A 54,371-nucleotide genomic window follows, 5' to 3' on the forward strand; every position below is an offset into this window, starting at 1 on the left:
TGGAATCAAAGCTTCTTGGAAGAAAGTAAAGGGAGCCAAAGGTTATCAGGCAAAATTCTTCCTTTTCTGGCCATCAAACAAGAAGGATTCAGTAAAGAAGAATTTGAAGAAACCTAGCGCAACAGTTTACTTCCAAGACAACAAGGGAATCAAAGTCAAAGTAAGAGCATATAAGCTTGTCGACGGCGAAAAAGTCTATGGTAAATGGACTAAAGCAAAGCTCACAGCAGCACAAGCTAAGAAGTACATAGGATAAGATTTGAATACGGATGAATTGGTTAGAAAAGCCAATTCATCCGTATTATTTGTTGGGGGCGCGGAGCGAAGAGGCTTCAGAACACGGATGAATTGGCCCAAACAGCCAATCCATCCGTGATTCCCACCCAGACCGCGGAGCAAAGAAACCATCAAAAAACTTCTCATCAAAAATTCACCCCATATATTAAAAATACTTGAAAAATGTGGTATAATATTAAGTAATATTGACAATATGCCGATAAAATTATGGGTGCGTATGTGCATTTTGGGGATGGAGTGTATGAAGAAAAGTATGAAAGTGAGGTGAGCATATGTCCGATTACAGGGAAAACCAAACACTGGACAATTCAGAGAAAATGGTAAACCCAGAAAACCCAGAAAACCCAGAAAACTCTGAAAATCAGGAAACCCCAACCAACAGCAGGAAAAAGTCAATTGTTAAGATTGCCCTGTTGGTGTCACTTGCGGGAGTTATGCTCATTCTTGCTGCTATTGCTTGGTTTTCTATGAGCAAAGAAGCGACTGGCAATATGGATATGCAGGCGGGAGATACCTTCTATGAATTGCAAGTTGAGGGGACTAAAGTAGAGAATTCAGGTATTTATAGTTTGATAGATGGTGAGGAGAGTGAGACTGAGTTTACGTCAGGTGTTCAGCAGAGAGATGGAGATGACAATCTGGTGGATATCTATCGCACGGATACAAACAACATGAGTATTAAGTGGAGAAAGAGCTCGGGGAGTAATGGAAGTCTTGAGCCAGACTCTTCAGGGCAGTTGAGTTTCTCTGTAATACCGAAGGTTTCGGGAAGGTTGAATCTACACTTTGACTTTTCCATAAGGGGTTATCATGCGACATATGACAATCAGAATCCGCCACAGCTCAAGAAACTTTATGAGATCAATGATTCCTTAGAGCCAAGTGGCGCCAATGAACTGACAGCGGAGTTGATTGCTAAGAAGAAGAGAGCTGTTGGTCATGTAAATGGCCATATTTTGTTTTTTAAGAAGTTTTCCAATGGAAAATATTCCGGCTTTTTGGGGCATGATCAGGTGAGCTTTGAGGATTTACTTGAGTCCGAGAATAAGAATGTTGTTGCAGGTCAGGCTTATCCTGTTACAATTTATTGGAAATGGGCAAATACATTTGCTTCGTTGGTGGGAAATTCCAATTCCGGTTATAGCGATAACATGATTTTTAGTGATGATAATAGCACTGATAGAAACAAGATGAAACAGTACCTAAAGGATCCGGATAACAATGTGTTCTCGGGATTGTCGGCTTCGGAGATTTCATCGAATATGGATAATCTTGATGATAATGATGCGATGACTGCATTATCGGGAGCTTATGATGATGCGGATTTCCTGATAGGTGATAATCTGGCTTATATCTTAATTGAGATGGATTCAGATATAGGTCCTGCGTCGTGAAGGGAGGGTGCTTTGTGAATAAACAACAGAAAAAGGCAAAAGTCAGCTTGAGAAGACGAATCAAGGAGATGCCCTTGTCAAAGAAGATTCAATTGTGCGCAGCATCCTTGGTTACGTTAGGAATACTGGTTATGATTCCTATACTGGCTTGGTTTGCCAATCAGAGGAAGTTGGCGGAGCTTGAGGCAATCAAGTCGCCGGACTTGCTATATATAACATCAGCCAATGTAGAGGCAGTCAAAAATATTGATATGTCCGGAATAGATGTGGAAGCCACAAAGTCAGTAAATGGTGTGGAAACGCCGATTACTAATAAGCTTTTTCCATTTTGTGTGGCGGGAGAGTACGTAAGTAAGTTTACTCTTCAGTTGGCTCATACAACCAACAATCCGTTTAAGTATGAGGTATATGAGGGCAAGGTGTTTACAAGTGAAGATGATGCGATACAGTATGCGGCTAACAAAAATACGGAGTATGTTACGTATACTGTGACTTGCAATCTTGACGGGATAGTGATTCCTGGTCTAACTAGGACAAGTGTTACAAAAGGTGAAAAGCTATACATAGTGAAGGGAAGTAGCTTGCAGTCTGGGTCAGCCGACAATACGGGGGGATACCAGGGGGCATATCTCAATAAATCAGGGGATGGAAGAACTGCTTCTGACAAGTATCATGAGGAATCCTATGGAAATGAAGGAGGAACTTATGACATTCTCAAGAACTATGAAGAAGCTTTGTATTGGCAGTGTAGGGATATTCAAAGTGTGGACAATCTTCTTGACCACGATGAAGCATTTTTCAGAACATTTATCATCGATGTGTCATGGGATGGTGTGACAATATCCAATAACAAAGAGACGGATATTGTATATATTATGGCATACAGTGGTGCACAGTAAGAGATAGGAGGTGTGGCTTTTGAAGAGGCTTTTATCAAAAATCAAGAAAAATTGGATAATGGTATGGCTTGTTCTTGCAGCCACAGCTTTGTGTTCTATGGTGGTATATGCCAGATATAGCAATGAGCACAATATCGTGAAGAGAGTCGTTGCCACAGATAAGGATTTGGCCAACAGATTTACATCAAATTACCTCTCGACGGGAACTATTATGCTCAAAACTCAGACAGTGCCGGTGGATTCCACTGATGATCCGGAGATAGAGATTAGTATATGGAATTATAATCATAAAAATCCAACAAAGTACTACAAATCCGACATTAATTATACCTTAGATATGGTATTTACAAATACTGAGGGGACGGCACTTACAAGTTCACAGGTGGAGAATTTGATCGGAAATGATGAGGTGGAGATATATAAAATCACCAAAAATGCGGATCAGACTGTGAGTGAGACTTTGCTTGTAAAGATTAGCAAAGACAGTATAAGCGGAACATTTAACGAGGTAATCAAAGCTCAGAAAAACATAGGAACAGAGAATAAATACAAGTTGGTTTTGCCCAATTCTAGTGTAGGCAAGGATATTGCGGTCAAGGTGACGGCCACACCCGGCAGTGAGTATCATGATCTTCCGGGGGCGATTGCGGCAATGTTCAATGCTGAAAGCCAGACAATCATACTGGGCAAAGGATGGATGGGAAGTATTAATGATGATGAAAATATTCCGCTAAGTAAGTACGAGGGATTTAACTATAGTATAACAGGTAGTGGAGCTTCATCAGGAACTCTCAAGTGGAGAAAAGATTTGATAGAGTTAAACAAGGATGAGATAGAGGAGTTGTTCTCGATTGATGTGAATGACAGCTCCAATTATAGCGATGATGGAAACTTCAGGACGATAGAATTATCCAGTCTGTCATCAGCTGATAATGCAGGTAGATATGATTTTCAGTTTTATATCAAGAATAAAGCTGCTAAGACAGCCATCTCCGGCATGACTTGGAGCGATTTTAAAAAGATAATAGTATTCAAGGAGAATGATTAAGAGAGGATAGAAATACCGGACAGAGAAGCAATACAGAATCGAGGTAGACTATGATGAGAAAAAGGATTAAGGAAAACAGAAGAGAAAATAGAAAATATTCCGTCAAGGATATCAAGAAAAGGGCTATCAGCTTAGCTCTTGCTTTTGCGCTGCTATTTACAGCAGAGCCTGTGTCAGTGCGCCTATGGAAAGCCAGCAACGAGGGCAGGGTTGTAAAGTCTGCGACAAAGTACGACGTAGGTGACTATCCGGTTGATGAAGTGGTTGACGGAAGAAATCTTATCAAGATCACATCAAAGAGAAATCTTATCTGGTATTCTCAGGCATATTATGAATTTGACGGTCATCAAAATGACCTCATAGAAATTAACTTCGGTGAAGGAACGACAACAGGCGAGTTTGAGGGATTTGAGAGTATTGGAACAAAGGAGAAACCATTTAGGGGAGATATAGTATTTGGACAGACGTCCACTTCTATATTTAACTTAGATTGTCCTTTTTTCGGATACGTATATGAGGACGTATCTATAACAGAGAAAAACACGGGAAATAGCAAAAATATCACCCTGACCAGAACTGATAACAACATCATGGCTCCGGTTTTTGCCAAGAAGGTTCTGAGCGATGGGGATTCTGATACAAAATCTGATTGGGATATCACCCTGGAACCATTTAATAAAAATAGTTTTAATTACATATATTCCATTGGTGGTATTATCGATGAGATTGATGCATCTGCCAATGTGAAGATCAAGATTGAGAATAATTCTGTTGATGGAGATAGAAAAACTCAGATATCAGGAACTGGTGACACAGGTCTTGTGTGTGGAAAGATGGGGCCTAAATCCACTTTGGAGGCCGACTACACGGGAAGCAATAAAGATTTTAAGATTACAACCAAGAGCGGAAATGTAGGCGGATTTGTTGGTTCTATGGCAGATGGTTCAAAACTTACTGTCAATATAGCCAAGAATAAGCATCCACAGGGGGATGGAGTCGAGATAACTTCAGAGAAGGATGGATATGCCGGTGGAATAGTCGGATATAATGACGGCGGAACCGTTAAGATAAATGAAGAAAAAGACGATGGAGCAGACCCTGCATTTGTCATTGGGCAGACTATCACGGGACAAAATGTAGGTGGCGTGTTCGGTTATTACAGACCATTTCACGAGGAAGATGAAAATGATGGAGTCTTCAAGAGTGTATTCGATGTGGATAAGTATGATATCCAGGCGTCTCTAGTTTTAAATAAGGCCGGCGGGTCAGTAGGCGGTCTTTTTGGTGTGCTTGAGAATAAGCAGAAGAGAATAGAAAATGATGAGGAGACGGAGCTCACAGGTGGCGAGATAATCATCAAATCCAAGGACAATGCTCATGATGAGATTACATGCAATTACTCCGGTGAAAAGGCGGATAATCTCGGAGGTCTTATAGGAAAATATTCCGCCAAGGATTTGAAGAATACACTAAGAATCAATAGTTTATCTGCGGTAGTGAATAAAGATGATGGAGTGAAAAACTATGGTGGATGCATAGGTTATATACAGGGGACATCCTATGTAAATGCCAAGAATTTCAAGCTGAATAAAGCAACCAACTTAGCAGAAGGAGTTGAGACTTTTGGTGGTGTTGTTGGTGCCACCAATTATGGATATCTATATGTGGATGGAGTGAATATAGGCACGGCTGACAATGGAATCGGAACATTTGGCGGCGGTGGAATAGTGGGAAATCTCAACCACGGTGTACTGGGAATGGGAGGAAATATCAATCTTAAGTACTCGACTCCAAACGATAATAGTGGTTGCATCGTTGGAAGCAGAGACAATGCCCTTGTATATGCGGATGAGGACTTTGTATATACCAAGAAATCAGGGCTTGAAGTGGATAATATCGGAAGTTACGGAGATGTGATGGTATTTGGCGACAAATTGATCAAGGATGTTGTATTTACCGAGAACGAACATGCCATAACTATTGGTGAGGTTGACAAGGAGAATATTGAAACAGTAGAGGATTATGCCAAGGCTTCAATTCTCTTCCAGATAGAAATTGGTGGCGATGGAAAAAACAAGGTTTTATCCGGAACCAATATAGCTGAAAATGCTAATATCAAGTTTAAAAGTGGTGCAACTATCAATCTAGAGGGAACTGGTCTCAGAGGAATAACAAGAGATAATGGAAGTAAGTTGGTTGAGTACAAGGGTGTTGTGTCAGCCACGGCTTCTGCAAAGTGTAAGATTGTATTTGACACAAAGAATGTGGGAGGAAATCCGGTATATAGGCATAAACTCACTGGTCTTTTTGGAATAATAAATAATTCAGGTGATAAAAAAGTAGCTAGTGGCTTATCACTTGGAGGAAGTATCTTAGTCAAGGCTAAAACTGATAAAATGTATGTTGGTGCGCTTGCGGCAGAGGCTACAGGATACCTTGAGATTTCAGATGTGGATACAACGAGTGATCTTGCTATAACCGTAGATGGTGGCTCGGCAATAATGGTGGGAAGATATGTAGGTTCTTGTACTGTGAATATAAATAATATTAAAATCTCTGATTGCATCGCCGATGGAGAGATAAGTGGCGCGAATTCTAATGCAAGCACATGTTTTGGTGGAGTTATAGGAAAGATTGAACATAAAGCCGATGCGACAGTATCTTGGGATTTTAAGGATATTACATTAAAGGGAACCATAAAGAGTACAGTAGATAAAGATAAAGATAAAGCTGAAAGTCGATTATCGGGACTTGTCTCTGATATTGCAGGATATGATAATCCATCAAGCAAGAACAAAAGAAAGCTCACTCTTGATAATGTTTCTCTCAACGGGATAAAAATCCAGGGGAAAACTAATACGAATATGGGTGGCCTACTTGGATATCAGTGGGAGTTGACAGATGTAGATGTGAAGAATGTCAGTGCAACCGGAACCCCGACGGTAGAATTAACATCCGGAACGGGAGCTGTTACTGGTTTAGTTTACAAAGCTACCGGATGTTGGGATATAGAGAGTCTTGATCTGAGAGGAATTAAGATCGATGCTAAAAATGCTTCTTCAGTTGGAGTGATTGTAAATACGGGAAAATCAGGAAATAATGGTATATATCTGAAGCTGACTGCAGATAGTGATTACAAGCTGAGCTTTGCAGATGGAACAGATGTATCAAAATCAGTTGATAATAAGCAATTTGATGAACTTGTGGCATATACAGCAGCATCTTCAAGCGATATTATGAACAATGGAAATGCCATTGTATCCGTATATACAGCCGGACTGAGGATGGAAGATACGGCAGAAGACAGCCTTAGCTATGTGGCTAGAACTGAGCAAGGTAAGACAAGAAATAAAAATGCGAGATATTACTATAATCTCGACACAGTAACCAGTGATACGGCATCTGACCTTGACACTCCACAGAAGAAACTCATGAGTTGGGGAGTATATACTTATGCAAGTAAAAACTTAAAGTATTACTTTGCCGATCCATTTGAAAACAATATAACTAATCTTAATTATGACATGAAGGGATACAGCTGGTATCCAATTAATTATAGTTCTGATGTGACTATAGCAGGAACATTTAAATTCTACAATGAAGAGTTTGAAAAGTGTGAAGATGAGAGCAGCAATGCTTGGAGTTCACTTGAAGAATCTCAGCATTATATGATGCATAACGGAGTATTTTACAATGTTAGCAGGAATGTAAATATCGGAGAGTTGACTCTCCAGGGTAATATAGGAGCTACGGGGACTAATGGAACAGGTGCACTTGTATATGGAACTGTATCCGGTTCGTCCTCAGCGTCTTCGGGAATAACCAATATATCATCACTCAGTGGAAGCATAAACTTAGATGGAATTCGAGTACACAACTTTGCATCTAAGTCTAGTTCGTATGCTCCGCTGTTGATAAATAAAGTGAATAATTTTGTAACGCTGAAAATCTCTAATGTGTCAACGAGTAATAAGTACAAAGATGGAAATAATACTATAGAAGCTGCTACAAGCTTAATTGGAAATGCCGGAGATAGTACGAACAATCAGTATATTAATGTGACATTTGCAGGAATTAAGCTCGATGCAAGAAGTAGCGAAAATGATCCGTCTGGTATTGCGGAGTCGGTATATAATACCACAAAGTCAATATTTACCAGATCCACATTATTAGAGCAGTTGCAATATACAGCCGGATCTTCAGGAACATATACATATACCTATGATGATGACTGGGGAACAGGGAATCACAATGTAACCTATGGTCTTGAGCTTTGGGATGGCTCTTCTGATGGATCTGACAAGCCGGACAATCATACATCGGGTAGAGACCAATATATAGGAGAGGAACATTGGTATATTAAAACTGCTTCTGATACGGAATTGAAATATACAAGCCCGACCAGCGCTTCTCAGAGTGAGCCATATGATTTCTCCAAGTTTTTGCCTTATGTGAAGCAGAGCAGTACAAAGCAGCAGATAAAAGATGAAACAGGAAATAAGCATCAGTTGCAGGTAAACCACCAGGCGGCTGAGAGAATATATGGATGTGGAACTTATAATGATCCATATATCATAACTAATGCCAATGACTTGGTAACGATTTCAAAGTGGCTCCAAAGTGCATCGAATTTTAATGGTGACGTGATAGACGCTCTTCCTAGTGATACATGGTGTGATGACAAGTCCGGGCATACTACTTATGTCCATGCTCCAGGAACAGGAAACTTCTATAAGTCAGGTGATGATAGTGTATCAATTACTGAAGAGAATATGAGAAAGTATCTTTCAAGGGCATACTATGAGATACCGGCGGGAACCAGTGAGATTGTTTTGGAAGCAAACAGTGGTTTTTTGGGCTTTGGTAGCAATGCGGCAGATAGTAGTTACTCATTTAGGGGAGTTATTGAGGGAAATGAAACTACAATCACCAACAAAACAGCTAATCCTTTGGTTGTACGCAGTAGAGGAAGTGTTGTAAGGGATTTGACAATTAATGTGGATGCCGATATTACTTTGAAAGATGCGACGGGAACATATGATTACAATACATCAGCCGGCGATAATGGCGCATACGGTGCAGTTATCAGCCATGTCTTGGGTGGAGATAATATAATTGACAATGTTCAGGTAAACTATGGCGATTCAGTGATTAAAACCAGGGGAGCGTGTGCTCAGTTTGAACCTGTGGGAGGTTATGTGGGTGTAGTGCTTCAGGGCGGTGTAATATTTAAGAATATGCTTTCAGGGCTAAGTGGTTTGGAGAGTAAAAATGTTACAGCTGTAAAGGGAGGTTCTAATCCAAATATCACATCCTACAACCAGTCAGTGCATACACAGAACATGGCTGAAGGAGACAACAACCTGTGGCTATATGTCAATCCGTTTGTCGGAAGAGTTATTCATGGATTTGCTGTCAATGAGACTACCAAGTATAATCCAAGAGAAGAGGATGCTACTCTGAAGAATGGTAAAAAGCACTATCCAATTGTGGATATTAAGAAGTATTCATCACTAACAGAAGATGACAAATTATCTGTAAGCAGTGGATTTGCCATTAGCATTCCAGACTCACAGTCGATGTTTTTGTTGTCATTGATAGTGAATGCAGGAATGGGCATTCTGACTAATACAACTAATACAACCAGTATTGGTACTAAAACCGGATACTTTAACAGTGATCAGACTACCAGAAGATCAGAATATAAGAAGATAGGCGATGACGGGTTAGAAGAGACATATGGAGATTATGTGGATTCAACCAAAGACACCAGTTCGACTTCAACTGTTGCAAATTATGTTCCTTATTTGGTTGCAAACTATACCAATGCAGTGAATGGCAATTATTATGCAAAGCAGATATCAAAGAAGGATTGTACTGTCGAATTGGAAAGCGGAGCTAACTATGATTTGCCGGATGGATTTAAGGGAATTGGAAGTTTTATTACATCAGATCATGTGTTAAAAGTGACAAAGTTTGACGGAAAAGGTGCAAAGGTGGCTCAGAATACAAGCTATACATATTATGTTAAGGGTAGAGATAAAGATCCCAAGTCGTATGATTTTGAAAATTACGAGCACTCAGATGATGTGGGCTTAGGACTAATAAATATTCAGAGTGGAACTACAAATTCATCATCGAAAGGATTTTATGATTTTATTCTTACCGGAAGCGTAAAAGCAAATTGTATAGACAGTAAAACAGGTGATGAAATATATTATGCGGCAACTAATGATACAGCATCTGATCCAGCTGACGGAGCAAATGTTGACATGAAAAAGATGATAAGTGTTGGTGGACTAATAGGTGTGTCTAAAAACAATCAATACATAGATAGTGTAGCTTTGCAGGATATAAATATAAAAGGTATAAGGTATTCTGGTGGATTAATTGGATTTGTATATCCACCAAAAAATACTACATATGATACAACAATTGAAAATACAAAGAAGAATCCTTCATATGGCATCAATGTCCATGGGGCAGCAAATGCTGGGGGAATGATAGGTAGATCTTTCGATGGAACGATAAAGATTGATAATGGAAATGCAACCTACAGTATTAAACAGGTGGTAAGTGAGTGCAAAGAAAGAACAACAGGTAAAGATTATCACTATGGTGTTGGAGGTTTTATAGGAAATTGCAGAGGAAACAGTGAAGGTACAACGATAAAGAATGTTATTGTTGGTACTGAAAATCAGGATGAATTGACTTTTGTTAAAAGCGAGCACGCACCGCTAAATACAGGTGGTCTTATTGGCATAATAAACAAGGGAAGTTTTAATATAGATAATTGTAAGATATACAATCAGTCGGTTAGCTCTAGTTATACAGTTGGTGGTTTGATAGGATATATAGCGTCAACTACGTCAACTAAAAAAGAATCTAAAATATCTAATGTTAGAGTTTTCTGTAGAGAGAACCTTGATGGAATAATAGAAAGTACCGATGAGGCTTCTGGCGGATTTGTAGGAGCGGCAAAGAGAGATGTAAAGGATATTACAATATCTGAAAGTGAGGTTAACGGTTATACAATAAGTGGAAAGAAATATGCCGGTGGAATTGTAGGATTATGGGGGCATGAACAAGACGCAGATGGAAAGAATAAATTGATTACCAAGAATGTAAATGTATCAAAGAATACAATTACAGCCACATCCACTACTAGTAATCAGGGATATGCCGGAGGTTTAATAGGATATATGACTTACACTGGCAGTTCGAATTCAAAACAGTTATATGGATACAATGTACTTGAAAGAAATATTACATTGAACGGAAATGGCAATAACGTGGGTAGTATTTGTGGAGGAGTCAAAGATGCAACTAACAATGTAATCAAGTTAGCAGGTTTCTCCCGCATTGATACCAGAGAAAACAGTGCAATGGTTCAAAATACCATTGGCGGTGGAGGTACTTATGGTACAGGTGGATATGTAGTATTTGCCGATTACAGAGGAGATGCTTTGGATGAAGATACTAGGAGCCAAACATTTTCTAATGTAAATAGTACCAATAACGTATTGGCAACGGCAGGAGGAGCAGTTACAGATAATAATCCATATGTTACATCTACGCTCCCATATGGAGATAAACTAGATGAGACCAATAAGTATTTCTTGACTTCAGATGGTATGAGCGAGGTACAAAAGGCTGGAAGTGGTAATACCACCAAGGTATTATCAAGGATTAATAGCGATATTAATTCAGAGAAACCGGGATACTACTTATATGCTAAGGATAATATAGATGATTATGAGTCAGCTTATTCGACTATAACAAGAAAACTCTCAACATTTTCCGAGGAAGCGGGAAGTAGTGTTGTGGCAGATAAGGATTTTCCTGTTCTAATAGTTGATGATTTGTATCCACCAAATGTTACTGAGCTTATAAATAATTATCTGAGATTATTGACCAATACAGATATGGATTTCCAGACCAATAATAGCAATGTATTTGAGGTAAAGTTAAGTAAGTGTACATACTCAGCAGATGGATCTACCCTCACGATAGATGGTAATTCCAGTTGTTTGAAGAATAAGGGAGATGGATTCTTCTCTATGAATTCAAGCGACACAGATACTGCATCAGAGACGCCACAGTTCTCTCTGATCGATGTACAGTTCAAAGATCCATCTACACCTAGTAAAGTGGCTTATCACCTCTATGTGCCTGTATATGTCAAAAAACTCTTGGAGTATGATTTTAGAATTAATCTGGCATCCGGAACTAATTATGTAGATACAATTCCTGTGACGGATATCAGGGAAAATACAATTCTTGAAAATCTTGGAACACCGCTCACTGCCGAGTTTGCATACTCATATAATAGAACGGGATCAGACTGGGCGGTAGCAGCACAATCAGGGGATTCCCTCTTAGATAATTACAGTAAAAAGCTCAATTTCTCTAACAGTTCTCTTGTGCTTGGAGGAGAAAAGGCGGGTATAGAGAGTGGAAATTCTGTATATGATTGCAAGACCAAGATGGTTTTGATTGATGTAAATGACAGCGGAAAATCATATTACCTTGATAAGTTAGATGAGACATCATTTAAGAAGAAGGGCACTTCTGACATTTGGGAGCTTGACTTACAAAAGTTCAAGGATATTAATGGAAATGCTTTTGAGCCGAAGAAATTCAATGATATGATGACAGTTACGGCGAGCAAGAGCACCAGCGGAACATTTGTCAAAGTATCAGATTACGGTGGAACGGCAACAGTAAAAGACAATAGCGGCGGGGCGAATGACGGAGTGAAGTTCAGGATGATTGATACTACAGCTCATCCTACGGACAGCAGTATACCTGCATCAGATAAATATGAGATAGATATTGATGCCAGTGACAATCTGACGGAGAGATACTTCCTCACCATATTTACAACTGCCAATTATGAGTCCGGCAGTAAGGCTGTTTACCATTATGATATAACTTGTCCGGAGACCATGGGAAGTACACCATATCCTTCGAGAGTATCTGATATACATCAGGATTCTCACTTTGTAACGGGTTATATCTATGACAATACCTTGACGGTGACTCCGGATACGGAGCTCAACATGAGTACGCTAGCTCATGCAGCGGGTGATGATTATGTGCTTAGGACTAATCTCAGTGCCACTATAGGTATAACAGAGGAGTCTGAGAATATAGTTAATACATATCTGACACAGATTAGTTCGATATCTATATTCCAGAGTTTGATGTTGAGTTTAGATAAGCATCAGGGCGGCAATAAGACTAGAGGAATTGAGGCTATAAAGAAGGCTGTTCCGACATCTTATACCATTAATGGCAAGGCTGCAACTAATGCGGATGAGGCGGGAATAGTTACTCCTAACTACATCGAATTTAGAAACAATGAGCAGCTTAGAATTAAGCTCGCTCAGGGAGTTGTAACCATATCTGCCGATGTGGAACTCACATTTACGGAAGATGATTTGAAGAAGCAGTTTTTGCCTGGTCCGGAGGATGGCGTGGGAACTTCGATAGTGGGATATTCCAACATTGCCTCCGATAATACCAAGACTGCATACAGTGAGGTTAGCAAAAAGTCAGAGGATAATCATTACTACTATTATGATGGTGCGGAGACTGCTGAACTTAATTATAATGCATATGCGGATAGTGAGATAGGTGATTATGGACAGTTGGGAATCAATGCCAAGGAGCTCGATGAGAATCCGGTTCCGATCACCTCGCTTGGATCTTATAATATTACACATTTCCAGTCTTCTGCGGCAAAAGCCAATTTTATCAAGTGTGAGATAGAGATGCTTTCCAATGATGATGGCTATTCCGAGAAGAAGGTTTTGGGCGAATTTCTCCAAAGCTTAAATGTCAGTGGAAAAACAAGTCCGGTATCCAGTCTTACACTGAGTAACTCTAAGAAGTGGACCTATGTGTTTAACAAATCAGCCTTTGATCTCAAGTCCGGTGTATACGAGATTCCGATTGATTTCAAAGTATATACCGGCCAAACAGATGAGTTCGAAGGTTCATCAAGAAAATATGCCAACTACGAGGTAAAACTTACAGTATCTATGCTTGAGACGCAGGATGGTAATCCGATAGATGGCTCAGAGCAGAGCGATTATATCAAGTATACTAACTCAAGAATATATACTGGAAGAGTTAATCCGAATAAATAAAAAACTTCATTGCAAACTTGGCGCCATTGGGGTATAATGGTGTGGAAGTTAACTTTTCAGGAGGAAATACAATGGCAGAAGTAACAAATAATGAAAATTTAGATAATGAAGAAACAGAAGTAGTATCCAAGAACTTTATCGAACAGGAGATTGATAAAGATTTGGAAAGTGGAAGATATAGTGATATTATGACTCGTTTTCCACCGGAACCTAACGGATACTTGCATATAGGACACGCAAAGTCTATCATCTTGAATCAAGGACTTGCAAAAAAGTATAACGGAATATTTAACCTTAGATTCGATGATACTAATCCGACAAAGGAGAAGGAAGAGTTTGTAGACTCAATTCTCGAGGATGTTCAGTGGATTATCGGTGGGGAGAAGCCACCTGTATACTATGCTTCGGCATACTTTGACAAGATGTACGAGTGTGCTGTTAAGCTTATTAAGAAGGGAAAAGCCTATGTGTGCGACTTGACACCTGACGAAATCAGAGAGTACAGAGGTACCCTCACAGAACCAGGGAAAAATAGTCCGTACAGAGATAGAAGTATAGAAGAAAACTTGGATTTGTTTACCAGAATGAAGGACGGAGAGTTCGAGGATGGAGCCAAAGTTCTTCGTGCTAAGATTGATATGTCAAGTCCTAATATCAATATGAGAGATCCTATTATCTACAGAATCGCTCATATCAGCCATCACAATACAGGGGATAAGTGGTGTATTTATCCTATGTATGATTTTGCTCATCCAATCGAGGATGCAGTTGAGGGAATCAGTCACTCCATCTGTACGCTTGAGTTCGAGGATCACAGACCACTTTATGATTGGGTGGTTAAGGAGTGTGAATTTGAGAATCCACCAAGGCAGATCGAGTTTGCAAAGCTTTATCTCAAAAATGTTGTAACCGGAAAGCGTTACATCAAGAAGCTTGTAGAAGACGGAGTTGTAGATGGATGGGATGACCCACGTCTTGTGTCTATTGCGGCTCTCAGAAGAAGGGGCTTTACTGCTTCATCTATCAGAATGTTTATGGAACTTTCAGGTGTGTCAAAGAGCAATTCAACATCTGATTATGCTATGCTTGAGTATTGTATTCGTGAGGACCTTAAGATGGTTAAGCCTAGAGTTATGGCTGTTTTGGATCCTATCAAGCTCATCATCACCAACTATCCTGAGGGACAGGTTGAGGAGCTTGATGTGCCAAACAATCAGGAGAATCCGGATATGGGTACGAGAAAAGTTCCATTTTCCAGGGAACTTTACATTGAGAGGGGAGATTTCATGATTGATCCTCCTCGCAAGTATTTTAGATTATATCCGGGCAACGAGGTACGCCTTATGAGTGCCTACTTTGTGACATGTACTGATTACAAGACAGATGAGAATGGCAATGTCACAGAAGTGTATTGTACATATGATCCTGAGACCAAGAGTGGTTCCGGCTTTACCGGACGCAAGGTCAAGGGAACTATTCACTGGGTAGAGGCGACAACAGCCAAGGAAGCAGAAGTGAGATTATATGAGAATCTCATTGATGAGGAAAAAGGCGTTTATAATGAGGATGGAAGCATGAATATTAATCCTAATTCCCTTACTGTGCTAGACAAGTGTTATGTAGAGCCTTGCCTTGCAGAGGGAGCGCCTGGAGATAAGTATCAATTTATGAGAACTGGTTACTTCTGTCTTGATACCAAAGACTCAAAGCCAGACCACATGGTATTTAACAGAATTGTTTCTATGAAGAGTTCATATAGACCTGATAAGAAATAATACCAGATGAGGATAGAGTATGAGTAAGCTATTTGAAGGATTGGATGCACTTGGAATCAAAGTAGATGACAAAGTTGACATTTATGAGGAAAACAAAGTGTCACCGGAAGAACAAAGTGAGATTGTCGATAATAAGGAAGAGATAGACGAAGAGGAATTCTTGTTTGATAAGGAGATTGAGTGTGCAGTCTGCTTCAAGAAATTCACTTCGAGAGTTGTAAAGACCGGCAGATTGAAAATCATCGATTCTGATTCAGATCTAAGGCCTATCTACAGAGAGTTTGACATGGGAAAGTACGATGTATGGTCATGTCCTCACTGCGGATATACGTCGCTTTCTAGATTTTTTGCCGGCATAACTTCTAAGCAGAGAAGTTTTATCAAGGAGCAGAGCATGGAGAGCCATGGCGTCGAGAATGAGAATGCCACATACTCCATTGACGATGCTATAATGCGCTACAAACTTGCTTTGTATTATTCAATTCTCAAAAAGGGAAAACTCAGTGAAAAAGCCTATACTTGCCTAAAGTTGGCTTGGATGTTTCGCAGCAAGAGAGAAAATCTGGAGAAAAGTCTTGAGGAACTCTTGGATGTAGAAAATGCGAAGGATATCAATTTCGAAGAAGTCGTCAAAGTCAAGATGGAGATTGGAGAACTTCGCGATAGAGAGAAAGAAGCTATTCAAAATGCAGTTGTTGGTTTTGATGAAGCCTATGATAAGGAAAATTTTCCGATTTGTGGCATGGACGAAGCCACTCTTGGATATTTGATTGCAGAATTATATAGGAAAATCGGAGAATATGAGAAATCCATGAGGTGGGTTAATTCGCTTCTCAAGAAACATATTGGAAACAAGAGACTCAGAGAGCGAATAACCGTACTCAAGAATCGTATCAGGAAAGAGATAAATCACTCCTGATCACTTTGGGGTGGAACAATTCCATTAACTTTTGTCATAGCCCGTGGAACGGCATCCTTTGATGTCTTCCACGGTTTTTCTTTGTTTCTATAGTCAAACTTGTCGATGAACCAGGACAAGTCTTCCTCTACGCGCTTGTAGTTCTCGATGAAAACTCTGTCAATGGCGCGAGTGAACTCCTCTAAAGTGTTTCCGTGTAAACTCTCAGCGGCCTTCTCATAAAGCATGCCGTAATGCTCGAGACAAAGCCCCTTGCATTCATTGAGCTTTCTCGGAAATGCGCTGTCATTCTCATAGAGGTAAAATACTGTTGCGATATATCTCTCAAAAGTATGCTTGATTCTGTCGCAGATATAGCAGGAATTGTTAATCTTTTTGGTAAACTCATAGACCTGGCTTTCAGTGCTCTTGGAAAATAGTCCGCCACCGGTCTTACGTCCTTTTTTCTGCAACTTTTCGATTTCTTCAATCATCTTTTTCATATGTGTGTCCATGATGAGAGCAAGTCCGAGCCTGTTCTCAAAGTCATACATCATCTGCATATGAGGTCTGCAGAAACCGATTTTGTCGGTGGTAAGGCGGATGTCATCTTCCATATAACTTGGGCCCATGGCGAAGGCGACGGCATCATCCTCTAGTTTTTTACGCATGGCGCAGACAACGCATTCACAGTCTTTTTTGTCAAATATATCATTAACCGGAATGGTATAAAGTTGTTCTTTCATATTTTACTCCTTTGGTTTGTGCGAACATTTTTCTGTGTCATATATAATGATAACAAAACATCGGGTTACAGTAAACATTTTTAGGTAATTTGAACAAGAAATTTCAAATATTACAAAAAAGAGAGAAAAACAGAAAAAAGAGAAGATATAAGAAGAAAACAAGAGATAATGTGGAGATTCACACGGTTGCAATATAATCCATTAATTATTATTATATAGGAGTAATTAGCACTCGGGAACATTGAGTGCTAACAAATCAAAGTGAATGATTAACTATTAAAGGAGGAAGATAAAATGAAGTTGAAACCATTAGGAGACAGAGTTGTTCTTAAGCAGTTAGAGGCTGAGGAGACTACAAAGTCAGGAATTGTTCTTCCGGGACAGGCTCAGGAGAAGCCACAGCAGGCAGAGGTTATCGCTGTTGGACCAGGCGGAGTTGTAGATGGAGAGAAAGTTCCTATGGAAGTAAAAGTAGGAGACAAGGTAATCTATTCTAGATACGCCGGAACAGAGGTAAAACTTGACGGAGACGAGTATATCGTAGTACGCCAGAATGATATTGTGGCAATTGTTGAATAATATAGGAAAACTAGGAGGCTTTTATTATGGCAAAGGAAATTAAGTTTGGAGTAGAGGCGAGAACAGCTCTTGAGGCTGGTGTTAATAAGCTTGCTGATACAGTTAGAGTAACACTTGGACCAAAGGGAAGAAACGTTGTTTTGGATAAATCATATGGTGCACCACTTATCACTAACGATGGTGTGACTATTGCCAAGGAAGTTGAGCTTGAGGATGCATTCGAGAACATGGGTGCTCAGCTCGTCAAGGAAGTAGCAACAAAGACTAATGATGTTGCCGGAGACGGAACAACTACAGCTACTGTACTTGCACAGGCTATGATCAATGAGGGAATGAAGAACTTGGCAGCAGGAGCTAATCCAATCATCCTTAGAAAAGGAATGAAGAAAGCTACAGATGCTGCTGTTGAGTCTATCAAAGAAATGAGTGAGACACTTAAGGGCAAAGATCAGATTGCCAAGGTTGCCGCTATATCTGCTGGTGACGAGGAAGTTGGTAAGATGGTTGCTGAGGCCATGGAAAAGGTTTCAAACGATGGTGTTATCACAATCGAAGAGTCTAAGACTATGAAGACAGAGCTTGACCTTGTAGAGGGTATGCAGTTCGACAGAGGTTATGTATCAGCTTATCTTGCAACAGATATGGACAAGATGGAAGCAAACCTCACTAATCCATATGTTCTTATCACAGATAAGAAGATTTCAAATATTCAGGAGATTCTCCCACTTTTGGAAGAGGTTGTACAGTCTAGCGCTGAGCTCCTTATCATCGCTGAGGATGTTGAGGGTGAAGCACTTAGTACATTGGTACTCAACAAATTGCGCGGAACATTTAAAGTTGTTGCTGTTAAGGCTCCAGGATATGGTGATAGAAGAAAAGAAATGCTCAAGGATATCGCAATCCTCACAGGTGGTGAAGTTATCACTGAGGAACTCGGTCTTGAGCTCAAGGATACAACAATTTCTCAGCTCGGTAGAGCTAAGTCAGTTAAAGTTCAGAAAGAGAATACAATCATCGTTGACGGTGAGGGAGATAAGGCCGAGATTGAAGCTAGAGTTTCACAGATCCGCACACAGATTGAAGAGACTACTTCTGACTTCGACAGAGAAAAATTACAGGAGAGACTTGCTAAGCTCGCCGGCGGCGTTGCAGTTATCAGAGTTGGTGCTGCTACTGAGACAGAGATGCAGGAGGCAAAACTCAGAATGGAAGATGCCCTTGCAGCTACAAGAGCAGCTGTAGAAGAGGGAATCATCTCAGGTGGTGGTTCAGCATATATTCACGCTTCTAAGGAAGTTGCTAAGCTTGCCGCCAAACTCGAGGGAGATGAGAAGACAGGAGCTAATATCATTCTCAAAGCTCTTGAAGCTCCACTTCGCAGAATCGCTGAGAATGCTGGTCTTGAGGGATCAGTTATCACTGATAAGGTTCGCGAGAGCAAGGTTGGTACAGGATTCAACGCTCTTACAGAGGAGTATGTTGACATGGTAGAAAATGGTATCCTTGACCCAGCTAAGGTAACAAGAAGTGCATTGCAGAACGCTAACAGTGTTGCTTCAACATTGTTAACTACAGAGTCTGTTGTAGCAAATATCAAAGAGGACCTTCCAGCAATGCCAGCTGGCGGAGCTCCTGGAATGGGAATGATGTAATGGAACAAGCATATGCAGAGTTTAGTGTAAAGAGAAATAATCCGCCATATATCAATGCTCTCAAGGTGGTTCTCATAGTTGTGCTCGTCATCCTTTTGTTGATAGCGATGTTGAGTAGAAATGGAATTATGATTGCCCTTGGAGTGGGAGCAGCAGCTCTCTTGGGTTGGTATTGGCCACGCTTCAACGTGACATGGGAGTATGTATACTGTGACGGGCAGATTGACTTTGATGCTATCCTGGGACAGGACAAGAGAAAGAGCAATCTGAGAATCGATCTCGATGACGCGGATATCATCGCGCCGGAGAAATCACCGGCACTTGACGGATACAGACATCTCGAGGTGAGAGACTACTCTTCTAGGAGAAAAGATGTGATCAGATATGGAATCGCAACTAAGATTGAAGGCAAAGATGCCAAGATTCTTATCTACTTTGAGCCTAATGAGAAGATGCTCACACTCATAAAAGATAAATATCCCAACAAGAGCAAACTCTGATTTTGATTTGAAAGTCTGGGGGCTGTCGCACTAAGACAGTCTAAAAACAGGAAGAGTCCAACCGATTCGAGACGCAATGCATGCGCATTGAAGTCTCTCTCTGGTTGGCCTCTTCCTGTTTTGTTGTACTTATCTAGTGCTGACATTCCTCCAAAAAATAAAATCTCAGGCTTCGAAAAACCTGAGATATCGTATGAATCGAAGTATTCAGGCAGAAGGCTCATGAGAAAAAGAAAAGTACGAAAAAAAAGCAAGAAATCTATCCGTACGTTGCCCCCCAGAGCAAGACAAGTATAGAAGAACGTACCGAGGGGGAAGATGGGGGGCGTGTAACGGGAGATTAGGGTGTAAGTACGGCAAAAAAAGAATAATATGAAAATCTAGCCGTACCGAGAGGAAAGAGGTGGAAGCGTGTACCAGGGAATTGGAGCGTGAGTACGGCAAAAAAAGAATAATATGAAAATCTAGCCGTACCGAGAGGAAAGAGGTGGAAGCGTGTACCAGGGAATTGGGGCGTGAGTACGGCAAAAAAAGGAGAATATGAAAATCTAGCCGTACTGAGAGGAAAGAGGTGGAAGCGTGTACTAAGGGGTTGGGGTGTGGGTACGGCAAAAAAACAAGAAATATTAGATTCTAGCCGTAATTTGCACACAAAACAGAGGACGGGATCCACGAGAAAAAAGAAAAGTACGGCAAAAAACAAGAAATAAGAGAATCTAGCCGTAATCCGCATCTAAAACAGAGGACGAGGTTTACGAGGAAAAGAAAAGTACGGAAACAAAGCAAGAAAAAAGAAATCTATCCGTACGTTGCCCCCAGAGCAAGACAAGTATAGAAGAACGTACCGAGAAGAAAGATGGGGCAAGCGTGTACCGGGAGATTAGGGTGTAAGTACGGCAAAAAAACAAGAAATAATAGAACCCGCTTGGGAACTAAGCAAGTCGCTCCGCGGGCATACCAAATCTTCTTTTTTCTATTTGGACGCAATTTTTTTCATAAGACATATAAATGTCACAATCATGGTATAATATATGTTTGGTAAGGAATAGTGGAATTCCCATTTGTGATTTGGGAATACAATACGTTTTGTTTAGGAGGAAAGAGGAATCGTGAAGAAGAGAACAGCTATATTATTAACACTTGCAACATGTACAGTAATGGCTGGAGCAATGTCAAGCGATCAGGCGATGGCGGCGAAGAAGTATTCGATTAAGCCATCTACCAAGCCATGTGAAAAAAAGCTTAGAGACAAGGAAGTCTATAATTCCAAGACTAAGAACTATCTGACTATAAATTCATATCTCAATAAGATAAAAAAAGGGAAAAAAGGTGGAACGCTGGTTCTCAAAAAGGGAACATACAAGATTCCGACTGCTATTAAAGTGCCTTCCAAGGTGACCATCAGGCTCAACAAAGGAGCAAAGATAGTTAAGACGACTTCGGTTGGAAAGTCCAAACTCAAAGTTAGTAAAGTTCTTTTTAGCTTCACCAAGAGCGGTGCGACTGAATATAAGGGAATCAATAAATCAAAGATTATTTCAACCAACAATTCAATCATCGATTTGGGTAATAAGAAGGGATATTCGGCAATCCAGATAAAAAACTCCAACAATATAGAAATCTCCGGACTTAAGTTTAAGGGTAGATATGGAGGCGCATATGTAAGAGTCGAGGGAAGTAGCAATGTCACTATCCAGAAGTGCAATTTTAGTGAGGGCAGTAAGACGCTTTCCAAGCCTACTTATAAGGCGGCAGTATCTATTGACGGCGTCGGAACATTTCCATGTAAAAACGTGAAAGTCAAGAACAGTAAATTCAATGGTTTGCAAGAGGGGATATCGAACAAGGCGGCTGTTAATACTTCATATGCATATGGAATGGAGATAAGCGGAAATAAGTTTACCAACATCTCCGGCCGTGCGATTGTGGGAACTAAGTTTAATGGTGCGCTTATTTTCTCCAATACTATTGCGAGGACAGATGATAAAAAGACGAGTTATGCTATTTATATGTACTCGGCAAAGAATGTCAGGGTATACTCCAATACTATAAAGAATTGTAAGTATTGCGCGGGATTCGGAAGAGTATCGTCGGTTAATAACTCCATGAATGCCGAGTGCAAGGGGCTTCTTATAAACAATAAGGTTTCCGACTTGACTCATATGTACATTCCTTACAACAATGGAACAAAGACTAGAATATACTTTGAAAATAAAACAGAGAATTCATTTACATTGACGCCGACAAGTAAGCCTTATTATGAGCATTATACCAATTGCGACAGTTATACGGCCAACGGCGGTCAGATGAAGACCTATTATATGCTGAGGTCTTATATGGAGCAACTCGAGGACGTTGGAGGTGGAACTATCACGCTTAAGGCGGGCGAGTATGTGCTCAGTCATTCAGTTTGCATTCCTTCGAATGTCAAGCTTGTCTTGTCAGACGGAGTTGTGATTAAGAAAGTTAAGGCGACGAATACTAACATAGCTACGAACAAGGCACTTATAGTCATCGTGCCACCATCTAAGTCGGCAACCAAGTCAACTGTGAGTGGATACAACGGATCACAGAACGTGACGATTGTGGGTCAGGGAACAGCGACACTAAATTGTGCCAGCGTGACCAATGCCATGGGAATCGTTATGGGACATGCCAAGAATGTGATTATCAAGAATATCAATTTCCTGAATGAGTACGGCTCCCACTTTATAGAGCTCAATTCTTCTCAAAATGTAACGGTGGAAAATTGCATGTTCAAGGATTTTAAGATATATAACAACAAGAGTCACAAAGAGGCAATCAATATAGATACCACGGATTCCAACAACAACGGATTCAATTATGAGTGGTCAACCCATGATAGAACAGCATGCGATACCGTAAATATCAAGGGATGCGAGTTCGTCAACATGGGAACAGCTGTGGGAAGCCATACTTACTCTGTGACAACTGCAGATAAGAAGAAGCAAGTGTACCACGAGAATGTTACCATAGAAAAATGTTCCGTCAACAAGACATATAATGCGGCCATAAGAATCCTCAATTGGAAGGATCCTGTCATCAAAAACAATGATATCAAGGGAGTTCAGGCTCTCGAAGATAACAAGGGTTATAACTATACATGTATCTTGTGTAAGGGAATTGTAAATCCTACAATTACAGGAAATAAGTTTGACAGAACAGGTGCCAAGAAGAAGAATTACGCGATTAGAATTCTCGAGCTCACTACAGCGGTGACTCAAGGGGCGATAAATGCAGGATATGCCGACACCATATCATCTGTTTCCGAAAAGAATCAGGCGGATATGAGAAACAATACTGTAGGTGAAATGTGTTACAAGAGATTTCTCACCAAGTATGCGGACGGAAGCAATGACCTCTACGTTGATAAGCTAGATGATGAGGGCAAGCCTGTTGAAGATGCAGAGGGAAATGTGGTCAGAATCAAGAACCCTAAGACCTTGTTCTCTAATTGCGAGGATGATGATACACAGGATGATCCTGTAGATGACGGAGGAGACAAGGAAGAGGATGACTCCGATGAATCTGCAGTGGGAACATCGAATTCCAACAAAGATTCATCAAATCAAGCTGCATCAGGAAGTGCCGTGAGCGGAAGTTCCGTGACTAGTTCGAGTGCAACGGGAACTTTGACAGTGAAATAAGATTTGACAATAACTGAATACTACTATATAATATTAGATTGAGAATATAGAGAATGCATCCACTGACTCGGTACGAATCCGAGTCAGTGGATTGTAGAGATTTATGGAGGTTAAATATGGCTGAGGTAAAGAAGAATATTTTGACAGAAGATGGTTTGCGCTCACTTGAAAACGAGTTGGAAGAACTCAAGGTAGTTAAGCGTAAGGAAGTTGCTGATAAGATTAAGGAAGCTAGAGAGCAGGGAGACTTATCAGAGAATGCCGAGTACGATGCTGCCAAGGAAGAACAGCGTGACATCGAGCACAGAATTGAAGAAATTGAGAAGATTCTTAAGAATGCTGAGGTCGTTATTAATGACGAGATCGATGGAAGTAAGATCAATATTGGAAGTTATGTAACGATTAGAGATATGGAATTCAAAGAGGATTTGGATTATCAGATAGTTGGTTCTACAGAAGCAAACAGCCTTAAGGGAAAAATCTCTAACGAGTCACCGGTAGGTAAGGCTCTTATTGGATGTAAAAAAGGACAGACAGTTACAGTGGAGACACCGGCTGGAGTTCTCAAATATAAAATTACGGATGTAAGAAAGGCTTAAGGAGGAGAAAATGGCAGAAGATATGAACCAATTGCTAAAAGTGAGAAGGGAGAAGCTTCAAAACCTTTTAGATGCAGGAAAGAATCCATATGAGATAACTAAGTGTGATGTGACACATCACTCAGTAGATATAAAGGAAAACTATGATGAGTTAGAGGGCAAAGTTGTTACGGTTGCCGGTCGTATGATGTTCAAGCGTGTTATGGGTAAGGCGTCATTTTGCAATATTAAGGATCTCAAGGGAAGCATCCAGGCTTATGTTGCAAGGGATAGCATAGGAGAAGATTCATATAAGGACTTCAAAAAATACGATGTGGGTGACCTTCTTACAGTCACAGGTGAGGTATTTAAGACTAAGACCGGTGAGATTTCAATCCATGCAAGTGAGGTTGTGCTTATATCTAAGAGTTTGCAAATCTTGCCTGAGAAGTTCCATGGACTCACAGATACAGATATGAGATATCGTCAGAGATATGTAGATCTTATCATGAATGACGATGTTAAGAATGCATTTATCAAGAGATCTAAGATTATCAGCACTATCAGAAAATTCCTTGACAACAAGGGATTTATGGAAGTTGAGACACCTATGCTTGTCTCCAATGCAGGTGGTGCGGCAGCTCGTCCATTTGAAACTCACTTTAATGCTCTCGACGAGGATTTGAAGCTTAGAATATCACTTGAGCTTTACCTCAAGAGACTTATTGTAGGCGGAATGGAGAAAGTATACGAGATAGGCCGAGTATTCCGTAACGAAGGACTTGACACTCGTCACAATCCTGAGTTCACACTCATGGAGCTCTATCAGGCCTTCACAGATTATCATGGCATGATGGACTTGACAGAGGAAATGTTCCGCTACATTGCCCAGGAAGTATTGGGAACAACTACAATTACCTTCCAGGGAACAGAGATGGATCTCGGCAAGCCATTCGAGAGAATTACTATGGTTGACGCTGTTAAGAAATATGCTGGTGTTGACTTTAATGAGATAAAGACACTTGAGGAAGCTCAGGCAATCGCCAAAGAGAAGGGCGTTGAGTTTGACAAAACTCACAAGAAGGGCGATATTCTCAACTTGTTCTTCGAGGAGTTCGTTGAGGAGCACCTTATCCAGCCAACATTTGTCATGGATCATCCTATTGAGATTTCTCCACTTACTAAGAAGAAACCTGATAATCCAGAGTATGTTGAGCGTTTCGAGATGTTTATGAACGGCTGGGAGATGTGTAACGCATATTCAGAGTTAAATGATCCTATTGACCAGCGCGAGCGTTTTAAAGCCCAGGAGGAGCTTTTGGCGCAGGGTAATGAAGAGGCCAATAGGACAGATGAAGACTTTATGTATGCTCTCGAGCTCGGTATGCCACCAACAGGTGGAATTGGTTACGGAATCGACAGACTATGTATGCTGATGTGTGATCAGCCAGCGATAAGGGACGTACTACTCTTCCCGACACTGAAACAGTTGGATAAATAAAATGCCGTAAAATCAAGGGCTTCAGCAATCATGAAACTCGGTTTTGTAGCAAATTTGTAGCAAATATTCAATCGAATACAAGCGAGTATGAGTTTATAGAATTTCCACTTAGGAAAAGAACTCATACTCGCTTTTTTTGGAAACGAGCAGGAGATTCTTTCCCTGCGGGCCTTTTTTTCTTGACATTTTTCTCGACAGGAGATATACTTGATTTATCAAACTATACAATAACCATTAAAAAGTTGTATATTATAATAAAATGAGGGTGATAACATGAGCGAAAGTCTTAAAATGGTTTTTGATAGGCATGGTGGTCTAATGAGAACCGCGGAGCTAAAAAAAGAAGGCTTTTATTATAAGAAAATCCAGCGTCTTCTGGAAGAGGGCGAGATAGAGCAGGTTAGACGTGGTTACTATCAATATTCAGGGGAAGATTCCTTTTCGGACATTCCCGCTATTACGACACTCTTTCCGGATGGAGTAATTTGTATGGAGAGTGCACTGGATTACTATGGCTATACGGATAGGACCCCGGCGGCGTGGCATCTGGCAGTGGATAATAAGAGCACAAGAACAAGATTCTATATTGATTATCCTATTGTAAAACCACATTTTATTCGTAGTGAACGATATAAGGTAGGGATAGAAGAAGCGGAGATTGATGGTAAGCCTGTAAAGATATATGACAGGGAAAGAACGATTTGTGATCTCCTTCTTCATAGAAACAAAGTTGATGGAGAGGTTTTCAATGTGGCTATCCAGCGATATGTTCAGGATCCTAAGAAGGTGGAGGCACGACTTATGAAGTACGCAAAACTACTTCACGTGGAAAAAAAGGTAAGGGAGGTGCTTGGAGTATGGCTGTAAAGAACATGGCGGCATCGGTACTGACGAGATTAAAGAATCAGTCAAAGGAAGAAGGGATTCCATTTCAGAGGGTTCTTCAGCTTTTTGCTCAGGAAGAATTTCTGAGAAAACTATCACTTTCCCAGTATGCAGATAATCTGATCTTAAAAGGTGGGATGTTTATCTATACACTGACTGAATTTGATTCAAGACCGACGAGGGACATTGATTTTCTGATAAAGAATCTGCACGGAAGCTTGGAGAATATCAAGCATACCATGAGAGATATCTGCAATATAAGTACCGGCAATGATTTCATAACGATAGAGGTTCTGGGGACGGAAACTATCTCAGTAGATAAAAAATATCCAGGTGTAAAAACTTCTTTTATGGGAAGCATAGGAAAGGTGAGGATTCCGTTCTCCATTGATGTTGGTATTGATGATGTGATCGTTCCTGATCCGATAAAAAGGATGATTATTACAAGATTGCCGGATTTTGTTTCTCCGGAAGTGTATACATATTCGTTAGAAAGCACTATTGCAGAGAAATTTGATGCAATTCTTCAGAGGATGGCCGGAACAAGTAGGATGAAGGATTTCTATGACATTTATTATCTGTCTGGGATATTTGATTTTGAAGGAGAGATCCTTATCGAAGCGGTTAAAAGTACTTTAGATCATCGGAAAAGAGAATTGCAGGATGATGTTTTTACGGAAATTGAAGATTTTAAGAACAATAATGCATTGAATACCCAGTGGAAGGCTTTTGAACCGGCGAAAGAATCTGGATTATTGTTTGATGATGTGCTGGACAGACTGGCAGTATTTCTTGAACCCATATACCAGAACATGCTGAGTGAAACGAATTACGACAAACGATGGAGCTGCGAGAGTAAGATGTGGATTTAAGAAAGGAAATTCTGACAGGGATGTTAAGGACTACAGGAAGTAAAAGAACTGCCGGAGGACTCGAAAAGGCAAAGAAACTGCTAGCCAAGCTTGCAGAGTATAGGCCTCTTGCCAAGGTGGAGGAGCGCGAAGAAAAGCCTCCCGAGGTGAGAACACCAAGTAAACGCCAAAGCATGGGTGTGGATGATTAAGAGTATGGTGGGTAGCTGCGTTTCGGCGTGGCTGCCCGTTTTTTTGTATAGCAATAAAAAAGAGGGATACGAATTATATCATCAAGAAGAGCGATGTCAAGATGCCGCTTCATGGAACGTTTGTAGTCTTTTTTGAACTGCGTGGACCAGACAATACTGTACTTTTGTTCTTTCATCGCTTAAGCTCCGCAAGTGCTTCTTCCACATCGGAATATTTTTTTATATTCGGATTGTGGGCGAGGCTGTTTGCTTCCATCATGGCAGCGATGGTTTCCTGATTAGGCTTATCAAGTCTTACATCAAATGGAAATCCACCGGCACGCAGCGACTGGCGGAGAAAAACATTGATTGCAGTTGTAAGGTTGATGCCCAGCTCTCCATACATAGTTTCACATTGTGATTTGATGTCCTTATCCATACGGACACTAAAGGTAGTAGTAGTTGATTCTTTGGTTGCAGCAGACATAGTATCAACTCCTTTCGCTTAATTCTAATTAAATTATATATCTATTGCATTGCAATGTCAATTCAATATCTGTCTTTTAGACAGATAATTCGACAAAATGCGGAGGATTATATGGAAATAGAAGTAAACAAAGATATAGACCGCTACAAAGAGACGGTGTCATGGGGCTTACGGCAAGGCAGCTCATATTCGGATATATGGGTGTGACAGTCAGCGCCTACATAGCAATTCCGGCTGTTGCACCGATAGCACTTTCGGGGTTTTATTCTTACAATGGAATGGGGATGGCAAGACCATATAAATAAAAAGAAACGGGTAACCCTTTGGAATCATAAGATTTTACTTGGAAAAAACCCATTTCTTCTGAGAATTATATTGAGGAATTTAAGATGATTTGATAATATTGTTATCATTAATGATATAAAATTTAAAGGTAAACGTTCGGTTAATTGGGATGATATAAAGGCATGCCTATTTGAAAAAGAAGGATTTGGCATGCCCCGAGAGGGGGAGAGACTTGACAAGTATAATAAAACAGGAAGAGGCCAACCAGAGAGAGACTTCAATGCGCATGCATTGCGTCTCGAGTCGGTTGGACTCTTCCTGTTTTTAGACTGTCTTAGTGCGACATCTCCTTTTTTAAAACAAGAAAGTGTTGAAGAAACTCCTCTTTTTGTGGTAAAATAATAAGAAAAGGATTTGCACTTATGAAGTGCAGTAAGGGATTATCAGTTACGGCAAAGATTGGAGAAAAGTATGGAATTTAAACAGTTAGAATTTAGCGAGATTGGAGTCGCTCTTGCGAAGAGATTTGACTGTCTTAACTATATTGACATCACGACAGGAGCATATAGTGTATGTGTTAGGAGAAAAGTTTTCACTAGAATTTCTTTCCCGAATGAGGGGAAGGATTTCTTTGAGGACTTTAACATCTATGCCCCAACTTTCATACATCCTGATGATGTAGAGAATGTATTAAAGCTTCATAACAGAGAAAACTTAATTAATCATCTCAAGAAGAATGAAACATACTCGATTGTATATAGATTGATTGATGACTCTAAGAGTATACATGTACGTCATATGGGGCTTTTGAGCGATGATCGCAAGCACATGATTATTTGTGTAGAAAACATCGAAGAAGAGATAAGAGAGAAAAAAGCACAAGACCGAGTTCTTCAGTCGGCACGGCGTATGGCAAGACTTGATGATTTGACTGGGATTCGCAATAAGAACGCCTTTAGAGAAATGGTATCAACTATAGATAGTAAGATTGAATCGGGGGAAAATGTTGCTCCTTTTGGCGTGGTAATGTGCGATGTCAATGAACTAAAACTCATTAATGATACAAGAGGTCATAATTACGGAGATGAGATAATACAGCGAACGAGTAGGATAATCTGTGAAATCTTTAAACACAGTCCCGTTTTCCGTATTGGTGGTGATGAATTTGTTGTAATTATCAGTGGAGGAGATTATGACAACAGAGATTCTTTGTTAAAACAATTGAAAAAAGAATCTAGGGCCAACAAGCAATCTCGCACCGGTCCTGTTATTGCATGTGGAATGTCCGTATTTAATCCAGATATAGATTCATCATTTAAAGCAGTACATGAGCGAGCTGATCAGATGATGTATGACAACAAAAGTGAACTCAAATCCGTTCGTTATAAAGATGGATTGGTTAATACAGAAAGGTATGATCCACCTATTCCCGATGAGAGGAAAAGAAAATTAGATAGCTTATTCGGCGCGCTGGTTACAGTATCTGATGGAGGATATGTCTTTTTAAATGATATGCGATATGATTATTCGCGATGGTCACTTGCATTGGTTGATGACTTCAATATTGAGTCCGAATATATGTACCGCGCAGATAGTATATGGAGAAAGCATATTCATCCAGATGACTTGGAACAGTACAATGAATTAGTTGATTTGGTATTAAACAAAGATGAAGGTGTCAGAGCTATGAACTACAGGGCATTAAGATCGGATGGCACATATGTGATGCTCAGCACAAGGGGGTTTATCTTAAGCAATATTGATGGCAAGCCTGAATATTTTGGAGGAATAATAGTTCCTCAGTAAATGCCATATCATGTGGGGCGACCAATAATGAAAAAGGATTTTTATTAAGGAGAAAATGTATGAATAGTATTGAGGTAACGAGAGAAACACTTAAGATTATCAAAGAAAAAAGATATAATCTAGATGGGGAAGAGATTAATTTTCCCGATGTGGATTTTGAAGAGGTGACCGTGATTACACCCGAAGACGGAGAAAAACTATGTGGTGTTGATTTGGCAAGCTATGAGGATAAAGCTTATAAGATTAGCGTTGTCAATGCGGATTCTTTTCAAGCGGGAAGAGAGTTCGACAACCCACTGGTAATGAATTTTGCCAATGCACATAAAGCGGGTGGAGGTTTCATGTTGGGGGCCAATGCCCAAGAAGAGTCATTGTGCAAGTGTAGTACTTTGTATGCATCTATAAGTTCTAAAAAAGCGGCGACCATGTATCGCTATAACAATACACATATTAGTCGAGAAGAGTCTGATTATATGCTCATATCTCCTAATGTCATTGTATTCAGAGATGAGAAATTCCAATTAGTAAAAAAACCAACAATAATGTCAGTTATAACTGCGCCTGCGCCAAATCGGTATGGAGCAGCAGTTTTTATGCGCGAAGATAATATCAAGAAGATTTTTCTGAGAAGAATAAGAATACTGTTATGTGCTGCTGCGAGCCATGGATATAAGAATCTAGTTTTAGGTGCATGGGGATGTGGTGCCTTTGGAAACAAGGCAGAAAATGTTGCCGAGTACTTTAGAAGCATTATTGTTGACGAAGGCTATGGAAAATGTTTTGACGAGATTTGCTTTGCAATTCACGGGGAAGAGAATGGAGAGAATATAACTTCCTTTAGAAAAGCATTTCAAGACATACTTACAAGTGAATAAGGAGAGATATATATGACAGCAGAACAGTATTTGCGTATATCTGTTGAGTTATGGGGATGTTTTTTTTGCATAATAGCAGCTGTTGCTGTATTTATTACGAGAAGAAGCGACCAGAAAGGTGCCAAGGGACTTATCTGGGTTATATTATGTTGTGTTATCCTCATGTCTTCTGAAATACTATTGGTATTTGCCACGGAAATGACAGAAAGTGACTATAATATATTGCGAATTATTCACTTTAGTAATAATTTTATGGGAATGCTTATCATTCCGTTAGTTGCAGAATATGTATCTCATATTATCTGTGTTAGAACCGATGGGACAAGGATATACTGGAGCACAGTTGAGTGGGGACTATTTGTATTAGGAATCATACTTTTGATTATCAATGAAGTTAGCCCATATATTTACTTTTTAGGGGAAGACGGCGAGTATATAGGGTTGGCATTCTTTTTTGTGCCGGCAGCGGTTATATTTGTCGGTCTTTTGATGACTTTAAGTGTTGTAATAGTATATATTAGATATTTGGCGAATATAGAAAAAGTTGCAATCATATCATTTCTTCTGTTACCGATGTTATCAATGATAATGTTGCTTTATGATGACGGTAAATTCTATACTAACATTGCCATTGTTATATCAGTTATGATTATGTTTTTTGCATATGAGATTAATTATTCAGATTATATGGTGAATTTGGAGAAGGATCTTAATGATGAAAAACTGAGGATAATCAATCAACAGATGCAACCGCATTTTATATTTAACAGTCTTGCCTTGATCAGATATCTTTGTCGAACCAATCCCCAGGAGGCGGTTAAGAGCATAGATGATTTTTCTGTATGTATGCGAAAGACAACGGACTTTATGGGACACAGTCAATGTACTGATGTGGCAAATGAGATAGATCTCGTAAAGCATTATTTAAATATTCAGAAGAAGAGATTTAATGAAAAGATTGATATAGAGTTTTCGATTAAAGATGAGGATTTTAGCATCCCACCTTTTTCCATTCAGACATTGACTGAAAATGCTCTGCACCACGGCTTGTGTGATGGGCAGGTGGAAGATGCCAAGATAGTTATAAAAACAGAGAAAATAAATGGAAATCATATCGTTGTTATTAGTGATAACGGAGTGGGATTTAATGTCAGCGAAGCTCAAAATGACGAATCCGGACACGTTGGCATAAGTAACACGAGAAAGAGAATAGAGGTTATGTGTAACGGAGAACTTGTTATAGACAGTAAGCCAGACACAGGCACAAGTATTAAAATAATCATTCCAGAATAGAGGAGGTAGTGCAATGAATTTGGTCACGATGACAAACATAATAGTATTTACTTTTGCCTTTATAAGTTTTATCTACGGTGCAATCACTTTTTTAAAACCCAAGAAGGCGCTATATGGTAAAATGATAGTTCTTGCAATGCTATGCATTGTCTTTGGACGTTTGTTCAACATAGTAAGGCTTTTGACAGGCGGAAATATTTATCAAACATTTCAATTAGGTGTACTTGGAACTATGGGAAGTCTTTTGTTCTTCTTCTCTTCAAACTATGGAACCCTTGATTCTCTAGTAGATGATGGAAATGACGAGTATAAGAAGTACAGACTGATGGCACTGGCGGCCCCTGCAGTGGCGATATTGCTGTATGCTTTTCTGTTCCTTATCGGAAATACTCCGATGTTATGGAAAGTTCAGGGAGGGGTGCTTAGTGTATTTGTGGCATTTAGTTCCTATTATCATCTCAAGCATCTTATTATTCCGGATGTTGACTTCGGAGTTGTAAGAAAGCTAAGACCTTATAATACCACGGCACTTATATATATGGTTGCCTCCGTATTGGAGTTCTACGCTTTGAGTCGAGAAAATGAAGTTCTGATACTAATAAGTGGTATTTTAATAGGTATTTTCGTATTAGCGATGATGGTACTTACAATTAGGGGACTGGATTTTGGAAAAACTAAGAAAAAGGAGGAAGCATGATATGGAGAATATGATTTATATACTGTTTATTTGTATATGCATTCCGCTTATTGTATGCACTCCTTTGGTTCAGAAGTCATCTAGAGATATTATGATTTATCTGATCATAGGTATCATGGCGGCATTGTTTGTATCAGAAATCAATGGAATATTGTTAAAATTCTTTGACAGAGATATGCTGTTTGTAACAACGACAATCACACCGATTACAGAGGAAATAGTCAAAGCTTTGCCGGTCTTGTATTATGTATTCTTGTTTTCAAAGTCGAGAAAGAAGCTTTTATCAATCTCCTTTGCCTTGGGAATAGGATTTGCGCTGTTTGAGAATACATTTATCCTCATTCAAAATGTGGAAAATGTTTCGCTGGGATGGGCTGTGATTAGAGGTTTCTCTACGGCGTTGATGCATGGTATATGTACAGCAGCTATCGGATATGGATTAAGTTATATAAGTATCAGGAGGAAGTTGTCAGTTCCCGGAACATTTGCACTTTTGATAACTGCGATTATATATCACGGAATATTTAACATGTTAGTGCAATCGATGGATCTTAAGTACTGCGGATTCTTCCTTCCAATGGCTACATATATTCCGTTCCTTGTATATTTGTTGATAAAGAGAAAGAAAGAAAAATTGAATACAGAGGGGGCATGATTGTCCCCTTTTTGTCCCCTTTATTATGCTATAATCAAATTGGAGTATTTATAAAGGGGATATTTTGTCAGTATGGAGGTGTAGTCCATGAAAAAGGATTTTAAAAGATTAATTGCAGTTATGATGGTATTAATAATTTCTTGCATTACTTCAGTTACGGGATTTGTTCCGAAGGGGGCGAGTGCTGCAAATGCTGCTTCGGAAGACAATAAATCCGGCAAGTACCTGAGCCAGATTATGATTGGCATGGGTGATACGGAGAAAGAGGCATCAAAGGAATTAGAAGAAAATGGATATACTATTCTGAAAGATGAGTCGGGAAAGAAGGCTGATCTTAATGAGGGAGCCGGCAATGACAATATACTGAAGAGAGGGGCTTCTAAGAAGATTGTATATTTGGGATACAAAACTACAGCCAGTGTTGATGATGCAATTACAGATATGGCTGTTATGAATATGAATGGTGGATATTCTATAGAGGATTACAATGCTCTTATGGATCAGCAGATGAAATCACAGATTAAGCCATTTGTAGATAGGTTTCAAGCTACATTGGAAGAGTATCGCAAGAATTACAAAAAACCTAAGAGCACGAAGAATTATATTCGCGCCAATTATATGAGAAAATTGCTGAATAAGATGACAGACGATGACACAGGTGGACAGCCAATAGGTGATCTTCTCCTCAATAAGACTAAGTATGAGATGGGAGATGAAGAGTACAATAAACTTTCTGATACAGAGAAAGCTAAGCATGCAGATATACTGACAATTCTTATGCAGGGCAACGGTAAGGCGACTCTTACGATGGAAACTTTGTTGACCAAGGCATCGGATACATCAACAAAAGATAATTGGATAGATCGTTTTAGGGAGATTAGATTAAGTGACTTAAAGGATCAAGTGAAGAGTGAGGATAAGAGCGCGACGACCCAAGCTGATGTCAATAGTGCTCTTGATAGAAAGTATCATGACACAGCGACTGCTATATTGAAAAAGTGGGAAGTTTTCCAGTCAGAAATAAAGAACTACGAAGAAATAGCAGAAAATATAAATGATACTACCGAAGATATTACTGAGAGAACAGAAGAAGTTGAGGATATGGACATCACGAAGGCGACAGAAAGTGAAGTTGATGAATTGTTAGATGTTCATGAGGAAACTACAGATGGTCTTAGAGGTTTAGGTACTGTAGCAGTCGGTGTTTATCTGAATAGTGTCAAGTATGAAGATGAGAGTTTGTTTGATTTCTTCATGCAAGATAAGAGTAATTTTTCGGGAAAGAGTAATATCAGAAAACTATATCCGATGGTAGAAGCTCTTTCTCCCGGACAGATCGCCGGTCTTGACTTTGTGTCAATTATGGATTTGGTTCAGTTGGCGATATCGGATGAGAATTCATATAAAGATGTTCAAGAGATGTCAAGTGATGTAAAAAGTACATCTATATATGAGAGTGTTGACAGAGCTATATATGAAAAGGGAGGAGTTGCACTTACAAGCGATGCCTTGAGGGAAAGGGCGCGTGAAAGAGAAACTGACCCTAAGAGCTTTAAACTTAGCACATTGACAACAGTTTTATGGATATCATCTGCATGCTTTGCAGGGGCTTCCATAGCATCCAAAATTGTGTCAAAAGCTATGACTAAAGCTTTTAACATTCCTACTGCGGTAAAGGATATACCAAAGGCATATATATGTTATTGGGATCAAGCAGATATGCTAAAGGATACTCTAAAGAATTTAAATAAGCAAATTGATTTTTTTAAAGGACACTGGGGGGGACTCAATACTGAAGAATATATTAAGACTGCCACAAAAATACAACAGAGACTCGATGAACTTGAAGCTGCGGGAACTAATCCGAAGCCAACGAATGTCACTGGTTCAATGGCAAAAAAATTGGCTATTGGCTTTGCAGTTATAGCAGTTATTATGACTGTGGTTTCAACTATTATGACAATTAAGGAAGCAATGGAGTATTATGATACGGAGTATATATCTATACCAAATTATATAGTAGATGAGAGTGATATCAAAACTAAAAATGATAAGGGTGAGGAAGTGATGGTCAAGAATCCGACCGCGTATTATAAAGTTGTCAAATGCAACCGAACTGCTGGCGATTCTGGCACCACCAAAAAGAACTTCGAGATAATGGGAGATCATAATGATTTAAAGGGAGATATTGGAAGAGAATGGCTTTCGCTCTACACAGTGAAGAATGTTAAAGGTGCTCCGATTCTGGCAGATTCTCTTTTGTACAAAAAAGGAGATAGTAAACTTCCAAGTGGGTATAAGACCGGAATTCATGAATTCGGAAATGATGCAGCATGTGATCTCAACAAGAAGGGATATTTATTTGTAGAAGATCCACCTGTCATCAAGGTCTACTTCAAACAGGAAGCAGAAAAAGATTCAAAGAAACCTGCTGAAACAGGATCTGTATTCTCAGGCGGAATGTTTACCATGGGAATAGGATTTGGAGTGATTGCGGGCGGACTATTTGCAGGATTGGCATTGAAACGCAAAAAGGTGGTTAAGTCCAAATAATTTTTCATACGGAGGAAGCTATGAACATACTGATTACTGATGACGAGAAGATTATGCGAGAGGATTTAAAAGATGCTCTTGATCGCGTAAGTCCCGGTGGAACATACTTTTTTGCTCAGAATTACGATGAAGCAGTAAAAGTTACCGAGGATAATGAGATAGATATCGCTTTTCTTGATATCAATATGCCGGGAAAATCGGGCTTGGATCTGACAAAGACGCTTAAAAAACTGCGACCGGACATAAATATAATTATGGTTACCGCATATAATGAATATGCGCTTCCGGCTCTCAAACTCTTTGTCAGTGGCTATCTGACTAAGCCGGTTCTGGATGATGAGTTGAAGGAGGCCCTTGATAATTTGAGAGTTCCGATAAAAAGTGATAGAGAAGTTGTAAGTGTCACTTGCTTTGGAAACTTTGAGATTTACCACAATGGGAAGCCGATATCATTTTCCAGACAGAAGGGAAAAGAGCTCATAGCATATCTGGTTTGTTTGAAGGGAACGAGTGCTTCCAGAGCGGAGATATGTGCAAACCTGTTTGAAGATTCAGATACCAAGAAAGGATATGAGTACTTTAAGAAAATAGTCCAATCCTTAAAAAAAGATCTCGAAAAGCAAGGTCTAAAGGAGTTGTTTGTACATGGTCATAATTCCTATGCCATTAATACTTCTATGGTGGATTGTGATTACTATCATTATCTTGCCGGAAAAGAAGAGCATGCGGATACTTATAGAGGAGAATTTATGAATCAGTACAGTTGGGCTGAAGTATATATATATGCTTTGGAGAATTATTAATATAATCAATATAAGGACGGAGGAGATTGCTATGGAAAGAGTATGGAAAAGGATTATTGCAGGATTTATGGCGATGCTTATTCTAAGCATTACGCCATTGGCTGATTTTGCACCAAGGAAGATTGGAAGTTCTCAAGAGGTAACAGCTGCGAAAAAAACACCAAACTACCTCAGTGAGGTTAAGATTGGAATGGGTGATACAGAGAGAGAGGCAAAAAAGGAACTTGAGGAACAGGGATATATCATTCTAAGGGATGAGTCCGGCAATTATGCAGACTTGAATACTGAAGCAGGAACAAAGAGTGTATTGAAGAGAGGTGCTACCGAAAAAATAGTATATCTCGGCTATAAGATTACAAATAAAGCAACAGAGGCAATCACTGATCTTGCAGTTATGAATATGAATGGTGGTTATTCTATCGAAGAGTATAATATGCTTATGGAACAGCAGATGGATTCACAAATTAAGCCATTTGTTGATAGATTTATTGCAACTTTGGAAGAATATCGTGCTAATTATAAAAAATCAAAAAAATCTAAGAATTATAAGCGAGCAAATCATGTCAGAATGCTTCTTAATAAATTGACAGATGATGATACCGGTGGGCAACCAATCGGAGATTTGCTTCTCAATAAAACCAAGTATGAGCTTGGTGATAAGGCATATAATGCCCTTTCCGATAAGGAGAAGAAAAACCATGCAGATATCTTGACTCTTTTGATGCAGGCAAATGGAAATGCGACTATTTCTATTGAAACTCTTCTCTCTAAAGCAACAGACTCCTCCAATGATACATGGATTGATAGAATGAAGGAGACTTCTCTTGAAGATCTTAAGGATAAAGTCAAAGAAGAAAATCCCAAATTAACGACCCGTGCAGATGTTATGCAGGCCATGGACAAAAAGTATTATGACACGGCGGCGGGACTTTTGAAGAAATGGAATTCTTTCCACAAGAATATTGAATCATATGAAGATTATGCAGATGATATGGAGGACAGTGTGGAAGAAACTACCGAGATGGTTGAAAATATAGAGAACATGGGTGATACTTTAGATGAGGAAAAAATCGAAGAAATAGCAGACGCAAGTGCAGAGACAACAAAACAGATGAATCAGATGCAGGTAGTAGGAATATGTACATACTTAAATACTGTAAAGTATGATGATGGAACATTACTTGACTTCTTCAGTCAGGATTACAAAGAAGTATCAGGTACCAGCAATATAAGAAAGCTTTATCCAATGGTAGAAGCTTTGACTGCCGGACAGATTGCAGGACTAGATTTCCTCGCAATAGAAGATTTAATAGCTATTGCATTGACAGATGAAAACACTTACAAAGACGTTTTGGAAACTGCAGAGGATTTGAAAACAGCCTCTGTATATGAGGGCGTGGACCGAGAAATATATACCAAAGGTGGAGTGGCTCTTACAAGTGACACATTGAGAGCAAAGGCAGCAGCAAGTCAAAAGGAACCGGATGATTATAAGCCGGGGACTCTGCAAATTATTTTATGGGCTGCAACCGGGGCCTGTGCAATAGCAACTGTTACAACTGTTATTGTAAGAGAGGCAATGTTAAAAGTTATTCCAAAATGTGTTCGCAGTTATAGCAGTATATGGAATAATATGGATAAATTGATTAGTGCTAGAAAAGCTGCGTTTCTTAAATACACTGATACACCTCTAGCCAATGGTGGACAAAGCTGGTATACAAAGTACACTTATATTGATGATAGGGTAAAAGAAATGCAAAATGCACAAAAGACAGGTGCGAATGTTTCTGTAAATACCCCAAGTAATTTCACAAAATATTTGTCAGCCGGATTGGCTGTAGTGACATTTATTTTGACTGTAGTATCCACAGTAATGACTATTCTTGATGCTCAGGCGTACTATGATACAGAGTATATTCCAATTCCAAAATTCATGGTTGATATGGCAGATATTACGACTAAGGATGATAAAGGGGATACAATAGTTATTAAGAACCAGACAGCTTACTATAGAGCAGTAAAATGTAATCGAACAGAAGGTGATTCAAGTATTACGAAGAAAAATTTCAAGGCCATGGGTGACACGGCTGACTTGAAGGGTGATATAGGAAGAGAGTGGCTGGCATTATATGCTGTTAAGTATGAAAAGGGCACACCAATTCTTGCGGATTCGCTTCTCTATAAGAAGAATGATAAGAATCTTCCATCGGGATATACGATAGGTATACATGAGTTTGGAAGTGATGCAGCATGTGATTTAAATAAAAAGGCGTATATTTTTGCTGACAATGCACCATCAATTAAAGTATTCTTTAAAACTGAGCAAAAGACGGTGAAACAACTGACAGGAGCGGGCTCTGTATTCTCAGCAGGATCAGTTGCTCTAGGTGGTGGAATTGGATTCATAATAGGTGGTCTATTTGTAGGACTTATGATGAGAAGAAAGAAGTATCAGACTGAGGATTAAAGGATAATCGATGTCAACAATCGGTTTGGATTGTGTGAGGTGATTCGTATGGAAAGAAGGATAGTTGCCTTTGTTACAGCTCTTATGTTTTTATGGCAGAGTTCTCTCGGACTATTTATAGGTGTATTTGTTAATCCCGGAGAGGCCTCTGCGGTAACATATTATGCCCAATCTACGGCGGTATTAGAGGATCTTAAAGTAGATGATATTATAGAAAAAGACACAATATTGATGACAGGAAATACCAAGAGTATGTATTTTGTTTATGTAAATAATAGAGATTCTGTATTGGAGACAAAGAAAAATGCAAAGATAAGTGTTCCGCATAAATTTAGAAAAAACAATTTCAAGGTTCAGAAAATAGTAGATGTTAGTTCGAGATTGTTAGTATATCTTGAAACATATGATGGTCCACTTAATGTTATTACAAACAAAGATTTTATGGATATTATAAAGACTCAGGATGATATAAAGCTTACTGATTATGTGTCAGTGTCAGAGCCAATTATAATAGACGACGGGCGCACTCATACTATTGATTTGAATGGCTATGAAATAGAGAGAACAGGTCTCAGTGAGATAGATGTTGACGGAAGTGTTTTTGAAGTTGACAATGGTTCTAAGTTGATTATAAATGATACCAGTGACGGCAAAGACGGCGCTATTCTGGGAGGAAAATCCACGACAGGTGGCGGTGTCTCTGTTAGAAATGGGGCCAAATTTGTGATGAGCGGTGGATCAATAAAGAATTGTTATGGTAAAAGAGGTGGAGCAATATTTATTGATGAAGGAAAGGTTACTCTCGATGATGTGAATTTGATGGAAAACAACGTAAGCAAGGATGGGAAACCTCAACTTGATGACAAGGCAAGAACTAACAAAGGTGGCGCAATATATATTGGTTCAGATTCATCATGTGAGATCAATAATTGTACTATCAAAAACAATTATTCCGGCGTAGGTGGAGCTCTATATAACGATGGAGCGCTAGATATAAAGGACTCTGAAATCACAAAGAACGGAGTAGTAGAAGATAATAGTGGTGGTGGAATACTCAATTATGGAGAACTAAATATTGAAAATACCAGAGTGTCATATAATACGGCAGAGGAGGGTGGCGGAATAGCAAATACAGGAGAGATGACGGTTGAAAGCTGTGTATTTACACATAATAGTGCCACGAAAAATGGTGGTGGAATAATAAACAGAAGTTATGATGGTAATAGCAAATTTGTTTTTTCAGGAAAGAATAAGATTACATATAATACGGCAGACGAAGGCGGTGGTATGTATATTCAAGGCAGCAAAGGTAAACTGGATAAAAGTGTAATAAAGAATATAGAATTTTCTTACAATCGATCAGAATATTTCGGTGGAGCATTATTCATAGATTCTTGGTCCAAGCCTACAGAGATTAAAGACGTGACCATGGAAAATAATACAAGTAAAGTTTCTGCCGGTGCAATTTATGCGGCAGCTGAAACTATAATAGAAGATAGTATTATTCGTCTAAATTCAGCAGAGGAGAATTCCGGAGCTATTAAAGTAGAAAATGCCAAACTCAGATTAAAGAGCGTAGAGATTCAAGAAAATACAAGTTCTTTAAAGGGAGCCGGTGTATATGTTATAGGTAATGAAGGTGAAGTGATTCTAGAAGGTGGAAAGACTATTGTTAACCTCAATAAAACAATTAAAGCATCAAATGGGGAGAGCAATAACAGCAACCTTGCATTTGATAAAGTGCCTAAGATTCGAGTGAAAGGCAAGATAGAAGAAAAGTCGATGATAGGTATAACTATCTATGAAAACTTTACCAATAAGACAATTACCAAAGATTATGGCGATTATAATAGTAAACCGATATACGAATATTTTTACTATGATACAAGAGACCACAAGGTCAAATTGGATGATGAATTAACTGAAGTAGAGGTAATTAAGAGAGCCGTAGAGTCAGCAAAAGGATATAAGATCAAGGTTCAGATTTCTGTAACTGATGATGCTGACGATTGGGACGACGCTCATGTTGAGATTTACGGTAAGAAGACCAATGGTTTGGGAGAATCAAAGGTGATACATAGTACATCTGATATTAAGGGTTATATTGACCATGAACCAAGCAATAAGGGCGATATAAACTATGATTCCGGAGAAATAGACTGCGGTGATACATTCCCATCAAAGATTAATGTATATGCCAACTTTGGAGGCGGTGGAATACTGAGAGTTTGGGAAGCTGATGTAATAATTTGGATAAATGGAGTTAATTGTGGCAAGACCCATATTCGCAGAAAGCTATGGGGAAATACAGCGAAGAAGGGAGAGGCTGACAACTGGATTACAATAGGTGGAGATAAATATCCATATCCGGAGGAGGTAGATATAGACCAAAAAAGAGTTATTGATCCACTTGATCCGGATAGTGATAAGGTATCTCTCACAATGGTTGACCAGTATGGTGTGACATTCAAGGCTGCAAGTAAGGATAATGTCAAGATCAAAAATGTTTCATTCCCGGATGAAGATACATTCAAGAGCCTCAATGACAATGGTCTAAAATGGTCATTCCATACATCCAAGACCAAAGAAATTCACAACAGTGTATATAAGATTAGTTTTAAGACGGGAAGTAATGTTTATCCATGGTATGAAATTCCAATTATGGTGAGATTTACCACAGTTCTCAACATGAAGGTGAGAGTTGGAAATGAGGAAGATGGATATAAGACTGTAATAGAAAAGAAAGGCCATCAAAATGACACTATAGACTTTAAAAAACCTGACTTAGGGAAGGGATATAAGCTAGATAGACTGACAACCAATGGGTCATGTATGATAGAAGAAATGGAAGACGAAGACAAGTATAACTTTACATTTATATCTCAGGATATTGTTGTGACTTTTGAGACAAAGCCTATAAAATACAAAATACAATTTGAGTCAAATGTAAAGAAAAAATCCGATGTGAGCGGAAATATGTCAAAGCAACCTGCGTATTATAACCAAGAAGTTGTATTGACGAGAAATACATTTACTAGTAATGCTGGATATAAATTCGCTGGCTGGAATACAGACAAAAACGGACGAGGAAAATCATATGATGATGAGCAGGTAGTAAAAAATCTATCCTCAACCCAAGGAGAAGTTGTTAAGCTATATGCTCAGTGGGTGGATGAAAGAGGAAACAGTGTTACTGCTTCACTGTTCTCGGATGGAACAATGGGAATTTGGTTTGGAGCAGCTCTTTTAGTTGGAGCGGTCATAGTATTTTTCGGAAGCACGATTGCTGTCAGAAAGAGGAGGTAGTGCCTATGGACTGGAAAAGATACCTTAAATCAACATATAGACTTTGGGCAATTGTATTGGCACTCATGCTCTTCGCCACTACCGCATATCCTATTTCGATAGTTGCCCAAGTTGATTCTGAGACGGAAGAGGAGTTGACGCCTTGGGGTGAGATTCAGGCTGAGATAGATGAAGCTCCGGATGATGGGGAAGAGTATATTATTAAACTAGAAGAAGATATCAAGGCGGAAGCTGGAGAAGAGGCCCTAAGTGTTGGAACCGGTCAAAATATCAAGTTAGACTTGGCGGGGCATACAATTGACAGAGGATTATCAGCTAAGAATAAGGCGGATGACGGATATGTAATACGGATCGATACAGAGGGTATATTGAATATTGTCGATACAAGCAAGAAACCGGGACTAATCACCGGCGGAGCCAATGATGGCAAAGGCGGCGGAATATTTCTCGAAGAAAAAGCGGAGCTCACGCTAGACAATGGTGTGCAAGTAATGAATAATGCTGCAAAGTATGGTGGCGGCATATATCTCTCCCAGGAATCCGAGTTGTATCTGGGATCTTGTACAATCTGGGGGAACGACGTGACCAACAACGGAGGTGGAATTTACGGCGGAGATGGCCATGTCACTTTCCTTGGAGGCTTGACAAAGGTAAAGAATAATACAAAGGATGGAAATGAGAAAAATGAAAATAACCTCTTCATGCCGGCTGAGATGGAGAAACTTAGATTCTGGACTTGGACATCTAAGAATGAGAGGACGAGAAAAGCCAGATACTCTGACCCTTTGAAAAAGGGATCTCGCATCGGAATTTTGCTTGAGGAGATGAGAAAGGAAATCTCAGATGGATATGGACAATGTAATTCAGTCGAGGCCAGTGTTTACTTTTTCTATGACAAAGAAGAATATATTGTAAGTGATGACAAGAATAAATCTGAGATAACTATAGTAAAGGACCCGGACAAAGTAAAGCAAAATACCAGCATGGTAGTTGAATTATACAAAGACGGCAAGCTGAAGTCTACTGAGACCTACGGGCAATTTACCCAAGCTTTTAAGAAGGCGCAGGAAAGTGATTTTGATGCCGTGCTCACAATGGGATCGGACTATTCTTCTGACAAAGAGATAGTACTTGGAAAAAATAAGCAAGTCACTATTGATCTAAATGGACATTACATAAAGAGGGAGAGAGGATATAAGTATGAAAAGAATGGTGGAGTTATATGCGTGGAAAGTGGCGCGACTCTCACAATAGAGGACTCTAATCCAAAGATAAAGGGGTATGATGGAGTTAAGGGAGGAGTTATCACCGGTGGTGCAAGTTCGAACTATGGAGGTGGAGTTACAGTCAAGACAGACGGTCACCTAATAATGAAGGGTGGAACTATATATGATTGCATCACGGATGAGGATGGCGGTGGCGTATATCTGGACACCGGAAGTAAGAATACAAGTTTTAAGATGACAGGTGGAAGAATATACAATTGCCGAACACTAGATAGTGCGGATGACTGCAATGGCGGTGGAATATATCTGGGAGATGGAAAGTTGGAGCTTCGAGGAGGAACTATTGACAATTGTTTTTCAGAGGATTACGGCGGAGGAATCTACTGCAACAGAGGACAAGTAAGTCTGAAGAAAATGGTTTTTTCAGGAAATAAAGCCACAAATCGAGGTGGTGCTATATATATCGCACTGGATATTGCCAAGTATGACGGCACACTTTTCTATGCTTCAGATTGTAATTTCGTCAATAATATTTCAAACGAAGACGGAGGAGCATTTTTCATGAGAGACAACCCGGAACACGGCGGAGCAGTAATGTTTGACAGGTGTTCTTTTAGGGACAATGAAGCCAAGGAAGACGGAGGTGCTATTTGCGTATTTGATGATGGATGTGTTCTATCAAATGTTGAAGTAAAGGACAACAAGGCTGGTGGATATGGCGGAGGAGTATTTGTCGATTCAAGATATGATATTAATGTCAAGGGAGTTGTTGTTATTAAGGACAATAAATCAGAGAAGGACAGCAATTGTTGTGATTTGGCATTGGAAGACGGCACATCAACCACTGCCAGAGTAAACAGTGGAGGACTTGTCAAGGGATCTTGGATAGGTATAGGTTCTACAAGCAACAAGAGCATTCTACTCTCCAAAAAGATCAGTGTTTATGAGATGAAGTATTTTCATCCACATGCCGGTAATATTAAAGCCAAAAAGGTTGAGGGAGTAGATGCTGACATGGTATTTACATCGTCTATTTTCGGTCTTGGAGAATTGAGTATTATAATGCTCATTGGTGGTATTGGAATTATTATGGCTGCGGGTATAGGTATATACACAAGGCGAAAGACAATGCGTCAAGAAAAGAAAGGGGATGAGCTATGATGTGGAATGGACATAAAACAAGTGTAAGACTTATGAGAATAATAACATCAAGTGTTCTTATCCTGAGTATTCTTGTGAGTTGGAGTCTCAGAGAGTACGGCCCGGTTGTAGCTCATGCTGCAGAAGAGGCAAGAACTACATATGTGAGTGATGTCAGACTATTTTACGCACTGGATAGTTTAGAAGCGGCTAAGAATAAGTGCATAGAGAGCGGATTTACCCCTGTTGAAGGAGATCTTAATGAGGGAACCGGAAAAAACCACGTGGTTATGGGATATAAGGAGACTGACAACAAAGAGGATGCCATAACAAGCATTAAACTCCTCTCCATGAACTCGGGATATCAGCTCAAGGATTATGCAGCATTGCAAAAAGAGTATGAGAGCAGTAATGCCGCAATTATAGATACGATTGAGGCAGCTTCTCAGGAGTTTGTCTCAAATTACAAAGCCGGCTCACCTAAGGCCAAGGAGGCATATGAGGGACTTAATCTCATAGAGGTACCTGAAGCTAATAATATGAAGTTGGGAGATTATATTGTATCAGGCAAAGCTGATTGGAACTTCTATGCGAAAGTAGTTACCAGAGCAAGTTCCGGAACTACAAGTGCTATTATCGGATATCTCTCAGCCGGACTTGCAACTTACAAAAACGAATATGATGCCAAGAAGAGAGAAGTAGTGACCATGTCTTGGGCTGAGAAAGTCAAGGATAGCCCGGTTTGGGAGGATCTCGAAGATGCCACTACTGAAGATGATTATGATGAATTGTTTAGGGAGTATGGCGACGATGCCAAGGCTTTTCACAAGAAACTCCAGGAGTTTGCTACAGGTTATGACAATGCCATGGCAAGTTTTGATGAGGGTCAGTATACTGATGAACTCGAAAAGCTCAAGGGGAAAACAGATGAACAGGTACTTGATAATCAGGAAAAATTAGATAAAAATGAGCAGGGTTTAGTTTATCTTGGAATATATGAAGAGTTGGATAAATACCAAGCAACCGAAGATGACACTCTTGCGGAATATTTACTTGAAATCGGTTACAAGACAAGCGGGGACGTGGACTTGACCAAATTATATCCGATTTTGGACTCAATGACTTATGCCCAGAGAAGAATGGCTTGTCTTGGAGGATTGAATTCAATTATTTCAAATGCGGGCGAGAATGAGGCCAGTGAAGAGGCCGAGGAGAAGATATCAGAGGCAGCAGAGAATATCAAGAAGTTAGTGGGAAGAGAGTCCTACTCTGTATGGATGAATAACAACGAAGAAATCAAGGACAAGAAAGTTGCCTACACATCTGATGCCGTGAGAAAGAACGCGGCACAACAGCTTCTCGACGATTATGACAACTCCACCTTAGGTGAGAAAGTCGAGGATATTATGAAGTGGGTTAATCTTGCACTTGGAATAGTTTCCTGTTTATTGATTATACTCCAATTTACTTGGGTTACCTATGTATTTGCGGCGATACCTGCGGCTATATGTGCAATTGCAGCAGCTTGCGGTCTCACTTGTTGTGCCACGACTATTGGAGCGATTGCAGGTAAGATAGGCGCTCTGTCTTCCGCATCAGGGCCGGTGGGTTGGATAATACTTGCAATTCTTATTATATCACTTATTGTGGTATGGGTAATTAAGGAAATAGAAAAGTATATCAAGGAAAACAAGGATTACGACTACAATGATGCACCAGCTTATGCGGCAGATTGTGCAGAGGGAGAACACGGAGAATATCTGACGTATTATAAAGGTGTGGGATCGGAAAATAGTCCGTCAGAGAAGTACCGGGGAAAAACCGGCAGTGAATCTGAGGATAAGATGGAGAATTATCACGGCGAAGCGGGAATAAGCGATGTAAATGGTCGTATGGGATTCAGAGGATGGAATCTTATGTTTTACAGCAAGGATACCAATGTGGGAACTCCGCTTGTCATTAAAGATGGCAAGAGCCCATTTCTCATCAAATACGGCGATGGCGGAAATATGATAAAGGGATATGAGAGCGTAAATGCCTTTGGCGAGATAACTCCTGGAAACTGCAATGCGCTAATGAAAAAGGATGAAAAAGGCGGAGTATTTGTTCACTATCGCACGGAAAAATCCGTTCTAAACGATCAGGATTCATCCGGAGGAGAGGCAGGTACTGTCGAGGGCGATGGCAAGAATACCAAGAAGACTTATTACTCAGACATAATAATTAAGTCGGCAGACACTGAGGAGAGAGCGAAGGCCAAGATTACTGTAAAGAAAGGCTTTAAGGTATGGGATTACAATCTTGCCAACAATGCAAGAAAAGATTATTCAAGACATGAAGAGTGGGCATATACCTATCTTGGATTTAAGACCACGACCGATCCGAAAAAAGCTATAAAGGATATTCGAGTTGCCACATTTACGCCTGAGACCAAGCAAGAGGTTGTCTTTGGAGAGGTAACCTATGCATGTGCAGGAAACCTTGGATACAAGGCAGATAGTAAAACTGAGGACAAGGAGTATCCGGAAGATCTAGATGGTCTGTGGTTTACAACGAATGAAAAGGCCGGAACCCCTATAGAGTTTGGGGGACTTCACCTTGTGGATAGTCATAAGGATGGAGAATATGTCAATAATGGATGGATTCCTGTGACCACATTTAGTGGCGTTCCATATAACTTTGCTTCCACTAGGGACTCTGATACCGATGACTGGGAAGCAGGTAGGTTGGGAAATGCAGGATATCGATATACATGTTATCAGACTAGTAAAGATAATAGCTGGGAGTGTCCGGCTAGGTATCTCTACTATGAACCTGAGGTCAAATATACATCAGGAAAGAAGTATTTGTCTGCGGTATTCTTTACATTTGGAACGGACTCAGAGAGCACCGGAGCCAAGGTTGGAGAGGTATTAGCCAAGTATTCGGATCTCACGGATAGAATGAAGAAGACTCCTAATACCGTTATCAGAGGTGGAAATCTAGCAAGTTCCTTTAATTATAAGGGTTATGTGGTTGAGAGTAATCAAAAGTATCTCAACATAGGTTATTCATGGAGTTACAACCCTTACAGGGCAATAACAGATGTTAAAGCCTTTCAGGGTACAATATTTTCCAGTGAATTGCCATATACTATTTCAAAACCTATTGCAACTTCAGATTCCAATAAGACTGTGAATGTCGGATATGGTGCTGCTACAGTTATTAGCCAGCGCACAACAACAAAGTGTTCATGGGTTACAAGGGGAATTGGACCGGAAAATGCTTATATGGCGCCAAATGGTTTGTTAGGAACCAACAAACAGGTTCCGCAGGGTTATACATCGTATAGACCCGGAGGATATGCTTATTCCCAGGAGAAAATGCCATTTATTGCAACAGGACTCTATGTCTGTGGTCCAACAGAAAGCATGGAAAAAATCACCCTTGATGATGTAATTATCACGGGAAACAGCCATGTTGCTGAGAACAAAAAAGGCATTATTTCCACCGGTATTAGCGGTGAAAAAACTCTGTCGGATATTGATGCAACAGGAGACTTTAATTCTATACAGGAGATGAAGAGACCATTTGAGACAGAGCCGTTTAATATAGCATATCCAGAGTGGACAAACGATGACAATGATCACTATGATGCCGCATCTCCTTGCTATATATATCTCAGAAGACCGGCACTGAAGAAAAAGTACATTTCTAAGGTGTTTGTCGGAACATATGCCTTTAAGAATTCCGAAGCGGAAGAAGACTATGATACCAATCAGGCTATAGCCAAGATGGTTGATACCAATGCTCTAGTAGATGCGACTCGTCAAACAGTGGATGAGGTAATCCCGGCAAATGTGGCTTTGACGCCCGGAAGAACTTGGTATGGAACAACCGTGAAAGGCGTAGATGAGTTTAATGGCAGAAAATACATAGACTCAACAGGTGGTTGGTATGAAAAGAAACTATACAATAATGTCGATATTAAGAGATTGCCATGGGGACCTCCGCATTATGACCTCAAGGAAGATGGAAATCATAGATCAGGAAAATATTCCGCTGATTATGTTGACCGTCCCGCATCCTACATTGGAGTGGAGAGAACTGATGATCCTGATGAGGCGGTAAAGGGACTTATCCTTTACAAGTCCAAGGAAAAAAATGTTCCACAGAGGATTCAGGTTGATGGAGCTGATTACTATTGTGCGAGTCCTAGCACACCAATTGAGATGAGAGGTATGGATTGTAAGGACGATGACTATAGACTTTCATTTAAGTGGACAGAAGAAAAGTATTATCTGTACTATACAACAAACCAGGGAGTGTCACCGGGACACCCGATCACGGAGATAACTGTTGACGACAATGTATTTAATTCTAAGCAGGCTACGTGTCTGTGCGTTGATAAACTCGATAAGACAGAGACTTCCAAAGATGGTAGGAAGAGTATCAAGGAGAGAGCAAAGCCTTATGGAGAGAGCAAGATGCCTATGTTTATCCATGCTAGCTTCGAAAAGGATGATAATGCATATTTCAACAAGATTTATACCGCTAATGGAAAAACTAAGAAAGAGGCACTGCTTCAGTTACTTGAGCAGGGATGTACAGAGTTTTTGGACATGAATCTGAATGAGGGTGCCAGCCTTACAGATAAGGATACTATGTTTGACTCTAAGAAAAAGGGAGGAGACTATATATACTTTGGATACAGAGGATATACTTTGAAAGATGATACAGGTGAGAGCAAAGAAGAACAGCTTAAGGAAGCAGTATATGATATTGTATGTACAGTGGGCGAACCGTATCATCCGGAGGGAATTCAGACGGAGCGTTACAATATGTACTATATGCCGGTTGTCAAGCTTACCAAGGACGATGACATGTCAGGTACAGACTTGAATGCAGGCACCAATGGTCCGCCGATTTATATGTATTATACAACGACTGATGCCGTTAATGATTTCAACAAGAAGACGGGTTCGGATGCTAGGAAGAATCTGTCACCAAAACCTAAGGACTACTTTAAGTCGCCGCTCACAAGCCTGTGCTTTACAAGGTATGACAGAGTTCCGTATAATTCAGAATCAGGAGCGGCCGGTAACTTTGGAGAGAATAAGAAGGCATGGGAGTATGTGCTCTACTCGGATAGCAGCACACCGGTTGACTTTAATGATGGAACTGTGAAACTAAACAGTGATTTCCTCACAGAAAACAACCATATATCAATGTTTGCTCAAAGAGAGGATGGCAGCGTCAAAAAGTCAGCGGAGATTACAGGTGGCTATATTTCATCCAAGGCTGAAGTTGGAGAGATGTGGCTGAATAGGTAAAATCATAATTATTCTGCTTGATAAAATTAAGCATATGTGGTAAGATTGATTTGTTAAATAATCATATAAGATAATATTATATAAAAGGAGGACTATATGATTTACTCAACAGAAGTTAATAACATGTGCCCTGTGCATCAGGGTGTACATCATGGTGCTGCTCCAATTCCGGAAGAAGCAAATTGGGTGCAGGCAAAAAAAGTTGAGGATATATCAGGCTATACACACGGTATAGGTTGGTGTGCACCTCAGCAGGGAGGCTGTAAGCTATCCCTTAACGTTAAGGATGGTATTATTCAAGAAGCATTGGTTGAGACAATTGGATGTTCAGGTATGACACATTCAGCAGCTATGGCATCAGAGATTCTTCCAGGTTTGACTGTTATGGAAGCACTCAATACTGACTTAGTATGTGATGCTATCAACACTGCTATGAGAGAGTTATTCCTTCAGATTGTTTACGGAAGAACTCAGAGTGCATTTTCTGAGGGTGGACTTCAGATTGGTGCAGGTCTTGAGGACCTTGGTAAAGGTGCACGTTCTATGGTCGGAACAACATATGGTACTCTTGAAAAGGGACCAAGATATCTCGAGCTCACAGACGGTTATATCACAGATATCGCTCTTGATGAGGATGATGAGATTATCGGATACAAGTATGTAAACTTTGGTAAGATGATGGACTTTATCAAAGCTGGTGATGATGCAAACACAGCTCTTGAGAAGGCTTCAGGACAGTATGGTCGTGTAGCAGATGCTGCAAGACTTATCGACCCTAGACACGAGTAAGGATTGGAGGAATATAATTATGGCATTATTTGAATCATATGAAAGAAGAGAGCCTCAGATTCTTGCTTGTCTCAAGGAGTATGGCATCTCGTCTATTGAAGAATGTAAAGAGATTACAGAAGCTGCTGGACTTGATATTTATAACCTCATCGAGGGAATCCAGCCAATCTGTTTTGAGAATGCAAAGTGGGCTTACATCGTAGGTGCTGCTATTGCAATTAAAAAAGGATGCACAAAGGCAGCAGATGCAGCTGCAGCTATCGGTATTGGTCTTCAGGCATTTTGTATTCCTGGATCAGTTGCAGACAGACGTAAAGTAGGTCTTGGACATGGTAACCTTGGAAAGATGCTTTTGGAAGAGGATACAGAGTGTTTTGCATTCCTTGCAGGACATGAGTCATTCGCAGCAGCTGAAGGAGCTATCGGTATCGCTGAGAAGGCTAACAAAGTACGTAAAAAGCCTCTTAGAGTTATCCTTAATGGTCTTGGAAAAGACGCTGCTCAGATCATCTCAAGAATTAATGGTTTCACATATGTTGAGACTAAGTATGATTACTATACAGGCAAGGTTGAAGAAGTATTTAGAAAATGCTATTCAAAGGACGCTGACTCTCCACGTGCAAAGGTTAACTGCTATGGCGCTAACGATGTACAGGAAGGTGTTGCAATCATGTGGAAGGAGAACGTTGACGTATCTATCACAGGTAACTCAACTAACCCTACAAGATTCCAGCATCCGGTAGCAGGTACATATAAGAAGGAAAGAGTCGAGGCAGGTAAGAAGTACTTCTCAGTTGCATCAGGTGGTGGTACAGGACGTACACTTCACCCAGACAACATGGCAGCTGGCCCAGCTTCATATGGTATGACAGATACTATGGGACGTATGCACAGTGATGCTCAGTTCGCTGGATCATCTTCAGTACCAGCTCACGTAGAGATGATGGGACTTATCGGTGCAGGTAATAACCCAATGGTAGGTATGACTGTTGCAACAGCTGTATCAATCGAAGAGGCTGCAACAGCAGGTAAGTTCTAATAACTTAGAGAATATTTTAAATGCTAATATGGATGTAAGATGCTTAGGTGTCTTGCATCCTTTTTATTTTTTTTTGGAAACGCATATTGCTGGTCTTACTCACGTCGTTCGTAAGACAATAAACGCATTCTGCTGGTCTTACTCACGTCGCTCGTAAGACAAATATCGTCGTTGTTCGCAAAAAATCAAAATAAAGTCGCGAAAAAACAGTACAAACTCATGGTCAATTCATGAAAAGTCAAGTATTATGCCCGAATAATCATATAAACATCTCTTTGATTGTATTATAATATTTATAGAATTTCGAGGAGGTGTAACTGTGAAACAGAATATTTTTAAGAAAAAGCAGTTCAAAAAGTGTATGGGTCTGTTGATTGCGACAGCCTTGGTATCACAGGCAATTGTGCCGACAGGGGGAATTTCGGCAAAAGCCAAAGTTAAACTTTCAACTAAGTCAGTGACTGTGAAAGCAGGAAAGACTAAGAAAGTTACAGTAAAGAATGCAAAGGGGTATAAGATTACTGTGAAATCAATGAAAAAAAGAGTTGCCACAGTAAAGAAAAAGGGAAAAAATGCCTTTGTTATTAAGGGAGTAAAGGCAGGTAAGACAACAGTGGTATGTACAGCTAAGAAGAAGGGCAAGAAGACAGTTCTCAAGTGTAAGGTTACTGTTAAAGGCGGTAGTGAAAATAAAAAAACTGAGGAAGTTAAGCCAGAGGTTCCAAGTACCAGCGCACCGGCGGAGGCTACAGCTACAGCTGCTACAGCAACAGCAGAAGCTACTGGAGTTCCAACGGCAGAGGCAACAGCTGCGCCTACAGTAGCGCCAACAAAGGTACCTGCACCAATTTCAACACCGGTTATCGTTGATTTTGCGACGGCAATTCCTGAGCAGTACAATGATAAGGCTGCTGAAGCTACACAGAAAGGTAAGGTTAAGTATATTACATACGATGCTCAGACATATGATGAAGGAAATTCCGTCATTATGGAGAAAGAGGCATTAATTTACTTGCCTTATGGATATGATGAAAATCCAGATAAGAAATACAATGTATTATATCTCATGCATGGAGGCGGAGAGAGTGAGAATACTTGGCTTGGTGGCGGAGATTATGCCGGAAATAGAAAGATGATTGACAATATGATTCAGCAGGGAATCATCGAGCCACTCATTATTGTAACACCAACTTTCTATAGACCGGATGAGGCTCCACAGATAAATCAGATGGACCTTCCAGCTCAGTTTAAGTATGAGCTCAGAAAAGATCTTGTCCCATATATCGAGAGTCACTACAGAACATATGCCAATGGCGATGTATCTGAGGAGAATCTTATCAAGACAAGATTACACCGTGCATTTGCCGGTTTGTCAATGGGATCAATGACGACATACCGCGCTGCATTCTATGGAAACTATGACTTGTTCGGATGGTTTGGACCATATTCAGGATGTACAGGTCCTGGAGGAAATGCTGACGAAGAGGCCGACAAGATTATCAAGACCATCAAGGATGGCGAAGAAAAAGGTTATGCCCTTGGTTATCTCTACTGCGGAAATGGTACAGAGGACATGGCATATGAGGAACATTTGAATGTAATGAATAAGGTTCTCGAAAAGAGCGATGTATTGACTCCTAGAGAGAATTATGACTTCGTGGTAATTCCGGATGGAAAACATGACATGTGGTCATGGCACATTCACTTGTACAACTGCTTGAGAGTGTTCTTCACTAGAGAGTAGTGAATTAAATGATTTTTTATGGGGGCTGTCGCATTAACGATTAAAAATCGTTAGTGTGCAGCTCCTTTTTTAGTCTAAAATCAAGGGAATTATCCTAATTTTTTTGATAACAAGCATGTATTCCAGAAAAAGGCGCACTTATCTAAGCCCTGTTGAAAAGCCATTTTAACTTTTTAAAATTTATGCGGCTCTCAAAGGAAATAAATGTGTCCCAGTTCTGCCATTTTGTATTTTGTTATGAAGTTTATATCGGGGGAGGAAGGGCCGTGAGAGCTGGC

The 54,371-nt window shown here is 39.9% G+C and carries 33 protein-coding genes (1 of these 33 only partly in view); 31 read left to right on the forward strand and 2 right to left on the reverse strand.

The genetic code is table 11. The features are described 5' to 3' along the window. The 7 genes from L877_RS0103325 to L877_RS0103355 all read left to right on the forward strand — a co-directional run. Positions 1-256, forward strand: partial view of a hypothetical protein gene (locus tag L877_RS0103325; protein WP_026834882.1) — the 3' portion only. It extends 506 nt beyond the left edge of the window; only the last 256 of its 762 coding nucleotides appear in the window; its start codon lies beyond the left edge, outside the window; its stop codon occupies positions 254-256. A 313-nt stretch (positions 257-569) separates the two neighbouring features. After that, positions 570-1,691: a hypothetical protein gene (locus L877_RS0103330; RefSeq protein WP_026834883.1), complete on the forward strand. Its 1,122-nt coding sequence runs from the start codon at positions 570-572 to the stop codon at positions 1,689-1,691. Between the two features lie 14 nt (positions 1,692-1,705). Then, the gene (locus L877_RS0103335; RefSeq protein WP_026834884.1) at positions 1,706-2,590 is read left to right on the forward strand and encodes a hypothetical protein; all 885 of its coding nucleotides are present in this window, start codon (positions 1,706-1,708) and stop codon (positions 2,588-2,590) included. Positions 2,591-2,609: 19 nt separating this feature from the next. After that, positions 2,610-3,638, forward strand: coding sequence for a hypothetical protein (locus tag L877_RS0103340; protein ID WP_026834885.1), 1,029 nt, complete (start codon positions 2,610-2,612; stop codon positions 3,636-3,638). 50 nt (positions 3,639-3,688) lie between these two features. Beyond that, positions 3,689-13,792, forward strand: coding sequence for a hypothetical protein (locus L877_RS0103345; RefSeq protein WP_026834886.1), 10,104 nt, complete (start codon positions 3,689-3,691; stop codon positions 13,790-13,792). Positions 13,793-13,863: 71 nt separating this feature from the next. Then, positions 13,864-15,567 (forward strand): glutamine--tRNA ligase/YqeY domain fusion protein, encoded by a 1,704-nt coding sequence (locus tag L877_RS0103350; protein ID WP_051437646.1) that lies wholly within the window; start codon positions 13,864-13,866, stop codon positions 15,565-15,567. A gap of 19 nt (positions 15,568-15,586) precedes the next feature. Further along, complete coding sequence (locus L877_RS0103355; RefSeq protein WP_026834888.1) at positions 15,587-16,486, forward strand: DUF2225 domain-containing protein; 900 nt, start codon at positions 15,587-15,589, stop codon at positions 16,484-16,486. Here the strand turns inward: L877_RS0103355 and L877_RS0103360 are convergent. Beyond that, positions 16,477-17,211, reverse strand: coding sequence for a DUF6062 family protein (locus tag L877_RS0103360; protein ID WP_026834889.1), 735 nt, complete (start codon positions 17,209-17,211; stop codon positions 16,477-16,479). The genes L877_RS0103355 and L877_RS0103360 overlap by 10 nt on opposite strands. A gap of 294 nt (positions 17,212-17,505) precedes the next feature. Here L877_RS0103360 and groES point away from each other — a divergent pair, with 294 nt between their 5' ends. From groES to L877_RS11975, 9 genes are all read left to right on the forward strand, one after another. Then, positions 17,506-17,790, forward strand: coding sequence for a co-chaperone GroES (gene groES, locus L877_RS0103365; RefSeq protein WP_026834890.1), 285 nt, complete (start codon positions 17,506-17,508; stop codon positions 17,788-17,790). Between the two features lie 26 nt (positions 17,791-17,816). Beyond that, entirely contained in the window at positions 17,817-19,442 is a 1,626-nt protein-coding gene (groL, locus tag L877_RS0103370) for a chaperonin GroEL (RefSeq protein ID WP_026834891.1), read from the forward strand. Beyond that, positions 19,442-19,942 (forward strand): hypothetical protein, encoded by a 501-nt coding sequence (locus L877_RS0103375; protein WP_026834892.1) that lies wholly within the window; start codon positions 19,442-19,444, stop codon positions 19,940-19,942. The genes groL and L877_RS0103375 overlap by 1 nt, the downstream gene beginning before the upstream one ends. 1,109 nt (positions 19,943-21,051) lie before the next feature. Continuing rightward, positions 21,052-23,610, forward strand: coding sequence for a right-handed parallel beta-helix repeat-containing protein (locus L877_RS0103385; protein ID WP_026834894.1), 2,559 nt, complete (start codon positions 21,052-21,054; stop codon positions 23,608-23,610). Between the two features lie 116 nt (positions 23,611-23,726). Continuing rightward, entirely contained in the window at positions 23,727-24,209 is a 483-nt protein-coding gene (gene greA / locus L877_RS0103390) for a transcription elongation factor GreA (protein WP_026834895.1), read from the forward strand. Positions 24,210-24,219: 10 nt separating this feature from the next. Further along, the gene (lysS, locus tag L877_RS0103395; protein WP_026834896.1) at positions 24,220-25,689 is read left to right on the forward strand and encodes a lysine--tRNA ligase; all 1,470 of its coding nucleotides are present in this window, start codon (positions 24,220-24,222) and stop codon (positions 25,687-25,689) included. A 273-nt stretch (positions 25,690-25,962) separates the two neighbouring features. Beyond that, the gene (locus L877_RS0103400) at positions 25,963-26,556 is read left to right on the forward strand and encodes a type IV toxin-antitoxin system AbiEi family antitoxin domain-containing protein (protein WP_026834897.1); all 594 of its coding nucleotides are present in this window, start codon (positions 25,963-25,965) and stop codon (positions 26,554-26,556) included. After that, positions 26,547-27,446, forward strand: coding sequence for a nucleotidyl transferase AbiEii/AbiGii toxin family protein (locus tag L877_RS0103405; protein ID WP_026834898.1), 900 nt, complete (start codon positions 26,547-26,549; stop codon positions 27,444-27,446). Before L877_RS0103400 ends, L877_RS0103405 begins: the two co-directional genes overlap by 10 nt. Beyond that, the gene (locus tag L877_RS11975; RefSeq protein ID WP_034784972.1) at positions 27,437-27,637 is read left to right on the forward strand and encodes a hypothetical protein; all 201 of its coding nucleotides are present in this window, start codon (positions 27,437-27,439) and stop codon (positions 27,635-27,637) included. The genes L877_RS0103405 and L877_RS11975 overlap by 10 nt, the downstream gene beginning before the upstream one ends. Before the next feature lie 172 nt (positions 27,638-27,809). On the opposite strand, the gene L877_RS0103420 is transcribed toward L877_RS11975, so the two are convergent. Further along, positions 27,810-28,103 carry a type II toxin-antitoxin system RelB/DinJ family antitoxin gene (locus L877_RS0103420; protein ID WP_026834900.1) on the reverse strand — a complete coding sequence of 98 codons (294 nt, stop codon included), beginning with the start codon at positions 28,101-28,103 and terminating at the stop codon, positions 27,810-27,812. A 161-nt stretch (positions 28,104-28,264) separates the two neighbouring features. Between L877_RS0103420 and L877_RS13820 the strand changes: the two genes are divergently transcribed. From L877_RS13820 to L877_RS13345, 15 genes are all read left to right on the forward strand, one after another. Continuing rightward, on the forward strand, positions 28,265-28,408 hold the full coding sequence (locus L877_RS13820) for a PrgI family protein (protein WP_242837111.1): 144 nt from the start codon (positions 28,265-28,267) through the stop codon (positions 28,406-28,408). A 451-nt stretch (positions 28,409-28,859) separates the two neighbouring features. Continuing rightward, positions 28,860-30,194, forward strand: a complete 1,335-nt coding sequence (locus L877_RS0103435) for a sensor domain-containing diguanylate cyclase (protein WP_026834902.1) — start codon at positions 28,860-28,862, stop codon at positions 30,192-30,194. Between the two features lie 59 nt (positions 30,195-30,253). Next, positions 30,254-31,069 carry a TIGR02452 family protein gene (locus L877_RS0103440; RefSeq protein WP_026834903.1) on the forward strand — a complete coding sequence of 272 codons (816 nt, stop codon included), beginning with the start codon at positions 30,254-30,256 and terminating at the stop codon, positions 31,067-31,069. A 12-nt stretch (positions 31,070-31,081) separates the two neighbouring features. Further along, complete coding sequence (locus L877_RS0103445; RefSeq protein ID WP_026834904.1) at positions 31,082-32,362, forward strand: sensor histidine kinase; 1,281 nt, start codon at positions 31,082-31,084, stop codon at positions 32,360-32,362. 13 nt (positions 32,363-32,375) lie between these two features. Then, positions 32,376-33,059 (forward strand): hypothetical protein, encoded by a 684-nt coding sequence (locus tag L877_RS0103450; RefSeq protein ID WP_026834905.1) that lies wholly within the window; start codon positions 32,376-32,378, stop codon positions 33,057-33,059. 1 nt (position 33,060) lies between these two features. Next, complete coding sequence (locus L877_RS0103455) at positions 33,061-33,714, forward strand: PrsW family glutamic-type intramembrane protease (RefSeq protein ID WP_051437647.1); 654 nt, start codon at positions 33,061-33,063, stop codon at positions 33,712-33,714. Between the two features lie 87 nt (positions 33,715-33,801). Further along, positions 33,802-36,267 (forward strand): hypothetical protein, encoded by a 2,466-nt coding sequence (locus tag L877_RS0103460; protein WP_026834907.1) that lies wholly within the window; start codon positions 33,802-33,804, stop codon positions 36,265-36,267. Between the two features lie 20 nt (positions 36,268-36,287). After that, complete coding sequence (locus tag L877_RS0103465) at positions 36,288-37,070, forward strand: response regulator (protein ID WP_026834908.1); 783 nt, start codon at positions 36,288-36,290, stop codon at positions 37,068-37,070. A gap of 31 nt (positions 37,071-37,101) precedes the next feature. Beyond that, positions 37,102-39,537: a hypothetical protein gene (locus L877_RS0103470; RefSeq protein WP_156922975.1), complete on the forward strand. Its 2,436-nt coding sequence runs from the start codon at positions 37,102-37,104 to the stop codon at positions 39,535-39,537. A gap of 48 nt (positions 39,538-39,585) precedes the next feature. Next, a complete protein-coding gene (locus L877_RS0103475) occupies positions 39,586-42,843 on the forward strand; it encodes a right-handed parallel beta-helix repeat-containing protein (RefSeq protein WP_026834910.1) in 3,258 nt (1,085 codons plus the stop codon). Between the two features lie 5 nt (positions 42,844-42,848). Beyond that, on the forward strand, positions 42,849-45,230 hold the full coding sequence (locus tag L877_RS0103480; protein ID WP_026834911.1) for a right-handed parallel beta-helix repeat-containing protein: 2,382 nt from the start codon (positions 42,849-42,851) through the stop codon (positions 45,228-45,230). Then, positions 45,227-50,521 (forward strand): hypothetical protein, encoded by a 5,295-nt coding sequence (locus L877_RS0103485; RefSeq protein ID WP_026834912.1) that lies wholly within the window; start codon positions 45,227-45,229, stop codon positions 50,519-50,521. Before L877_RS0103480 ends, L877_RS0103485 begins: the two co-directional genes overlap by 4 nt. Positions 50,522-50,617: 96 nt before the next feature. Then, entirely contained in the window at positions 50,618-51,310 is a 693-nt protein-coding gene (locus tag L877_RS0103490) for an iron-sulfur cluster assembly scaffold protein (RefSeq protein ID WP_026834913.1), read from the forward strand. Positions 51,311-51,329: 19 nt separating this feature from the next. Further along, complete coding sequence (locus L877_RS0103495; protein WP_026834914.1) at positions 51,330-52,349, forward strand: GGGtGRT protein; 1,020 nt, start codon at positions 51,330-51,332, stop codon at positions 52,347-52,349. A 319-nt stretch (positions 52,350-52,668) separates the two neighbouring features. Then, positions 52,669-54,093, forward strand: coding sequence for an alpha/beta hydrolase-fold protein (locus L877_RS13345; RefSeq protein WP_051437648.1), 1,425 nt, complete (start codon positions 52,669-52,671; stop codon positions 54,091-54,093). The last annotated feature ends 278 nt before the right edge of the window (positions 54,094-54,371 follow it).

The sequence above is a fragment of the Eubacterium xylanophilum ATCC 35991 genome (genome assembly GCF_000518685.1).
GTDB classification, from domain to species: domain Bacteria; phylum Bacillota; class Clostridia; order Lachnospirales; family Lachnospiraceae; genus Eubacterium_F; species Eubacterium_F xylanophilum.

Excerpts from the sequence above, each read along its gene's own strand:
- L877_RS0103330 (WP_026834883.1), top strand. The coding sequence starts at position 570 with ATGTCCGATTACAGGGAAAACCAAACACTGGACAATTCAGAGAAAATG.
- L877_RS0103345 (WP_026834886.1), top strand. The coding sequence starts at position 3,689 with ATGATGAGAAAAAGGATTAAGGAAAACAGAAGAGAAAATAGAAAATAT.
- L877_RS0103350 (WP_051437646.1), top strand. The coding sequence starts at position 13,864 with ATGGCAGAAGTAACAAATAATGAAAATTTAGATAATGAAGAAACAGAA.
- L877_RS0103355 (WP_026834888.1), top strand. The coding sequence starts at position 15,587 with ATGAGTAAGCTATTTGAAGGATTGGATGCACTTGGAATCAAAGTAGAT.
- L877_RS0103360 (WP_026834889.1), bottom strand. The coding sequence starts at position 17,211 with ATGAAAGAACAACTTTATACCATTCCGGTTAATGATATATTTGACAAA.
- groES (WP_026834890.1), top strand. The coding sequence starts at position 17,506 with ATGAAGTTGAAACCATTAGGAGACAGAGTTGTTCTTAAGCAGTTAGAG.
- groL (WP_026834891.1), top strand. The coding sequence starts at position 17,817 with ATGGCAAAGGAAATTAAGTTTGGAGTAGAGGCGAGAACAGCTCTTGAG.
- L877_RS0103375 (WP_026834892.1), top strand. The coding sequence starts at position 19,442 with ATGGAACAAGCATATGCAGAGTTTAGTGTAAAGAGAAATAATCCGCCA.
- greA (WP_026834895.1), top strand. The coding sequence starts at position 23,727 with ATGGCTGAGGTAAAGAAGAATATTTTGACAGAAGATGGTTTGCGCTCA.
- lysS (WP_026834896.1), top strand. The coding sequence starts at position 24,220 with ATGGCAGAAGATATGAACCAATTGCTAAAAGTGAGAAGGGAGAAGCTT.
- L877_RS0103400 (WP_026834897.1), top strand. The coding sequence starts at position 25,963 with ATGAGCGAAAGTCTTAAAATGGTTTTTGATAGGCATGGTGGTCTAATG.
- L877_RS0103405 (WP_026834898.1), top strand. The coding sequence starts at position 26,547 with ATGGCTGTAAAGAACATGGCGGCATCGGTACTGACGAGATTAAAGAAT.
- L877_RS0103420 (WP_026834900.1), bottom strand. The coding sequence starts at position 28,103 with ATGTCTGCTGCAACCAAAGAATCAACTACTACTACCTTTAGTGTCCGT.
- L877_RS13820 (WP_242837111.1), top strand. The coding sequence starts at position 28,265 with ATGGGGCTTACGGCAAGGCAGCTCATATTCGGATATATGGGTGTGACA.
- L877_RS0103435 (WP_026834902.1), top strand. The coding sequence starts at position 28,860 with ATGGAATTTAAACAGTTAGAATTTAGCGAGATTGGAGTCGCTCTTGCG.
- L877_RS0103440 (WP_026834903.1), top strand. The coding sequence starts at position 30,254 with ATGAATAGTATTGAGGTAACGAGAGAAACACTTAAGATTATCAAAGAA.
- L877_RS0103445 (WP_026834904.1), top strand. The coding sequence starts at position 31,082 with ATGACAGCAGAACAGTATTTGCGTATATCTGTTGAGTTATGGGGATGT.
- L877_RS0103450 (WP_026834905.1), top strand. The coding sequence starts at position 32,376 with ATGAATTTGGTCACGATGACAAACATAATAGTATTTACTTTTGCCTTT.
- L877_RS0103455 (WP_051437647.1), top strand. The coding sequence starts at position 33,061 with ATGGAGAATATGATTTATATACTGTTTATTTGTATATGCATTCCGCTT.
- L877_RS0103460 (WP_026834907.1), top strand. The coding sequence starts at position 33,802 with ATGAAAAAGGATTTTAAAAGATTAATTGCAGTTATGATGGTATTAATA.
- L877_RS0103465 (WP_026834908.1), top strand. The coding sequence starts at position 36,288 with ATGAACATACTGATTACTGATGACGAGAAGATTATGCGAGAGGATTTA.
- L877_RS0103470 (WP_156922975.1), top strand. The coding sequence starts at position 37,102 with ATGGAAAGAGTATGGAAAAGGATTATTGCAGGATTTATGGCGATGCTT.
- L877_RS0103475 (WP_026834910.1), top strand. The coding sequence starts at position 39,586 with ATGGAAAGAAGGATAGTTGCCTTTGTTACAGCTCTTATGTTTTTATGG.
- L877_RS0103480 (WP_026834911.1), top strand. The coding sequence starts at position 42,849 with ATGGACTGGAAAAGATACCTTAAATCAACATATAGACTTTGGGCAATT.
- L877_RS0103485 (WP_026834912.1), top strand. The coding sequence starts at position 45,227 with ATGATGTGGAATGGACATAAAACAAGTGTAAGACTTATGAGAATAATA.
- L877_RS0103490 (WP_026834913.1), top strand. The coding sequence starts at position 50,618 with ATGATTTACTCAACAGAAGTTAATAACATGTGCCCTGTGCATCAGGGT.
- L877_RS0103495 (WP_026834914.1), top strand. The coding sequence starts at position 51,330 with ATGGCATTATTTGAATCATATGAAAGAAGAGAGCCTCAGATTCTTGCT.